Raw genomic sequence first — 57,150 nt, 5'->3', positions numbered from 1 at the left:
CATCATATTCACCATCAGGAATCTTGTCACCTGCCATTGTATTGAACGTGCGCTTTGCACCAAACTTATCTTTCGCCATGGCCAACTTTTCATCCACAATACCAGCCAAATCAACTTGGTGAATGCCGTAAGCCTGCAAAATTTGCACAAACAATTGTCCCATGAAGCCATCACCAATGACAAGTGCCTTTTGATATGGTGATACCTTCAACAATTGAATACCGTGAACGGCACAAGAAATTGGTTCAACCAAAGCTGCAGCCTTCAATGACACATTGTCTGGGATTGGGTAAACAACTGAGGCAGGTGCTGTGAAGTAGTCTTCAAAGCCACCGTCACGCGTCACCCCAATAGCTGAGAGATGTTCGCATAATTCTGGACGCCCTGTACGGCAGTACTTGCATTGACCGCAGTAGATGTTTGGATCAACTGCCACACGGTCACCGACCTTAACGTTTGTGACTTCTGAACCAACTTCAACAACCACACCTGAATTTTCGTGACCTAAGACGATTGGTGGGACCGCTGGTGCAGAACCAGGCAAACCAGCATATAACGCATGGTCTGTCCCGCAAATACCAGCAAAGGCTGTATGAATCTTGACTTCGTCAGGCTTGATTTCGGGTTGTGCAATTTCTTTCAATTCCAGTGACTTAATACCAGTCAACACTAATGCTTCCATGTTTTCCGCTCCGTTTTACTTGTGATGTTTTTAACTTATAAGACCATATTAACCCTTTTAAATAATTTGTCAAGCGTTAATCAATTTTTTTGCTGAAAGTTTTATTGCAAAAAAGTGTATAATAGAATGTGCTTAGTGATTAAAAATGCAACACAATTTTTAGCAGTAAACGGAGGTTTCAATGGTTGCAAAATTAAGTGACGTCGCCGAATTGGCCGGCGTTTCAATTACAACAGTATCACGTGTGATCAATAATTACGGTTCCTTGAGCCAAAAAACGATCGACAAAGTTCATGCTGCCATGCGCGAGTTGCACTACCAACCAAATGCCATGGCGCGCTCACTACAAGGTAAATCATCACAATTTATCGGTTTAATTTTCCCCAACATTCAAAATCCATTTTTTACCGCTTTAGCCACCGAAATCGAACAACTCTTATTTAAAAAAGGCTACAAAGTGATTATTGCGACGAGTGCCAATAACATTGAAAAAGAACAACAATATTTGCAAATGTTAGCAGCTAACCAAGTGGAAGGTATTATTACCTCATCACATAATCTCGGCATTGCTAGTTATCAAGATAACTTTCTGCCAATTGTGGCCTATGACCGTCATTTAGCAGATAATATTCCGATTGTTCATGAAGACAATTATCGCGGTGGCTACCTCATTGGCGAGTATCTGGTTTCTCAAGGGGCTAAAAATCTGCTAGTGTTATGTGACAATGACCCTTCTGCATCCCCAACCGCACAACGTTATGTCGGCTTTTCGGATGCGATTGCCAACAAAAGCCAGTTAATCGAACACAATATCAATTCTAATTCTAACGAATTTGCAAGTGCCGAAGAGATGGCAGAGATTGTTAACTTGATCGTGACCCAAAAAGTAGATGGTGTCTTTGCTTATAATGACATGATGGCTGTCCAACTACAAAATGCGTTACGCAGGGCAAATATTCGTGTCCCTGAGGACGTGATTGTTGCAGGGTACGACGGTGCACCAATTGTCCAACAGTTGCACCCCGATCTCCCAACAATCGTGCAGCCAATCCATGAGGCAGCACAACGTCTAATTGACGTCCTATTTGCTGAAATTAATCATGAAGCATTGCCAGATCTTGACATGCTCCCTGTTTCATTACACAAACCTGAATAAAAAACACGTCGCCCTAAAAAGGCGACGTGTTTTTTTAATTGACTTGATTTTTTGGCTCTTCGCCGTTTAAGACACGCACAACTTCTTGTGCTGCTGCTAAACCAACCGCATCAAACGCTTCAACTGATTTTGCCGCCACGTGTGGTGTGACAAAAACATTGGGTAACGTCAATAACTCATTATCTGGTGCAACTGGTTCAACCGTAACCACATCTAGTCCCGCACCAGCAATCTCACCTGTCTTCAATGCGGCAATTAAGGCCGCTTCGTCCACGACTGCCCCACGCGCAATATTAATCAAAACGGCATTGTTTTTCATTTTCTTGAAAACAGCCGCATCAATCATATGTTGCGTTGCTGGCGTTGCTGGCAAAGCCAAGATGATATAGTCTGCTGTCGTATAAATCTCATCTAGTGTGGCCATCCGGCCGTTTTTGACGGGTTTATCATGTCGGGCATAGGCTAACACGTTGACATCAAATCCAGTCAGCAATTCATCAATTTTTTGACCAATAGCACCAAAACCAATAATGCCGACTGTCTTATGCGAAACTTCTTGACCCGTCCCATTTGGCACGTTGGGGTCAGTAATGCTCTGTCGTTGCTGATAGAAGTAACGGCCAGCCATCAACATATGCATGACGGCCGTTTCCGCAACCGCCGTTGCATTCGCCCCTGGCGTATTGGTGACAACAATGTCATGTGCCGTTGCATCAGCTAAATCAACATTATCATAGCCCACGCCATAACGGGCAATCACTTTAAGATTTGGCATCTGTGATAATAGTTGCTCAGATAGCGGATGCATCATCAAAATCACCGCATCTACATCAGCTGCAGCAAGAAAATCGGCATCTGTTTGTTGCGGATTTGAAATGACTTCTAAATCATGGGCCTTTAAATAATCAATTGCGGCTTGTGCCGTGCCGTCAAAAACGAGTACTTTTTGCTTTTGCATATGCTCTCCTTCAAGTCAGTGCTTTCAGCGATGTATCAACACGATACTACGCCAGTGCGTTAAATGACCCTGGCATTAAATCCGCAATCGTCGTTTGCACACTTTTGCCAGTATCATTAATCAACCAAATTGGCATGTCGGATGGGAAAAGTTCGACCATGACTTGTCGACATGCACCACAAGGGGCAATTGGCTCATTTGTGCGCCCTGCAACTACTAAACCAGCAAACTGGCGATGACCAGCAGCCATGGCACTGAAAATAGCGGTGCGTTCTGCACAATTGGTGAGACCAAAAGAGACATTTTCGATGTTAATCCCTTTAAACACAGTGCCTGATGCTGTCAATAACGCAGCACCCACTGGAAAATGTGAATACGGTGTATAAGTTTCGTCAAGCGCTTCAAGCGCAACAGCCACTAATTCTTCGGGCGGTGTCGTTTGCATGTTGTTGTTCTCCATTTATTGTCCTATCATTTTACCATAAACATGGCAGTATCATAAGACAGATCAATGTGGTTACTTGTGAACTAACAAATCTGTCAACTGATCGAGACGCTTTTCAAACACGCCAAAGGCTTCCTTCAAATAATCCGCTTGCGTCATATCAACCCCTGCTTGGCCGATAACGGCTAATGGATAGTCTGAGGCACCGGCCTTTAAGTAGTCTTTATACGCTTCTGCCCCATTCTGATTCAAGATACGATCAGCCAAAGTCGTCGCTGCGGCTTCACCAGTGGCATATTGATAGACATAATAGTTGTAGTAGAAATGTGGAATACGCGCCCATTCATACGCGATTTCTTCATCTGGGAAGAGATCTGGGCCATAGTACTTTTGATTCAATGCCGCATAGTACGTACTCATCGCGTCAGCTGTTAACGCCACCCCAGCTGCACTTTGTTCATGAATCCAATCTTCAAATTCCGCAAATTGGGTCTGTCGGAACACCGTGCCCTTAAAGCCATCAAGATATTGATTCAACACATAGGCTTGGAATTTTGGATCATCATTTGTCTTTAACAAATAATCCGTGAGTAGGCTTTCATTGGTTGTTGATGCAATTTCAGCTAGGAAAATTGGGTAATCACCATAATGATAAGGTTGTGCTTGACGGGTCAAATAAGAATGCACCGAGTGCCCCATTTCATGGGCCAAAGTGTAAACGTTATTTAAGTTATTTTGCCAATTTAACAAAATAAATGGGTTCGTGTCATATGTGCCGCTCGAATAAGCACCAGTACGCTTACCCTTATTTTCCACCACATCAATCCAGCGTTCGTCAAAGGCCTTTTTAACCACGGCAATATAATCTGGTCCTAATGGTGCCAAAGCGGCTAACACAATGTCTTTGGCTTTGTCATACGTGACATCAAAATCAATCTCATCGACTAACGGTACGTAGAGGTCATATGAGTGAATATCGTCAACGCCCAAAACTTGCTTACGGAGTGATACAAAACGATGCAACAGTGGCAAATTGGCATCAACCGTTTCACGCAACGTTTCAAACACTGATGTTGGTAGGCTGTGTGGTAGAATGGCTGCTTCCCGTGCTGAGCGATAGTGACGCACTTTAGCTAAATAATTATGACCTTTGACATGTGACGATAACGTTGACGCGAAAGTGTTTTGCAAGGCAATGTAACTATCGTACAATGTTTCAAACGCTTCTTGGCGCAATTCACGTGACTTAGATTCCAACAACAGACTGTAAAGGCCATTTGTCAATGGCACCACTTCACCCGTTTCAGTATGGACATCCCCAAACGTCATGTCGGAATTATCTAACGCACCAAAAGTGTTTTCTGAAGCATTAAAAATATCCCCAGCTCCGGCCAGAAGTGCTTCCTGTTCTGCTGGCAATGTGTAAGGCTTTTGCGCCAGAATTTGGTCAAATAAATGTTGGTAAGGTTGTAACCCTGCCGTCTTCAAATAGTTTGTCAACGTTTCTTCTGGAATATTAAGCACTTCGGGTTGGAAGTAAGCTGTTGCTTCACTTACTTCAGACCAAAGTGCTTGCGCACGGCTATTAAAAGCGGCATATTTTTGATTCGTCGTATCTTGATCATAAATTTGGTGCGCATAGACGTAGACTTTTTCCAATTGACGTTCCAAATCAAGATCAGCTTCCAGTGCTGTTTGCAACGTTTGGGCTGAATCACCAACATGCCCCACAAATTGCTTCAGAGCATGTGCCCCTTGATGCACAGCATCGTAAGCTGTTTCCCACTCGTCATCGGTTGCAAAAATGGAGGTCAAATCCCAAGTTAACTCTTCAGGTACTTCATCGCGTTGTAGTTGTGCCATTATTATTACGCGTCAGTGTCGCTCAAATGATCGATGGACACTAACATTCCCTTCTTAAAATATCATACTTTATTTTATCACTATTTTCTCACTTGACCTAATTTTTGTCGCAACGACCCATACCACACCGGTAATTCAACAACTAAGAAATAAGCCCCACGCTGCACAATAAAATGCTGCGCCACCATTTCTTGCATGAGCGCCATCACTTGTTCTTGTTGAAAAGTGGCATTTCCCAGAACATAGGGCTTGAGTTTGGCCAACATCACCTGCTGATGCAAAACATGACCAACACCAATTTTTTCTAACACTAACAAACTCTGTAATCGCCACTGCCAATTGCTGATTGTCAGGCCAAAGGTTTGCCCCAAATGAATCCAAAGCGGTGCCTGCAATAATAAGCGTTGTTGCAAATAAAGATAGGCAATCAAGCGCTGATCCACCCGTTTTTGCGCGATGAGTTGTTGCAGTTTGTAAATTTGTTGCACCACATCTAATCTGCGTTGTTTGTGCTTTGGTACTGTTGTCAACAATTGCGTGCTGACAATTTCACTGTAATTAACCCGAATAAAGTCTGGTTTTTCAAAATGGGCGCGATGGTAAAATTTTTGCGTATCAGGTAAATAGAAGCACAACTGCTGATTGGCTAAAAATTTAACAATCGTGCGTTGCGCCATTTTAGCCTGATAATAAGTGGCGCCTAAAATCCAAATCACGGTAATGTGTTGTTGGCGGTAGCCCGCATTCCGCTCATCTAAACGTTGCTGGGAGATCGGACTACACTGGTACTCAATGGTAATACGCTGATCTGCACGGGTGATTAAAATGTCAGGTCGTTGGTTAATAGCCGGAATAACCGCTTCCAAAGTGACTTGCCCGAATTTTTGACAGTAGGTTGCCAATTGTAATTTCCCAGCCAAATGTTGCGGTGTTTCATTGTCTGAGAAAGTGTGGCACTGCGCACCCACGCGATGTGCAAAATGTGGTTGCTTAATCTCTCCCTGACGTAAGTAGACCGGTGCCAAACAACCAGGACAGTAAAACTCATCGTTTGTCCCAGCGACGTTAGCTTGCACATACGTGCCTTGCTTGTCTTGTGCGATAAACATAAAAAAACACCTCCTATTCATCATACGAATAGGAGGTGTTTTTGATGTTTATTTTACAGTCATGCGTTTTTCAACCCAGCGACTAAACCAAGTCAACAAGGTGATTAAAATGAGATACATGACCCCAATGATTGCCCAGACACGAAAACCTTGTGAATTACGCGCCACAATCAAAGAACCTGTCTGCGTTAATTCGAGCAACCCAATGGCTGATAGAATCGACGTATCTTTTAAGGTAATAATGAATTGGTTGATGAAACTTGGCACCATAATACGGAGACCTTGTGGCATCACGACCCGACGCATGGCCTGACTATAAGACAAACCCAACGAACGCGCAGCTTCCATTTGCCCACGGTTAACGGCTTCAAAGCCACCACGGACAAACGCTCCTGTATAAGCGCCTTCATTTAGAATCAGCGTGATGATCCCCGCTGTAAAGGCCGGTATTTTCACCCCAGTTAAACCAGGCAACCCAATATAAATAAAGAACGCTAAGACCATCAATGGTAGGCCACGGAAAATGTAAATAATTGTGGTGGCAATTCCCCGCACCCAGCCAAATTGACTCACGCCCATGATACCGAGTAAAATACCCCAGATTGAGGCAAAAATAATCGCAATCACGGTCAACACAATCGTCTGCCACAAACCGTTGAGCAATGCTGTCTTATTGGTCCGCAAAATCCCAAGCACAGTACTGTTATCACGCTTAGTGCCAGAGAACGTTGCTTGCCGGGCACCCAAATACTTCGCCACAATTTTATCGTACGTGCCATCTTTTTTGATGGCAGCAAAACCACGATTAAAAGCCGCTAAAAGTGCTTTGTTCTTGCCTTTTTCAACTGCGAAACCATAAGACCCTGCGTTACCAGGTTGATCTGGATTCATGACCTTTAAGGCCATACCATTTTTAATCGCGTATTGAATAACTGGCATATCTTCAAATGTGGCCGCCGAATTGCCAACTGCCACATCATTATACATGGTATCGGTATCGTTAAAATATTTGACCTGGAAACCATATTTTTTCTGTAGCGATAGCCCATATTCAGACGCTGCTGTCCCTGTCTTTAAGGCCACTGTTTGCCCTTTTAAATCCGCCAGTGATTTAATTTTACTGCCTTTTTTAACAATCCAAGCCACCCCCGTTTTGTAATAAGGGGTTGAAAAGTCATACACTTGACGCCGTTCTGGTGTAATAGACATACCGGCAATAATCCCGTCAGCTTGTCCGTTTGAAACCAGTTGCGCCGCAGAATTGAAGCTCATTGGCTTCATAGTATAAGTAAACCCTTCCCGCTCGGCAATGGCTTTCATCATGTCTTGTTCAATGCCGACATAACGATTATTTTTATCTTGAAAAGTAAACGGTGCATAAGTTGCATCCGTCGTAATGGTATAGTGTGGTTTATCAGCTGACGCGATCGGCGTTAGCAGAAAAAACATGACTAATGTTGCCAGCCCTAAAATGTATCTTTTTAACATGATCATTAAAATTCTCTTCCTACATTACAAAAAAGTCGACCAAACGGTCGGCTTTTTCAATCGTTTGCTGCACGTTCAATTGTGAGACTGTCTATCAAACCCATTAGGCTTGCATGACTTTGCTCAAAAATTCTTGCAAACGTGCATTTTTAGGTGCATTAAAGACTTCTTCTGGTGTGCCAGATTCTTGAATCTTACCTGATTCAAAGAAAACCACACGATCGGCGACTTGTTTTGCAAAGCCCATTTCGTGTGTCACGATAATCATCGTCATCCCAGAATCCGCTAGATCTTTCATGACGTTCAACACATCCCCGACCATTTCTGGATCCAAGGCTGATGTTGGTTCATCAAACAACATAATATCTGGTGACATGGCCAACGCACGGGCAATGGCAATACGTTGCTTTTGACCACCAGATAATGAATTAACTGACATATCAGCTTTATCACTCAAGCCAACTGTTTCTAGTAATTCACGGGCTTTCTTCTCGGCAGCTGCCTTGTCTAACTTGCCTAATTCAACCGGTGCCAACATGATATTTTCAAGTACTGTGTAATTATTAAAGAGGTTAAAGTTTTGGAAAACCATCCCAATATTTTCACGCACTTTGTTAATGTCCGTTGCCTTATCAGAAATATTAAAGCCGTCAACAATGATCGTGCCGTTATCTGGTGTTTCTAACTGATTCAACATCCGTAAGAAAGTTGACTTACCTGATCCTGAAGGTCCAATCATGACCACCACTTCATTTTCAGACACGTCCAATGAAATATCTCGCAAGACATGGTTATCACCGTATGACTTGTTAACATTTTCAACATGGACTTTTACTTTTGTTTGCGCATCACTCATGCGTGAATCCTCTTTTCTACCCAATTACTCAACCATGTGAGTAACGTAATCACAATTAAGTATATCACAGCGACAATGGCCCAAACGCGGAATCCTTGAGAATTACGTGACACAATCAAACTACCTGTTTGTGTCAATTCCAAGATACCAATGGCTGACAAAATTGATGTATCCTTCAAGGTAATAATAAATTGGTTAATGAAACTTGGAATCATAATCCGAATACCTTGTGGCATAATCACACGGCGCATCGCGCGGCTATACGGCAAGCCCAAAGAACGCGCTGCTTCCATCTGACCGCGATCAACGGCTTCAAATCCACCACGCACGAACGCACCCGTATAAGCCCCTTCATTTAAGACCAATGTCAAAATCCCTGCTGTCACGGCCGGAATTTTCATACCAATGACCCCTGGCAACCCAATGTAAATGAAGAAGGCCAAGACCATTAGTGGCAAACCACGGAAAATATAAATAATTGTACTTGAAATACCACGAACAAAGCCATTTTGGCTAACGCCCATGACACCTAAAATAATACCCCAAATTGAGGCCAACACAATCCCAAAGACGGTCAACACAATCGTTTCCCATAGTCCTTTGAGGAAGGCCATCTTGTTAGACTTTAAGATACCCCATACGGTGTCGTTGTCTTTCTTACTACCCGTAAAGGTTGCCGCACTGGCACCTAAATACTTGGCAACAATTTTATCGTAAGTCCCGTCTTCTTTAATCGCTGCAAAGCCCTTATTGAAATCGGCAAGTAACTGCGCATTCTTGCCTTTCTTAACGGCAAAGCCATACCAACCCGCTTGAATTGGTGACTTTGGATTCATGACCTTTAAGGCTGTCCCGTTTTTAACGGCATATTGAATAACTGGCAAATCACCGAAAGTAGCTTGCGAATTATCGTTAATCACATCATTATAAAGGGTGTCTGAATCATTGAAATAGACCACTTTAAAGCCATACTTTTTTTGGATTGACAAGGCATAGTCTGCACCAGACGTTCCTGTCTTAATCGCAACGGTCTTTCCCTTCAAATCTTTTAGTGACTTGATGTTTGACCCTTTTTTAACAGCCCAACCAATACCAGAACGGTAATAGGGTGTCCCAAAATCAAAGACCTTCTTACGTTCATCGGTGATGGACATCCCCGCAATCACACCGTCAGCTTGATCTGAGGCGACTGATTGAGTCGCTGAATTAAAGCTCATCGGCTTCAGCGTATAAGTAAAGCCTTCTCGTTCAGCAATCGTTTTCAAGATTTCTTGGTCAATACCAGTATATTGGCCATTTTTATCTTGGAAATCAAACGGCGGATAAGTCGCGTCCGTTGTAATCACATAATTTGGCTTCTCAGCAGCATGTGCGTCGAGTCCAAATCCGACAAACGATAGCAAAGCTATCGCCACAATTAACAAATATCTTTTCATCTTTTCCATAATAAGTTTATTCTATCAAAACCAACCTGTGTCCAGTGATGTTATGTGAGCTTATATGACATGATTATCACGTTCGTTATAAGCCATGCCGAGATATCGCCCTCAACTGGCAAATAAAAAGCTCAAGCAAATGCTTTGAGCTTTTGTTTGTCTATTCTAAATTAAGGATGAACGGGTACCTTAATGTCACCAGCAATAATCTTCTTTTGTGCGGCTTCAACTGCTGACCAAACTTCTGGTGAAGCAGAATCCTTGGCCAAGCCAACACCCTTTTCCTTCAAACCATAAGTGATTGTCTTACCACCAGGGAACTTACCTTCACGTCCTTGGTTAGTCAATGATTCAACCGCATTATCAACGCGCTTCACAGCAGATACCAACGTGAAGTTTGACTTCTTGTTGTCCTTGTCTGTATAATCCCCATCGCGCTTTTGATCCATATCAACACCGATGACCCAAACCTTCTTGTCTGAGTCAGCTGCCAACTTTTGGTCGGTTGCCTTTGCTTCCGCAAAGACACCTGACCCAGTACCACCAGCAGCTTGGAAGATAACGTCAGCGCCACCAGCAATCATTGAAGCGGCAATTGTTTTACCCTTGGCTGCATCTGTAAATGAGTCAGCATATTGCGTCATAATCTTAATATCTGGATTTGTGGCCTTGACCCCAGCAATGAAGCCGGCTTCAAATGTGTCGATGATATCACCGTGCACACCACCGATGAAACCAACCGTGTTAGACTTTGTCTGCTTTGCTGCAGCCACACCAGCCAAATATGATGATTGTTCAGACTTAAACATCAATGAGGCCACGTTTTTATCTGGCACAACAGCATCAATAATAGCAAAGCTTGTCTTAGGGTTGGCCTTAGCCACTGTATTCATGGCTGGTGCTGCAGCAAAACCAACACCATAAACTAACTTATACCCACCTTTAACGGCTGTTTGCAAATTTGTCTTAATATCAGAAGAATCCGAACTTTGGAAATAGTTATAACCGGTTGTGCCTTGCTTCAAGTTGTTGGCTTTACCGTAAGCCTTCAAACCGTTCCAAGCTGATTGGTTGAACGAACGGTCATCCACACCACCGCCATCTGTTACCAGCGCAGCTGTGTAGTTATCCTTACCTGAAGTCGTTGAACCACCACGTGTTGCTGCATAGATACCGCCACCAATAACGGCAACTGCAAGAATACCAATACCAATTTGTGCTGAACGTTGCATAATATTACCACGTGTGACTGAAGACAGCCACACATCTCCTCTAAATATTTGATAACTTTATTATCCAACTTTTATCTGATACAACCATGAAAAAACGATTAAAAACAAAAATTATACCCGAACAATATAATTTATTTTCATTTTATGTTCGTTTTTTACAACTTATTCAGAAAAAAAGTTCGGTTTTTGGTAAAATAGAGCAATGACAAATTTTATTACCCAAACAATCGAACCTTGGATGCCGCCTGGTGCCTTGAAAGCTAAAGCTGATTATGCCACCATTGCGCAAACAGTTGGCTGGACACGCTTACCCCTGTATCGCTATAACGATACCCGCTTTGATCAAGCAACCCTTATCGCTCATATTCAGGAATGGTTAGCCCCTGTCAAAGCCAACGACCTTGTGGTCCATCAGTTCCCCACCTACATGAGTGCGCAATTTGAACAGTTATTTGTGGCGACGCTCCAAGAGCGACAGGTGCGGCGGGCGCTGGTCATTCATGATATTGAGCCCTTACGCCTCAATAAGCTAGATCCGTGGGAATTTGACGTCCTCAAACAATATGACACACTAATTGTGCATTCCGAAGCGATGCGTCAACGATTACAGGCAGCTGGTTTGACCAATCATTTTATCATTCAACCCTTATTTGATTATTTGGGTGCTAATGTCACGCCGGCACGTTTTAGTACACAAATCAATTTTGCGGGGACTTTTCAAAAATCACCCTGGCTGCAAACTTACCGCGCAGCCCCAATCACGTTATTTGGTGCAAAACCTAAAAAGTGGCGCGCTGTTGATTTCCCCGAAAATATTGCCTACCAGGGTAATTTTGACCCCGATGAGATCATTAATCAATTAACACAAGGTTTTGGGCTGATTTGGGATGACGACTTTGAAGATAAAACCTATCAAACTTATACCAAGTACAACGCGCCCCACAAAGCTAGTCTCTATCTACGTGCTGGCTTACCTTTAATTGCTTGGTCGGAAAGTGCCATTGGGCAACTGATTACCACCCAAAATCTTGGCTTTACCATTAATCATTTATCGGAACTCACTGATAAATTAGCGTTGGTCAGCGCAGCAGATTTTTCAACTTGGCAAGCCAACGGTGCCGTCGTTGCTGAAAAACTCCAGCAAGGTCAGTACACCAAAGCCACTTTAACCGCATTAACGACATAAAAAAAGGTTGCCATATTGGCAACCTTTTTGATTAAGGTAATAACCGGAATCGAACCGGCGATGACGGTTTTGCAGACCGTTGCCTTACCACTTGGCCATATTACCATGATAGACGTTGTTAACACCGATGATGTTCACACATCAATCAGCTGCGTTTTTTTAAACACAACAACGTTTATTATTATAGGTCAAAATCACTAAAATTACAAATCTTTTGCTACTTTGTGTCGTCTTCGACGACTTGACCAGCGACAACTTGAATATTTGGTGATACTGAGCCATCAGCCAACCAGACTGGCGTTTTCGTTTTGGGATCCCACCAACCTTGAACGCCGGGTCGTGTATCCAAAACTAAGTCAGTGCCATACGGCAAATCTAAAATATGACGCAAACTCGGTTCAATGGCTAAAGCTGTCTCAATAACCAACGGCATAAAATTTGCTGGATCAGCGTTCCACGCCTCTGAATCATTGTCGGCAAATAAAAACCAGCCGGAATCTTGCGGTGTGGTTGGTGCCAACTCTCGATAAACCCAGCGCAATTTTCCTGAGCCATCTACAAGATGTTTAGATGCTAAAACGACTGCTTCGGGTTGATGAAATACTGATCGCATAACTATTCCTCTTTAAATTTACTGCAATTATTATACCTTAAAACGACTTAACCGCAAAATTTGGCGCTTTAGCCTAATTTATTTTCGAGCAAAATTTGTTGCATGGCTTTTTCCATTTCGGGTGTCCGTACCCACTCTTCCCAGCCGTCATATTCCAACGGTAACAGGTTGTAGTGCGTATTAATATACTGTTCCAACGCTTCCACACTCGCTGATCGCGCAATATTCATCTTAAGAATGCGGACACGCTGAATGTAGCCATGCTCCGCTGCATACTCAGCCCGCCCATTATGCATAATATTCCCCAATTCAAAATAAATTGAGCCATCTAGACGCGTAATTTCTTCAATTAAGTTAAATGTTTCATTCATCATGTGTTATGCCTACTTTTTGCTGTCGCATAGCCGTTCGCACGACGAGCCAACTTGCAATCCAAATACTTAATAAAATGCCTAACATCCCAAGCAACATCGTCACAACTTCCGCCATGAGTAGCTTGGCATTAAAAAACATTGCCAACGGATATCTTAAACGCACAAACCAAATAATAAGTGGCAAATTAGCCCCTAAAACGCCAAAAAATAGGGTATTAATCGCCGTTCCTAAAATTTGCCCACCAATGATGCGTGCTTGCCCGTACAAGCCTGTGGCTGACATATCTGGCGTTCGTTCCACCACTTCAGCTAAATCTGCCACAATCGCCATCGCCGCTTCTGCAACGGCACCCAGTACCGAAATAACCATCACGGCCAGGGCAATGTGACTAAATGATAGGCCAACCGTCATCGACAGCCCTTCTAATTCTTCCGAATTTTCAGTCGTAAAGCCTTGAAATTGGCCAAAGTACTGCATGATACTAGCCAGTAGCATTAAAATGGCCACGACGATGACACTTGTTTTAAAGGCGATATTAGTGACCGCAACGTCATCAGCACCTAAATAGATCGCAATCGCTAAAATAATGAGACTTGTGATACTGATGACAACATAGGGATTAAATTGCCAATTAATTAAGACGATGAGAATAAATATCGCAAAAAAATTACAAATAAGGCCAATAAACGCTTTGACCCCTTGCCCACGGCCCACAAAAATCATGAGGCCTAATAAAATGAGCAGTAATAGCCCAATTGCATTCATGCCTTCACCGCCTTTCGCGACATCGCCCAACCGACAATCACACTCGTCACCGGCACAGCTAAGACAATTCCAATCCCGGAAACGACTGTTTGCAAAATACCAAGATTCATAATTTGATCCATAATGTACGCCCAGTTATTGCCGTTACGCAACATCAAAAAGACCATTGGCAACGTCTCGGCGATAAAAATCATAAAGAGCACGTTGACCAAGGTACCCATAATATCACGACCAACTGACAGGCCCGCCTGCCAGTAATCACTGAATTGCCGCGTCACGTTTTCGCGTCGCATCCCAAACTGCATCGCCACAATATCAGCTGCTTCATCCATCACCGCGCCCAACACACCAATCACGGTTTGCGCCATAAAAATTGATTTCGGCAGTTGTGTCACATAAGACATAGTTTCAAAATGTACCCCTTTGCCATGCGTCACCGCTAATACGGCAAACAAAATGAGCATCGTTAAGCCAGTCGTCACAACCGTTGCCAGCAACGTTAACGTCATTTGTAGTGTTTTCCCAAGGACTAAAGCCAAACTGGCAATGGCTAAGCCCAATGCCAGCACACTAAAGACCAATAAGACGTTCGCATTTTTATCATGGATATCAACATGAATGGCAACACCAAACAACACAACATTTAACACTAAGCTTAACAACAACCAACTCGTGGCGCGCCAGCGACTATAAATCACCAGCAGCCCAATGAATAAGGTGGCCAAAGCCCCAATCCAGGCATCACGTTTCAAAGATAAGATATGAATATTACCGCCAACATTTTCTAACAGCAATTGATCCCCGACACGATAGCGATTCGTGATGACTTGCGAGTCAGCGTACGTATTCGTCAACTTAATCGTTTGATGACGATTCAAAACAGCAACCGTTAAGTGTTGCGTGATCATCGTATCGCTATTATTGTGTTCATCGGTGGTGGCCTGCGTCACTTTTTCCGTCATTTGTGTGACTTGACCAACTGGTCCCTGATATAAAAATGCATCGTGCCTCAGGAAAAACCATACACCAACAATGGCGAGCAACACGATACCATATTTTTTTGCTGACTGTCGTAACATTATCTTTCTAACCGTCTATTTTTCCCAGTGACTGGCACCAATCGTGTTAAGAATTGAATCCGCTGCATCAATCGTGCCGCCTTACCAGGATCACGATCATCACGCGTTTCCGCTAAATAAGCCGTCAGTTCAGCCATATCAAAATTCGAGGTGATAAACGTGGTGAGCTCATTTTGCATCCGATATTCTAAAATTACACCTAAAATATCATCACGAATCCACATACTGAGGTTTTCAGCACCGAGATCATCAATGATCAACACCGTTGCTGTTTTAGCTTGGTTAAGTAGCCGTTCCCGTGCCGCATTATCCTTGCCAATCGTATTCTTCAAATCTACCGCAAATGACGGGAAATGCATCAACATCACATCGATATTGTTAGCCGCTAATGCGTTAGCCAAAGCGCCCATCAGATAGGTTTTTCCCACACCAAAATCGCCGTATAAATACAAACCTTGGACATAGTGGTCTTGATGTGCCAGCAATTTAGGCAAGATATCCACAATTGCTGTAATCACTTCAGCACGGCCAGGATCCGTGGCAATCGTTTGCAAATCAGCGTGACGAATGGCTTTGGGCATTTTATAGGCCGTTAATCGTTCTGCTTGCATCCGCTGTTGCGCCGTTTTTTCATTGGCCACATAACGGACATGCGGATAGCCTTTTTCAATCTCCAATTGTGGATAATAGCCTGGATAAAGCGCTTTTTCCCCACGGGCGATACGTTGTTTCTGTTGCACAAATTCATACAAATCCATCATTTTCAGTTGAAAAGCATCGGCCCGCAACGCATCTTGATGCTCAGCCCAAAATTGCCGCACATCCGCATCATCTGCAATCTTTTGGACAATATCAGCCAACTTGGTGTCTTCAATTTTAGGATACTTTTGTTGAAACTGTTTGAGTACGTCAGATAAATTTTGCATATTAATTCTTCGTCTTTATATTCTTTAATTTAGCCAATGCGGCCGCTACATCATCGGTGCTGACTGATGGATTGGCTGTCGTATCGGCGGCTGAAGTGGCTATGCTTGGTACTGGCTTCACGAATTTTGGCGTTGTCTTTTGCGGCTTTTGTTGGCGACTAAAGCGCTTTTCTTGCCGTGCTTGAGTTGCTTGCTGGTGTTGTTGAATTTGAATCAACGCTTTTTCTGGTGAATCGACCTGATTTTGTGTCCAAGAATCAGCAATCGTCGTCACTAAGGCTGGCTTGAGGTTATCATTTTGCAAACCAATCAACACATAATGGACTAAAATATTGACCACGGCAACTGGCAGAACACTTCGGGCAATCAAATAATCAACAACATCTCGTTCATTTTTCAGGACAAGCCCATTTTTAAGCGTTGTTTTAACATAGGCCAGAAATTCTTGTGCTGGGGTCTCTCGCGCAATGGCAATCAAAGCGCGTGCCTCGGCATTTTTAATTTCAGGTACGTCTGATGCTGTTGCGACTAACTTGTCAACCGATTGCGGACGTGGCGCAGTTTGTTGCCGCAGTAAGCGCTGAACTTCTTGCGGATTAATTTCATGTGTATCGAGTGTGACACTTTGATTAACAATCCCAGCTAACGTCACTTCGTCCACACCATACGTCAAATGCATCGCCACCAAGAAATTCCGTTGCTGTTGCAAATGTGTCGCCGACACGCCACGCACCATGTCGGCAAATGTCTCAAACGCAAACGTCACTGGTTCGGCGCGCACAACAGGCTCCTGATAAGCGAGTGGCGTGGTTGGCACGCTCACATCGTTTTGATTTTGAAATACCTGCAAGAAACGCGCAGAAATGTCTTCACCAGCCAGTGCCACTTGTCCTTGAACATCGTAGCGCTTTTGTAAGGTGAGATACCGGTCTTCGCCAACAAACTTGTACAGTAAACCGGCCAACAGCTGTTCCTTAAAGAATTTGTCCGCCGTCAAAGGCGTCAATAGTCGATAACCATATACTTCACCAAGTGCGTCACGCTGATATAAGGTTTTGATTAATCCTGCCGCTTCAAGGCGTCGTCTAAATTTAACAAAATTGGGCAGGCTAATGTTCAAACTATCAATAATAAAATTATGGTCTTGCCGCGTTACTTGTTCTTGGGCAAAGGGTAATTCATTAACCAATAAATGATACAAAGCGTAACTTGTTGCACCGATGAATGGTAAATACAAGTTAAAAACCCGCGACAAATCATCAGCTGTAATCAAATGATCGCTCTGAACGAAAACCCCTGCTGATGCATGAAATTCAATTGTCTCATTAATTTGCGTCATATTTTGGTGCAAGTTCCTTTAATTCAGTGATGAGTGCTTGGACTTGGGCAGTCAGTTGCGCTTGATCCCCATTATTATCAATCACGTAGTCGGCCTGGGCGACTTTCTCAGCCAACGGCATCTGTGACTGCATGCGGGCCTGCGCTTGTTGGACGTCTAGCTGATCACGCGCTTGTAACCGTGCTAACTGCACAGCTTCCTCTGCGGTGACAACGACAATTTTATCGACACGATTTTGTTGATGATAACCACGTTCAAATAACAGTGGCACATCTAAAATTAAAATCGGTGTCTGTTGTTGCCGCCAAAAGTTGATTTTATCTGACATGGCAGAACTAATAGCGGGTTGGATAATGCGATTTAAACGAGACAGTTCCGCTGGATTGTTGAAAACACGTTCACCGAGTAGCTGACGATTAAGTACCCCATTGTCAATGATCCCAGCACCAAATGCGAGTTTCAGTGCTTCTAACGTATGTGTTCCGGGCTCAACAACCTCCCGCGCCACAATATCAGCATCAACAACGGGGAAACCTGCCGCGCGCAGCTGCGCACTTACTGTTGATTTACCAGTAGCAATGCCACCTGTCAGTCCCACAATTAACATTATTGTTCACCACGCTTAGCCAATGTCATGGTAAACAAATGACGTGAATAAGCGACCCGCGTTGCATTCAAATAGGGTACAACGTAAATGTAAGCCAAGCCAGCCGTCAAAATACCGAGTAAGTGCCAGCCAATAAAACTTAATTCAAGCAGAAAAAGTTCCCACTTACGGCCGTTCATGACACGGCGGCTAATCGTGATATAATCTGTCAACTGGCGCTGACGCGTCCCATTTTCAAGATCAATCTTATAAGCAAAATAAGTTTGCGAATAAGCGAACAACTTAATGATGCCTGGAATCACAAAGAGTAACGTCCACAAAAAGAGCAAGACACTTTGCACAATTGTTAACAAAAACGTGTGAAAAACATTACCACGACGAAAAATTTGGAACGTCTCTTTGAGCGTTGGCCGTGCTAACGGCTTTTCAAACCAGTCAATTAATGTCCAACTGGTGGTCCAAATAAACATCATCTCAATCGCACTACTCAAAATATTTTCAATCGTATCATTAATCTGTGATACCGCCGAAGCGCTGTCTGCCACCTGTGGTGAGGGCGCCGTTGCAAAGCCCCAGAAAGTATAGGCGGCTAAACTAATCGTGTAAACAGATAAGATACTTAAAATAATTGGGATAATATTGATTTTAATGGCCGTACGATAGCGGCCACGGTAGAGCGCCTGTGCTTCACGCTTAACTTCACGAATACTAATTGGTTCTGTTGAATTCATTATTTCTCCTATGTCGTTGGTTCTTGTTTAATTTGACAAACTGGGCAAAAAGTCGTGCCACGTTGGCCGACTTTAATTTTAACTAACGGGGTACCACAGCGTAGGCACGGCTGATCAACGCGACCATAGGCCTGCAATTCATTTTGAAATTGACCAACCTCGCCAAAAACATTGCTAAAACTGTGGACCGTTGTGCCATGATGTGCAATAGCGCGTGCCATCTCTGAAATGATATTTTGTCGCAAAGTCGCTAATTGCATTTCCGACAACAGGTTGGCTGGTGTTTCTGGATGAATCTTACTTTGCCATAAGACCTCATCGGCATAAATATTGCCAATACCAGCAATTTGCGTTTGATCCAACAAAAACGATTTCACTGGTTTTTTGGAACGGGCAAATTTTGCTACCATATCTGCTAAGGTCAGGTCTTGCGCTGTTGGTTCAGGGCCAAGCTTGCCCAAAGCTGGCACAGCCAGCGTTTCCTGATTGGTTGTCGCTAGCACCATGCGCCCAAACCGGCGCGTATCATTGTAGAATAACACCCGATCATCAGCGAGTTCAAAAATAATTTCCGTATGCTTATGTGGCGTTGCATCAATCGGTTCAACCGAATATTGCCCTTCCATACGCAGGTGCGAGACAATGGTATGCCCATTTGATAACCGCAAGAGTAAATATTTTCCGCGACGATCAATCGCCGTAAAATGCGCATTGCGCACCCCTGTGATAAAGGCTTGTGAATCACCGGTAATGACCTTTGGATAAGGTAACTTCACTTGGGTAATTTGACTACCAATAATTAATTTTTCTAAGCCACGACGGACCGTTTCAACTTCTGGTAATTCTGGCATACACACCTCTTAACACTTATCTATCAGCTTTTATCATTAAAATGACTGGTTTTAAACCACTTTTTGTGATTCAAAACAATCGTCATGCGTAATACTAATTTTAACACATCCCATGAGGGATAAATGATATCCAATCAAAAAAGCTGCGGTATCAACAGATACCCCAACTTATTTTGACTGATAAATTTATGCCAATTCGGCAATTGTAGCACCATCACCACCAGCATTCGCATTAGCAAAACGGAAGGATTTGACGCGGCGATCTGACCGTAAGAACTCTGTCACGCCCTTACGCAACGCACCTGTCCCTTTGCCGTGGATGATTTCTACCGCACCTAAATTCGCCAATACGGCTTGATCAAGGTAACGATCCAACTCCGTCAAAGCCGCTTCATAGCGTACGCCACGTAAGTCCAAGCTTGATCGCGCTGACACACGAGCTGAACCACCCGCTGTCGTTGTTTTGACAATTTTTTGTTGTTTTTTCTTTTGCTTCGTTTTTTGAGCCTTGGTCGTGGCTTCGGTCTTCACAATATCGTCTTCATCAACCAGCATCTTCAAGATGCCCATCTCAACTTCCCATTGACCATTACTGTGTCGCTTAACCAGCGTTCCCTGTTGCCCATAAGATTGCACGACAATCTCATCGCCAGCAGCCAATTGCTTGGCGCGCTTAGCCTTTTGCAACACCTTATTTTTTTCCAAACTATCATTTTGGCGAAGCTTATCCAACGCCGCTTTTTTAGCTTGCAAGTCTTGTTCACTTAACTTGCCAGTCTGCTGGCCGGCATTCAAACGTTCCTTACGAATCTCTGAAATGAGTTGTTCAGCTTGTTTTTTCGTCGCGGCCACAATATGGTTGGCTTCGTTTTTAGCATCAAGCACAATCCGTGCACGGTCACGCTCTAACTGTGCCTCTTTGGCAGCCAGAGCTTCCGCTTGCTCAGCTGTTGACTTCAGTTGCATCGTCAGCTCGGCATCATGTTGTTTAACCGCCTCACGCTGCGCGACCAAATCAGCAATCATCTGATTCAGATCCTGATCAGATTCATCCGTTAAGGCCGTCGCTGCACCAATCACATCATCCCCAAAGCCCAACCGCTTAGCAATCGCTAAGGCATTTGATTGTCCCGGTACGCCCATCAAGAATTGATAGGTTGGCTTCAACGTTTCCACATCAAAGACCATTGAAGCGTTTAGTGTTTCTGGCCGGTTATAACCATAGAGTTTTAGTTCTGGATAGTGCGTCGTGGCAATTACATAGGCACCCAAACTTGCCACTTTATCCAAAATGGCGATAGCCAATGCGGCACCTTCGGCCGGATCAGTTCCTGCTCCTAATTCATCAAAAATTACCAATGTCTTATCATCAATTTGGTCTAACATCGACACAATATTAGCCATATGCGAACTAAATGTGGATAAACTCTGTTCAATTGACTGTTCATCCCCAATATCGGCAAAGACTTCGTGGAAAACGCCCACTGTCGATGGTCGCTTCGTCGTAATAAACAAGCCAGATTGCGCCATCAATTGTAATAAACCTAAGGTTTTGATGGTAATCGTCTTACCACCGGTGTTTGGTCCTGTAATGATAATGGCCTTATAATCTTCGCCTAAAACAATATCGTTAGCGACCGCCACGTGTTTGTCCAATAAGGGATGCCATGCTTGTTGCAAAGCCACATGATTGTCTGGATCCACAACCGGTTGCATCGCATCTAAACGTGCCGCCAAACGTGCCTTAGCATTCACAAAATCAAAATGACCCAAAATAGCCACATTACGGGCAATTTCCTCGGTGTATGGGGCTAACGCAGCTGACAATTCTTGCAGTACACGTTGCTCTTCGGCTTGTTCTTTAACGCGCAGTTCACTCAATTTATTATTGAGTTCAACCACTGCCTGTGGCTCAATATAAAGCGTTTGACCCGTTTGACTTTGGTCATGCACCACGCCACCAAATTGACTACGATATTCGGCCTTGACCGGTAACACATAGCGGTCTGCCCGAATGGTCACAATCGGATCACTGAGATACTGCGCGGTTTTCCCCCGCGTGTAACCTTGCATCTTCGTTTTAACGGCCTGTTCGTTACCAGTAATCTTGCCACGAATTGCTTTCAAGTCAAATGAAGCCTCATCATTAATGCGGCCGGTAGCATCAATTGCGATTTCGATTTGCTGGGTTAACGTTGGCAATGTCGCTAAGTTAGCCGCTTGTTCCGGCAAAACTTGTAGGGAATCCCCAATCGCTTCATCCGCCATTTGTTCAAAAAAGTGCGCAATCGCATTCGTATTCCGTAAAACGGTACTAAACTCTGACAATTCAGTGGCACTCAGGCTCGCATTGATCTTCAAACGCTTCAAATGTGGGGTAATATCCGCCAACTTGGCCAAAGGAATCCCACCTTTTAAGCGGTCAATTAAAACACCATCTGCCGTTTCTTGTAGCCAAGCGTTAATGACTGTTACATCCGTTTCCGGTTGTAATTGGTCAGCCTCTTGACGCCCAACTGGTGTCGCTAAAAAGTCCTGTAACTGCGCTTTGATTTTGTCATATTCAAGTGTTGTTAAAACTTTTTTATTCATAAATTTTGATACGCCCCCGTTCTGATTCAATAGTTTACCGTGTCATCAGGTAGGTCATTTATAGCCACCAGTGATAAATCTGCTCTGCAAAAAACGGCACGCCATCCAGCAATTGGTTCAACAATGGTGTGCTTAAAAATTGATCTTGGATCCACACATCAGGGACAACCGAGAGCACTTGGAGGGCAAAAAAGGCAATCACAACCCCAATCACACCATACAACAATGCCCCTAAAACGCCATCAACCCAGCCTAATATTGGGATATGCCGGATAACGTGCAAAGATCGCAGTACAAAATGGCTGACTGTCCCACCTAGGATGAGCAATAAACTAAACGCAATGCCTGAACCTAAAAATTGTGAGCCGTGACTCACAACATCTTGCGGCACCGTAGTACGCACAAACTGCCCCGCCAGAAAACGTGACAAAAACTGGCCAAACGGTTGCGCAAACTTAATGGCAATGTACCACACAACAACCCACAATGCTAAACGCAACAGGCCGTTAACGAACCCATGACGGTAGCCCGAAATCAACCAGAGTAGCACAAAAATGATGGCAATCCCAAGTAAAATCATGTGTTTGTCCCTTGTTTAAATAATTTATCTGTCGTCCGCGCGTGACTTTCCTGCTTGGCATCATCAATAATTGAGCTAATCGCATTACGTGGTGTGCGTTTAGCCGTAGTCTTTGGTGCTTGCTGCAGTTGCGCAATTTCTGCCTCTAATTTCGCCACTTGTTGTTGCAACGCATCGACTTCTGCCTGTTTGTAAAGCTGGTCTGACAGCGCGTTAAATGTCAACAGTGTCAGTTGGTCAACGGGCGCAAGCTTTGGGGCAACTGTTTTAATTTGCGTCATTTGCTTGTTAAACAGTGTTTCCGTTGCCTTAAAATGTGGCAAGCTCGCGTGCCCAGAAATTGTATAATTTTTACCGGCTAAATTTGCCCGATATTGTCGTTTCTCGTTTTGATAAGCCATTATTTTTATCCTTATAATATCTCATCCATTATACACCATATTTCAGGCGGTCAAAACTGCTATAATGACTAGTATGCAAACTGTTATTCAAGTGACCCCAACACAATTAAAAAAAATCACCGATTACTACGCCAACATGGCGACGGGCAAACAACCCACTGGCGCTATTTTTGTCGCTAAAAAAGGCCCCACGACCATCACCGCATATCGCTCGGGTAAAGTCATGTTCCAAGGGGCAAATTATGCCCAAGAAGCAGCCCGCTGGCAAACACCGGCACAACAAAACACCACCCGCCAAGCAACCGGTAAACAAGCGACAACGCCTGGTGTCAATATTCCCCAAGGGTTTGCCAATTGGTCCGTTTTAGGCTCTGATGAAGTTGGCGCGGGCGCTTATTTTGGACCACTCACCACTGCAGCAGTCTACGTCCCAAAAGACCAGCTTGCTTGGGTGCGACAACTGGGAATCGCTGATTCTAAAACATTAACCGATGCTAAAATGCGACAAATCGCGCCCGAAATCATCGCCAATTTACCGCATCATGTTGTGAATTTAATGCCGGAAAAGTATAATCAAATGCAACCGACCAACAATGTGAATCAAATGAAGGCGATTTCACATAATTTTGTTCTCGGTAAAGTTCTAGCAAAAATTGCCCCAACAACCCCTGATGCCATTCTCATTGACCAATTTGCGCAAGCCAGTACTTATTTCAAGTATTTAACCCAAGCCCAGCAATCCCCAATCATCAAAGACAACGTCCATTTCACCACGAAGGGCGAACAGTATCATTTAAGTGTGGCTGCAGCCTCAATTTTAGCCCGCGTTGTTGAACTTGACAGCATGGCTAAATTAAGTGAAGAAGCCGGCATACCATTACCCATTGGGGCAGGCCATCAGGCCGATGAAGCTGCTGCGCAATTACTTGATCGTGGTCTGGATTTAAACCATTTTGCCAAGGTGCATTTTGCTAACACCCAAAAGGCGCAAAAATTACGGCGCTAATTGAAACTGAATTTTTGGAGGAATAACAATGTTAAGCTTTCTGTTAATCCCATTCATCATTATCTTTCTCGGGATTTATTTTATCGCATTCTTATTTACAAACACATTCGGGATCATCCCCCGTTTACTTTTAGCCATTGTTTTGATTTTGGTAGTCAGTTTTGTAATCAAAAACTTCTTTGCGATTGTTGGCTTGTTGTTGCTGTTTGCGTTAGCCTTTTGGATCCGCATTCGCTTCATCAAACCACCCCGCGCGCCCGAAGACCCCAACACATTTGAAGGCGACTTTGAAGAAATCAATAAAAAGCCTTAAAAAAGCACAGCATACGCTGTGCTTTTTTAACGGCCAACACTTTTTTTGACTAATGTTTCAATCTGTGTTGCCACAGCTGGCGTTAATTCTGTGATGGCATAAGCTGTTGGCCACATCGCCGTCTCATCTAATTGCGCCGCATCGTTAAAGCCCAACGTTGAATAACGGGCTTTAAACTTCGTTGCCGGTTGGAAAAATAATACCGTTTTGCCTTGCGAATTGGCATAGGCTGGCATACCATACCATGTTTTGGGTTTCAGTTCCGGCGCAGTCGTTGTCACAATCTCATGTATTTTTAGTGCCAAACGTGCTTCCTCGTCGGTCATTTCCGCAATTTTTTCCAATAAATCAGCTTCAGTATTCTTCGTCCGACGCAATTCTGCTGCGCGTTCGCGCATGGCTTCACGTTCAAAGTCCGAAAAAGTTGTTTTTTCATTCATGCTGTAAGCCTCCCTTACTTTGGTTTTTATGTGTTACCCCTAGCATATCGAAAAAAGCGCGAAACAACAATAGTGATGCACAAACAGCTTTATCTTGGTTGGTCTTTTTGATATGATAGATAGGTCTGAATTATCAGTGAAATAACCAATGTTGCACGTGCATAATCAATTAGGGTCGCACCAAATGCTTATCAACGTATCCTGGCCAAACACCGTATCAAGACCACAATATCTCAAATAAAGGAAACGTTTTATGCCAGTCCCCCTACTTCAAAAATTCTTGTTTAGAATTTTGCATCACCCTAATACAGTGGCCATCGTACTGCTGAGTACGATGGTGATGATCATGTTGAGCTACAATACGATTATTCGCTTCGGTTTGTCATGGCCCATCGTGATGACGATTTTAAAAGTTTACCCACTCGCTGTGTTATTCATCTACTGCTTACGCACTTATGTGACATTGCCACTCGTGTTAAAGCTACATAATTATTTTCCGAAGCACTTCACGACAGTTGTGCCAAGACACGTTTCAATTCCAGTTCTCGTAATTGCCGGTAATGTTTCGGTCATGATGGTCATTTTAACTGAAACCCATCGTCAACTTTACCCTTACTTTATTCCTGGCTACTTTGGTAACTGGGCCAAAACATTTTTCGTTGCTGTCCCCGTCTTCTTTTTTATCGTTCGGCCAGCCATTGACTACTTATTCAATAATTTAAAAGTGAAGTACCCGTCAATTGATTAACCGTGATCATCTGCTATGTCTTATGTAGCAGATGATCACTTTTTTATTGCCAACAAAAAAAAAGCATCTCAATCGATGCGTTCCAAAAAATAGGTTTGATTTATCGCCCATCAACGACTGCTTACGTGAGTTTTTCAACGGTGATGACTTGATTGAAGACGATTTTTGCTGGGTGATTGGATGCAACCTGCGGCCAATCGAGCTGGTCTTCTTGATTTGGGTTTCCTGTTTTCACAAACTGCGTGAAATAAGCTTGCATGTGCGCCGCGAGCGGATAAGCCTTGCTTGTGTCCAAATCGGCCAGCATCGGTGCATTATCCCATTCGGCAAAATTGTTAAAAATAAACGGTAAATCAATACAATGACAAGCCAACATCAGGGGGTCTTTGGCGGCAAACGCCATCTCATAAAGATAGCTTGGCGCTTGTTGAGACGCAAATCCAGTAACTAACGCTTGCGTTGGGATTTGGAAAATATCAGTCGTTGTTTTTTGCACCATATCGAAGTAATTGGCTTGTTTTTTCACCTCTGGCTGTTGGAAAAAAGCAGTCGTTTCATTGGTTGTGGTACCAACAAAGAGTTGTGTCTTAGCATTGGCGCGGTCCAACGCACCTTGCATGATAGAACCAGTGATAATGTGCCCATCGACATACGGATAAAAGCCCGTTGGTACCGGATCGCCGGTCCGTCTTTGCATTTCTAATGCCACGGCACCCTGCGCTGTCACAATCTTTTCAACTGGCACTTGTGTCAATTCAGCCGGATCATCTAAGCCCAGTTGCGCAAGTAAAATAGCCGTTAACATCGCCGCTTTTTCTTTGGTTAACGGCTCAGCTGCCCCTGGAAAACTCAATAAACCAATCCGATTGATCAATTGACTGGCCATTGGGGATGCAAATAGGGCTAACGTATACCAAGCACCCACCGATTGCCCCGCCACCGTAATCTGTTCTGGATCGCCACCAAAAACCGCGATGTTGTCCTTGACCCAGGTTAAGGCCGTGATTAAATCATGGAGTGCCAAATTGTCATCCGCAACCCCTGGTTGATAGAGATGGCCCAAGGCGCCTAATCGATAATTAACGGTGACCACCACAATATCGCCATTTTCAGCCAAATTTTGCCCGTTATACCAAGGAAGTGCGCCACCACCGGTCAAAAAGCCCCCACCATGAATCCAAAAAAGCACTGGTTTTTTCGTGTGTGAACCAGTCGTCCACACATTTAAACGAAAAGCATCTTCGGACTGATTTTTTTCTTCAGGTTTGCTCCCCATCACCGGCCCCAAGCGGTTAATATCTTGGTTGAATATTGGGCCGGGCTTGGTCGCCAGTCGTGTCCCTTCCCAAGTATTTGGTGCTGCAACATACTTAAAGCGTCCTGCGAATTGTCCATAAGGGATATCGTAAAATGCGTGCGTTTGGCCTTCTTTTGTCCCAAGTAACTGCCCTTGGGTAACCTGTACAACCAATTCATCTGTCATGTGACACGACCTTTCTCGTCTTAATCCTGTCGAATGCCTTGCATAAATGCGGCAATCACTGCATCAATATAGTCCGTATCTACAACCTCTGTATACAAAAATACTCTCAGATAAACTGCGCCAAATAACATATCCAATGCCTTATCCAGATCAATATCAGGCTTAATCACGTGCTGCGCTTGACCAGCTGTTAAGAGTTGCTTTGCTGCGCAGCGTTTGACTTCAAAAAATGTCGTTTGAAAAGCAGTCACGCGGTCAGGTTGATCAATTAAAACGGTAATTAAGGCGCGACCAAGTGGCTGATTTAAGATGACCACAAGGTCCCCAATCACTTGGCGGAAGTTATCCGCAATTGATAATGCTGGATCAAAATTAACGTCAACTGTGGTGACGTGTAAAAAGGCCGCAAAGAGTAAGGCTTCCTTATTTGGCCACCAACGATAAATTGTTGCTTTACTCACACCTGATTGTTTCGCAATGGCTTCAATCGTCAAGTTCGAAAACGGCACCGTCTCTAATAATGATATGGTCGCTTGGATAATGGCTGTTTTGGCCGCTTCGCTACGTGGGCGGCCGACTGATTTATCTTGTGTACTGGGATTATGCATTGTACCCTCCTGTTAGGGTTAATTATAAAACGATACGTTTCGTTTTATAATAGAAAAAATACTTAAAATACCATAATGGAAATTTTCAGGGTGTTTGCCTACCACTTTTCTGAGTGTTTTGTTATGCTAGAAGCAATGATTGACGTGGGTTATCCCACAGAACAAGCTATATATAGGGGGAATTTGATCATGAATGAAAATGGTAAAACAGTGCCTGAAGAAATACGCGGTTGGAACTGGGGGGCATTTATTTACAATATCTTTTGGGGCATTGGCAATAAAACCTACCTACCACTACTTTGTCTCATCCCTGTCTTCAATCTCGTTTGGGTATTTGTCTGTGGGTTCAAAGGCAACGAATGGGCTTGGCAAAAGGGTGATTACCAAGATGTTGACACTTTTAAAGCCGTTCAAGCGACTTGGAATCGGGCCGGACTTGTCCAATTCATTATCGCAGTGATTCTTGGCATACTTTATGTCTTCTTTTTTGTGACAATGCTCTCAACACTCATTAATAACAGCTATTAAAGTCGCATCAAAGATTAACGTGCTGTCGTACTGACCAACGTCAACGCACGTTGGTCGGGTTGCAATGTGAAACCATTGTGATAATAAAATTGTTCAGCTGGTGTCCCCTCTTCAGTTTCTAATATGATATGCGGGATATCGGCCGCTGATAAATCGGCTTTAATCATTTCAAGCAAAAGGGTGCCGACACCCTTTTTTTGTTGATCAGCAGCTACAAATAAGTCTAATAACTGGTATTCTACCCCACGATGCCACGGCTTAGAAAAGCCTAAGGCCACCCCGATAAGTTGTTTTGCTTCCCAAATTGCATAGCAACGATTAGTGTTCATTGCCAGTAAGCGTGAGATATATTGGCTCACGTCAGATAAAGCATGCGTTTCAAACCATGGTGCTTGGGAAAATACCGTTTGATATAATTGCGCAGCAGCTGTGATATCTACCGCAGTTAAGCGTCCAACTCGTTTTGTCATCTGTCATACCCTCTTCTCATTTTATAACTATGATATAACATTTCTAACACTTTTAACATTTTTAAATCACCTACTGCTCCCCCTCTTATACGTTTTCAAGCATGAGATATTCTATAATGGTCAATGGGTCGACACCGACCGTTACGCCATTTTTCAAGCTGACTGGTATGCCAGACAAAAATAAACAACAAGCACTCCTTTGAGTGCGTACATAATCTTTTTGCGACATCAGTTAGTTTCGCTTCACGCAGGGCGCACGAGGCGTTAGCACGCACAATTCTCTGACAGGTTCTCTAAATATTTGTTATGATGGGTATATGTTATTTGACGTCATGTTACGTCTCATACTGCAACTACTTTAGAAATGTAAAATTGATTTTATGACCCTCCGTAAGCAAAAAAGACCCAAGTTAAAAAAAGGTGTCCGATTCACCATTCTCATGCTAGTCATCCTAAGTGGTATCCTGGTTTATCAGGCTGTTGGTAAAGGATTCCTTGAATCATTGATCAAACCCGTTGTCTCGTTGTCTGAACAATTAACGCACCAACCAGACTCTGAATTAAAGCAGCAATGGCAAGATATCCTCACAGATCAAGACGCTAACGTTAACATTGCAGTCTATAACCACAAAACTGACCAGACCACCGCTTTCAGCAATAACACGTCCGCAACCTATTACACCGCTAGTATCATTAAAGTGGCTGTTTTGGCTAACTTATTAAATAACCACGAAGACAACAACACCTCATTGTCCGCTAATGAGCAAACCCTTGCGCAAGACATGATCACCTTATCTGACAATGAGGCCACGACCACTTTATTAAATACTTATCAAGGTGGTTACACAGCGCCCAATCGCCTTTTTAATCAACTCGGCATGACCCATACCAAAATGAGCACGGCTGCTTGGGGACTATCAACGACAACTGCAGCCGATCAAATCAAATTATTAAATGCATTGGCTTATGGCACCAAATCCCCACTCGATCAAGCAGATCGCAATTATGTCTTGCAACTCATGGCAAATGTCGCCCCCGACCAAGCTTGGGGCATGAGTAGCGAACTCGCTGACAATGCACAAGTTGAACTTAAAAATGGCTGGTTGGCACTCGATAACGGTTGGGTGGTGAATACAATTGGACACGTCAAAACCAAGAATAGTAACTATACCATTGCTGTCTTAACAAACGGCAACGCTACCAAAGATCAAGGCATTGATTTAATTGAATCCCTAGCGGCGGTTACGGCAAAGCAATTAAATGCCGATTAACTCGCCTTGTCCCACAGCGCAATAACTCAGAAAGGATTAAGCTGTTGTGAAAAAAAAGACTATAGTCAGTATTTTAGTTGGTGCCATCACAATCATTTTGTTATTGTTATTAACTAAAAATCTATATCCTGACGTTCTCTCATTAATTAACCCCCATACGCCTGCGGCAGACATTCGTGCGCAAATTCGTTCACATGGTATTACTACGGCCTTTCTATTAACTGCTACCTTGGCACTTTTCTGTCTGATTCCTGGTGTGCCAACATCAATGGTCGGCGTTTTAATCGGTGTCTATTTTGGTCCCGCCATTGGTATTTTATTAAATATCATCGGTACCTTTACTGGTAATAGTTTATCTTTTATTCTCATCAGCCATTTTAAGATTCTATCTAAGCCACATACGAAAAACCGATGGGTACGATTCATCTCTTCCGCTAAACATCCCGCAATCATTTTAACGATTTCATATATGATCCCCATCATCCCGATGTTTATCGTGAATTACACCGCTAATAAGCTTAAATTGCCTGATAAAGTAACCTATTTATCAATGTTTATCGGCAGCATCCCCTCTGCGGTGTTACTCAGTGTTGGTGGCGATGCCATCTTCCGTGGTCACAGTACACCAGAACTAAAAGTCGTCTTAGCTGTGCTCGCTGTCGGCATTATTGCCGTTATCCTGTTACGTCTCAAGAAGCGTCAGCAGCAAACACTGTCGTAACCGTAAAACCTAAAATTTTTTCACAGCTTATGCATCATATTAATACGATAAAAAAACGTACTGGTTTCCGCTCAGGTACGTTTTTTGTTTGCTCTTAACATCGTGTCAATTTTCGAGATAACATCTGACTGTCTATATGATGAGTGGGTTGTTTCTAACCATATAAAGGCGTCCTCAACAATGGGTAAAAAATTATTTTGACGTATTGGAATTGGTATACTAATTGGCCTAGTAGTTGGTTACTTAATACATGCTATTGTGCTATAACATAAACCAACATAACGCAATACTTCTACCGTTTATCAATAAATAATAAACATTAATGAAGTGCTTACAAATATGCCAGATATCACGCTAAAAGACTTTGAAGATAATAAAACAGCTCGACCAGAAATTAATCTAGTCGAGCTGTTTATATATTGATTAAATTAAAAAGCCCACATTAGTGAGCTTTATATTTATTAAGCTTTAACGATATTAGTGGCTTGCAAACCGCGATCGCCACTTTCAACATCGAAAGTCACTGATTGACCTTCATCAAGTGTTTTGAAGCCATTGCTTTGAATAGCTGAGAAGTGAGCAAAGACATCATCACCATTTTCACGTGTGATAAATCCAAAACCCTTGTCGCCATTAAACCACTTTACTGTGCCTGTTTCCATTATATGTTTCTCCTTTGGTGCATTCACCAATCTTTATTTGTAATTTAAATAATTGGTACTGAATGTCCTTCAAGAAAAGAGAAATCAAAATCAAAAACTTTATTACTCATTAACTGTAACACGTATCACAACTAATAGCAAATAAAAAAGCACCAGATAACCAATACTCAGTCTTCTAACGCTTTTAATAGGTCGGTAATGTCTAAATTTGTCCCGTAGTTTTACCATTTTTCAGCTGTTGTTATTTGTGTTATTTTGCTTGAAATACCATGCAATTTAATGAAATCGAAATTATAAGAAAAGGCGCTCATCCAAGAACGCCAAAGCATTATCAGAATTAAGTACCTTGTAGCAAATTTGTAGCAAATGGTGCTTATTTTTTTATTTTCTCTTATACTTTTTGATACGCTTGTATACACTGAAAATACTGTCATATCAATGTTTTACATGAAAAAAGCGATGATACCAGTATTCCTAGTATCACCGCTAATATGGAGCCGAGGGGAGTCGAACCCCTGTCCAAACTGCCCGGTACATGAACCTCTACGCTTATAGTGTTGTCACTTAAGTTTCATGATTAATTCCGCCACAACACGAGGCTAACATCAATCACTAACTCGATTCATTTAACGCCGCTGTTCCGAATCTAAGCAACGACGCGATCTGACTTTTTATGACCTAATCTCAGACGCCAGCTACCAAGATTAAGTTACGCATCACTGGTTTTTAGGCAGCGATTGCGAAAGAGTTTTCGTTTTTTGCAGTTAAAATGTCTGCCCGTTTTAACGCCCGGATGGCGAAGCGCAGTCCATGCCCTAAACAGCCTGTCGAATTCCAAAAACGACCCCAATTTAAGCTGCTCGCGCAACAAATAAAAATACTGACAGCCGTCAGTATTTTTATTATACCATATTAAAACGCTCTAAAACGTGCACGTCTTTGCTTAAGTAATTCTTCTGGCGTTAACCCATTTAACCGAGCAAATTCATCATCTAACCGCTGACGAATCAAATTAAAGACACGCGGATGATTGCGTGATTCGGGAATAATATATTCAATCACACCCTTTTCCAAAAGATCCTTAGCCGTGATGCCCATGACAGCAGCGGCCTCATCGGCACGCTTACTATCTTTCCATAAAATAGATGCAAAACCTTCCGGTGACAAAATGGAATACGTCGCGTTTTGGAACATCCAGACTTGATCACTCGTCGCCAATGCCAAAGCGCCACCAGAACCACCTTCACCATAAATAATGGCGATCATTGGCACCGTCAATTTCATAGATTCTAAAATGGACTTGGCAATCGCTTCGCCTTGGCCTTGCGCTTCCGCCGTTTTACCTGGAAATGCCCCTGGCGTGTTAATAAACGTCACAATTGGGCGATGAAACTTGTTGGCCTGTTGCATCAAGCGTTGTGCTTTGCGATAGCCCCATGGTTCAGGCGAGCCATTGCGTTTGCTCAACTTATCTTGAATATCAACACCCTTATCAATGGCAATAACAGTCACTGGCTTGCCATTTAAGGCCGCAATGCCGCCAATCACCGACATGTCATCCCCACTCAAACGATCGCCATGCAGTTCAACAAAATCCGTAAAAATACCATCAATAATTTCACGCGCCAAAAAGCGATCTTCGCGTGACTTTTTCACCACTTCGGCTGGCGTTAATTCATGCTTAAATAATTTTAATCCAATATTGACTGCCATGTTATACCTCCGACACCCGATGTAACCTCACCAACTTAGCAATGATTGGCCCAAGTTCAGGTCGGGGCACGATTTGATCAACAAAGCCATTTTCTAATAACGTTTCGACACGCTGAAAGTCCTTTGGTAGTTTCTCATGAATTGTTGATTCAATCACGCGCGCACCAGCAAAGCCAACTAAAGCATGCGGTTCAGCTAACGTAATATCTCCTTGCATGGCGAAACTAGCCGTTACCCCACCCGTTGTTGGATCTGTCAGTACGACCAAATAAAGTAGGCCTGCTTCTTGATGTGCCGCCACTGCCGCTGACACTTTGGCCATTTGCATCAAAGAATTAATGCCTTCTTGCATGCGCGCGCCACCAGAGGCCGTGAATAATACCACTGGTAACTTTTTATCCGTCGCGTATTCAAACAAACGGGTGATTTTTTCACCAGTCATTGATCCCAATGACCCCATCATGAAATAAGAATCCATGACCCCTAGTGCCACTTTTTCATTTTCAATCGTGGCCACCCCGGTCAATACAGATTCGCCTAAACCTGTTTGTGATTTCGCACGCGCTAGTTTATCCGCATAACCAGGAAATTCCGGTGTTGTCATTTCAATGTCGGCATCCATTTCTTCAAATGATTGCGTGAGCAAGTCGACGCGTTCTTGCGCTTGTAAACGGAAACCATAGCCACAGTGCGCACACACACGAAACGGCCCCAATTGTTTATTATACATTTGAACACCGCAATAAGGGCAAGCTAAGAAAAGCCCATCTGGGATGCGTTCATTGACTGATGCATCCCGCTTAATTTTAGCGGTTGATTTTTGATTATCGTATAAATCCATCTTTATCCCGTGCCCCAACACCTCAAACTCACAAGATGGGACACATGCCTCCTAATCACTTTACTTAGCAGTCCAGAACTGCATATGGCACTAATATGATAATACCGCATATGTCGGCCATACGCGGTATTATTGTTTATTCAGTCGCTGGCAAACTGTCAAGCCAGCGTGGTAAAAAGTCACTTTCTAGGTAACGTGTATCAAATTCGCCACGTTGTACTTGTGGATCAGCTAACAATGCCTGTTGGAAGGCACGGCTCGTGGCGACCCCACGTATTACCGTTTCATCCACAATTCGACGCATCTTGGCCATCGCTTGCGCACGATCAGCACCATGAACAATCAACTTGCCAATCATTGAATCATAGAATGGTTGGATTTTATCACCATTAAACAATGCCGAATCAATACGAATACCAGGCCCACCAGTTGGTAAAAAGACAAAGTCAACTGTCCCAGCACTAGGTGCAAAATGATTTTCTGGCTGTTCAGCCGTCAAACGTACTTCAATCGAATGTCCTTGTACTTGTACATCATCTTGCGTCACTGGCAAATCTTCCCCAGCGGCCACAGCAATCTGTAATTTAATCAAATCTAGACCGGTGACCATTTCAGAAACGGGATGCTCCACTTGAATTCGCGTGTTCATTTCCATGAAATAAAAGGCGCCTTCATGATCTTGTAAAAATTCAATCGTACCAGTATTGACATAACCCAAAGCTTGGGCAGCGCGGGTCACAATGTCACCCAATTCAGCACGCATCGCTGGCGTCACACCAGTTGCTGGTGATTCTTCTAACACTTTTTGGTTATTACGTTGCAAAGAACAATTACGTTCAGGCAAATAAATCACATGGCCATTCTCATCGCGCAACAATTGCATTTCAATATGTCGCACGCGTTCCATGACCTTTTCGATATACATATGGTCATCGCCAAAAGCAGCACGGGCTTCATTTTGCGCATCATCAAATTTATCTGAGAGCTCATCTTCGCCGTAAACAAAGCGCATCCCTTTACCACCACCACCAGCAGCAGCCTTGAGCAACAAAGGATAGCCAATGCGATCAGCCACAGTCTTAGCTTCGTCAAAATCTCGAATAAACCCTTCAGACCCTGGAATGACAGGCACCCCAGCGCGGCGCATTTCTTCACGGGCATTCGCTTTATTACCCATTAATTCGATGGTTTCTGGTCGTGGACCGATCCATTTAATCCCGACCTCACCGACCATTTCGGCAAACAGCGCATTTTCAGCTAAGAAGCCGTAACCTGGATGGATGGCTTCTGCCCCAGAAAGAAGTGCGGCGCTCAAAATATTTTTCATGTTCAAATAAGAATCTTTTGGCTTTGGCCCACCGACAGCGATAGCTTCATCAGCGATTTGAACATGTAGGCTATCCTTATCAGCAGTCGAATAAATCGCCACTGATCCAATACCCATTTCTTTTAATGTTCGGATGATACGAACCGCAATTTCACCACGGTTGGCAACCAATACTTTTTTAAACACAATTAATCTCCAATGATGAATGTCAATTCAGCAGTTGTTGCTTTCTTGTCACCAATCCACACAATGCCTTTACCTGTCCCAATTGGCCCACGCAAACGATCAATTGTGACTTCCAGACGCAAACGATCACCAGGGCGTACCATTTGACGATAACGCGCCTTCTTGATACCACCAAAGTAAGCTGTTTTCCCTTTATACTCCGGCATCGACAAGAGCGCAACGGCACCCGTTTGGGCCAAGGCTTCAACGGTTAACGCACCTGGAAATGTTGGATTCCCTGGAAAATGACCTTGGAAAATTTCTTCATTGATTGAAATATTCTTGTAAGCCACGGCACGTTCACCCGGCACCAATTCTTCAACCGTATCCAACATCAACATCGGATAACGATGCGGGATGATGTCCATAATTTGTTGGGTATTTAGTACGCTCATGTGTCTATTAAACATACAGCACCAATTACTGTATGCCTTTCCTCCTATTCAGGTATGTACGCGGAAAAATCCGCTTAAATTATGCTGGTGTCACGATATAAAGTGGCTTGTTATAGTCCACCACTTCTTCGTTCTCCACCAAAACTTCGGCAATTGTGCCAGCAACTTCACTATGAATTTCTGTCATCAGTTTCATCGCTTCAATCACTGCCACTGTTTCGCCAACCGCTACCTTGTCACCAACTTGTTTAAACATTGGCGCTTCTGGCTTTGGTTGCAAATACACTGTCCCAACCATTGGGGCAACAATTTCGACCCCCGCTGCCACTGGTTTGGCCAATGGATGTTCGTTAGGGGTATCGTTAACTGTCACTGATTCTGCTGCAGCAGCGAGTGCTGGTGCGACAATCGCTGCATTGTCATTTTTTGACAAATGCAAACTAAAATCACCGTCAGTAATTTGAAATTCACGTAATGAACTATTTTCTAGATCCGCCATCAAACTGCGGATTTCATCGATATTTAAACTCATGAATTAAGCCTCTTCGTGCCAGTTTTTGAAAATGACTGCAGCGTTGTGCCCACCAAAACCATAATTTGCACTCAATACATATTCAGGTGCAGTGTGTTTTGTCGCAGTTGAGACCAAGTTGACCAACTTTGTGTCATCATCTTGTTCGTCCACACCAACGTTGACTGGCATTTCGCCGCGAACAAGGGCGCCAACTGAAACCAACGCTTCAATCGCACCAGCCGCACCAAGCAAATGACCCGTCATCCCCTTAGTTGATGAGACAGGAACATTGTTAGCACCAAACACTGTGGCAATCGCATGCGCTTCGCCAGAATCGTTAGCGCCGGTAGCTGTGCCATGCGCGTTGATATATGAAATCTTTTCAGGTTGCAAATCGGCATCGCGAAGTGCATCGCGCATGGCACGTGCTGCACCTTCACCATCAGGTGATGGTGATGTCATGTGATAAGCATCAGATGATGCCCCATAACCGACAACTTCTGCCAAGATGTTGGCCCCGCGTGCTTGCGCGTGTTCAAGGCTTTCAATCACCAAAATACCTGACCCTTCACCAAGGACGAAACCATGGCGATTCTTATCAAATGGCTTTGACGCTTCAGTCGGATCTGTTTCCGTTGACAACGCTGTCAAAGCTGCGAAACCAGCAATCCCAATTTCATTAACTGTCGCTTCTGAACCACCCGTCAACATCACATCCGCTTTACCTGATTGGATACGCCAAAAGGCTTCCCCAATGGCATTGGTTGCAGAGGCACAAGCAGTCACCACCGTATAGTTTACCCCTTTGGCGCCAAAACGCAATGACACGTTACCAGACACCATGTTTGGAATTGATTCAGGCACGAACAATGGGCTCACGCGTTGTGGTCCCTTGTCATGCATTTTAATCACTTGTTCCTGAATCGTGGTCAAACCACCGATACCATTACCAAGAATAACCCCAAAACGATTTGGGTCTTGGACAGTCGTTGGATTTTCTGACCCTTCAGGTGCTTTCAAACCAGCATTTTCCAATGCTTGGTCAGCAGCATCAATGGCGTATTGCGAGAACAAATCCAACTTACGTGCATCACGCTTGCCCACACGTTTTGCTGGGTCAAATCCATCAACTTGGCCAGCGACCGTAATCCCTGTTTCTGTGGCATCGAACTTTGTAATTGGCTTAATCCCGATTTCTTCATTGAAGATACCATTCAAAAATGTTTCTGTATCATTTCCAAGTGGGGTTACGGCACCAAGACCAGTAATGACTACTCGTGTCATGTTGTTCTCCTTTAATTAAATATACAATCCGCCATCAACAGTCAATGTTTGCCCTGTAATGTAGGAACTATGTGCTAAGAAAAGCGCTGCTTCAGCGACTTCACTGGCTTCACCGAACCGTGACAAGGGAATATTCTTCAAAATTTCCGCTTGCGTTTCTTCTGGCAAAACCGCCGTCATATCAGACATAATCATGCCTGGCGCAATCGCATTTACACGAATCCCACGACGGGCACCTTCTTTGGCAAGTGACTTGGTGAAACCAATGATACCTGCTTTTGAAGCAGCATAATTCGTTTGCCCCATGTTACCCATTAATCCAATAACGGAACTCATGTTCACAATGGCCCCGTGTCTTTGACGAATCATCTTCTTAAAGATTGGTTGCGTCACATTAAATGTCCCATTCAAGTTCACATTAATGACCTGAGCAAAATCAGCTGGCGTCATAGCCATAGCCAATTGGTCTTTGGTAATACCCGCATTGTTAATCAAAACATCAATGCCAGGGAAATCTGCTTGCTTGTATAAGGCCTTGATACTAGCCTCAGCTGCTTCAGCATCCGCAATATCGAATTGCAAAGTTTGCGGTGTCTGCTTAAATTCAGCCAAAATTTCTGGCGCGATAGCTGAACGCGCATGTAAAATCACTTGGGCGCCCGCAGCATCAAAGGCTTTGGCAATTGCCAAACCAATACCGCGCGATGAGCCAGTAACGAGCACTGTTTGATCTGTGAAATCCATCATACTAGGCTTCCTTTCCTGCTGCAACTAATAAATCACGCACCGCATTGAAACTGTCAATATCGGTAATCGCGTAACGCTTGACGTCCTTTGGTGCAATTTTCTTGGCGAATTTAATTAACGTGTCTGATGGCCCAACTTCAATAAATGTATCGACGCCATCAGCCAACATTTTCTCCATTGCTTGCGCAAAGTAAGTGGGTGAAATAATTTGTTTTGTCAGTGTTTCAAATAACGTGTCAGCCGTAAATAATGCCCCCGTCGTATTTGAATAAACTGGATATTGGGTCTCGTTGAAAGTTTCGCCCGCCAGACGTGTTGTCAACTGCACAGCTGCATCTTTTAACAATGGTGTATGGAAGGCCCCTGACACGGGTAATTCAACGAGTCGTTGAATACCTGCTTCAGTTAAGGCTGCCATGGCCTCATCAACATCTTCAGCCACACCACCAATGACCAGTTGCGCAAACGTATTATAGTTGGCTGGGTAAACTTGCTTGCCTGCTGCCTGCAATGATGTCAACACATCTTCTACCAACGCTTGATCATCACCCATCACGGCAACCATCTTACCTGGATTCGCCGCACCGACTGTCTGCATGTAGATGCCACGGTCTTTGATAATCGCCACGGCTTGTTCAAATCCCATAGCCCCACTGGCAGTCAACGCCGAATATTCACCCAAGCTCAAGCCCAACCCGGCTACTGGCATTGGTAAATTCTCACCTAATGCGTTAATAATCGCGTTGCTCATCGCCAAAATAGCAGGTTGTGCGTAAGCTGTTTGCGTGATTTTTGTTTCGTCATTGGCCACAGCTTGTAAATCATAGCCTAAGATGGCTGACGCTTGGTCAATTGTGTCACGGTAAGCGGGCAATGCTGCGTATAAGTCGGCACCCATGCCAGCTTTTTGCGCGCCTTGACCGCTAAATAAGATACCTAATTTCATATTAGTCCCCATGTAAAATTTGCTGACGTGTCAGCGCTGTGGTTACAATGTTGTATTTTCAATACCCATCAAGTCAGTTGCTTCTGCCCAAATGTCAGACAGAATTTGGGCGGCTGGCTTTTCATCTTTGATCAAACCAGAGATTTGACCAGCCATGAAAGCGCCGCCCTCTTTGTCACCTTCTTGAACAGCGCGACGTAAAGTACCGGATTCCAACTTTTCAATTGCGGCCGCATCTGGCTTTTCTTTTTGGATTTCAAAGACTTCGTTTTTAACGAAATTCTTGGCCATCTTATTCTTCAAAACACGTGCACGATTACCCATGAGTTGGCCGGTAACAATCGTGTCAATATCCTTGGCTTTAATGATTTTTTCTTTAAAGTTCGGGTGAATTTCAGATTCTGTTGCCGTCAAGAAACGCGTCCCCATTTGGGCACCAGCAGCACCTAACATGAAGGCTGCGGCAACACCACGACCATCGCCAATACCACCAGCAGCAATCACTGGAATATCAACGGCATCGACTACTTGTGGTACCAACGTCATCGTTGTCAACATACCGATATGCCCACCAGATTCCATCCCTTCAGCAATCACGGCATCGACACCCTTCTTTTCCATCATCTTAGCCAATGACACAGAAGGCACAACCGGCATCACAATAATACCTGCCGCGTGTAGTTCATCCAAGAATGGTGACGGATCACCCGCTCCTGTAGCAACCACTTTCACGCCTTCTTCAATGATAACGTCAAAGACTTCCCGAATATGGCGACTCAAAAGCATCACGTTGACACCAAATGGCTTATCCGTCAATGCCTTGACGCGTTTGATTTCTTTACGGACATCTTCACCGTGCCAATAACCGGTACCGATAAAGCCTAAACCACCCGCTTCAGAAATTGCTGCAGCCAATGCACCGGTACCAGCCCAAGTCATCCCACCTTCAACGATGGGATACTTCATGCCAAGTTTTTTAAAAAGCGGGTTCTCTACGTTTACTACCATTTTATTTTCCTTTTTAACTCGTATACTATGTACGTGACCATTCAATCATGATCACCTGTCACATTAAGCTGCCAATTGTTCTTTAACCTTGTCAACCAAGTCTTGGGTTGTCTTGATGTCTTCAGCAACGGCCAACTTGATGTCAAAGTCGTCTTCGACACGGTTCAAAACTTCAAACAAGTCCAAAGAATCGGCATCGATGTCATTTGTCAAGTCAGTTGTTAATGACACTTCGTCTTCTTCCAAATCAAATTGGTCAACCAAAATTTCCTTAACCTTGTCAAAAATTTCTGCATCTGTCATAGTGTTCGTCTCCTAGTATTTTTTCAGTATTTTCGTTAGATTTTTGCGGTGCAGCCGACTACACCGATGTTGTTTAAATTTTCCAAATTTGCGCACCCACCGTCAAGCCACCACCAAAACCTACTAAAGCAATGGTTTGACCGGCATGCACTTGGCCTGATTCAACCAATTCATCCAAGAGAATCCCAATGCTAGCCGCGCTCGTGTTACCGTTGCTGGCCATATTGGTTGGGAACTTGGTTTCTGGTTGCCCAAAACGTTTGGCAATTGTTGACACAATACGCGCATTGGCCTGATGTAACAAATAATAATCCACATCATCTGCTGAGAGTTGCGCTTTGGCCAACGCTGCTGCTAGCGCATCCGGCACTTCGCGCGTTGCAAAGTTATACACCTCACGGCCGTTTTGGTGGAAGTAAGGATCTGCTGGTGTAATGTCACCCGAAAACGGGTTGGCATTACCAAAGCGGCCAGCCACTAAGTTATCGCCCTTATCACCAAATGTCCGCAACTCTTCACTCAGTAGCCCAATCGCTTCATCTGTTGTCTCAACAAGTACACCAGCGGCGCCATCGCCAAACAACACGGCCGTCGTGCGGTCTTGCCAATCCACGAGCTTTGATAAGACTTCGGCGCCAATCACCAAACCACGACGGTATCGGGTTGACAATAGACTTGAGGCCACGCTCATGCCATAAACCAGCCCCGAGCAAGCGGCACTCAAATCAAACGCAAAGGCTTGATTGGCCCCAATCGCGCCTTGGACAATGGCAGCCGTACTTGGTGACAAACTGTCTGGTGACATCGTACTGACAACAATAAAGTCCAAACTTTCAGCAGATACTTGGGCCTTTGCCAGTAACTGCTCAGCCACTTGAATGGCTAAATCGCTCGTATTTTCCGTGGTCACCACTTGACGTTGACGAATCCCTGTCCTCGTATAGATCCAATCATCGTTGGTCTCCATCATGGTACTCAATTCGTCATTCGTCACCAGGCGGCTAGGCACTTGACGCGCCGAGGCCACGATTTTTAAGTGTTCCATAACTCCCCTTTTTACTGCTTAATAACGTTTGCAAGATAACTCACCAAATTATGAATGGCACGCTTTACCGTATCCATTTCACTGGGTTGCATATCTTTTAGCAAATTGTGTGCCAAATCACGATGGAATCCTTGGTGGGCACGATACACAACCCGCCCTTTATGGGTCAGCCCAAGGCGAACCACCCGACGATCCTTATTAGACCGACGCCGCTCAACATATCCTTTTTCAACGAGCTTATCAATGGCAGTTGTCATTGCGCTGGGCGTTAAGTGGATCATCTTCGCGACTTGTGAGGCACTTTTTTCAGAATACATAGATATGGCATCGATTGTATGCATATCTTTTAACGTAATATCTGAAAAATCACTTTGCTTTAACGCGGCTTCTTCAATCCACATCACATTATTAAACACATCGACGAGTTCACTATTTAATTCTTCAAATTCTAATGTAACGGCTTCATTCATCTTTTTCATCTGGCGAAACAACAAACATCAATTCGGCAGAGGTTGCTGTCTTCCCATCAACTTTAGCTTCAACCAATACGCTACCCATGTTGGCGCGTAACTTACCAAATGTCACATGTAACTTCAACACATCGCCCGGCACAACCATCTTTTTAAACTTGGCATCATCGATACCCGTCATGTAGGCTGTCTTCCCTTTAAATTGTGGGGATGACAAAATTAAGATCGAGGCTGCTTGAGCGAGTGATTCAATAATCAAGACGCCTGGCATCACTGGATTACCAGGGAAATGTCCTTGGAAAAACTGTTCATTAATTGTCACATTTTTAACAGCGACAATCGATTCATCTGGCACCATTTCTTCAACGTAATCCATATACAAGATTGGATAACGATTCGGAATCAGTGCCATAATTTCGGTTGTTGTGAGAACTGGCATAAGTCTTCAGTGCGCTTCCGATCCGTTGCCAATATTACCTGATTGCAATAACGGCCTCACTTGAGCGCTTTTCCTTTCGTCTAATACTTCGACTATCGAAATATCTAATATTGAAATTATCGCACGATTTATTTCGATAGTCAAACTAATTCTTGAAAATAAAAAAAACACGCCACTGCGTGCCTTAAAATTCAAGGATAACCAAGCGATTTTGCCACTCTGTAATGAAATCATCACTTGCCCACTCATGAACACGTGCCGTGTTGTACCCAACAGCAGCATTATAATACGTATTATTCCCAACCTTCAACGGTGCTGGATGCACGTGAAGATGCCCAGTAATCGTATTAATCGTATATGATTGGTCCAGTTTATCCCCGAGCGCTTGACTCCCTAATAACGCATTTGCCATATCCAGCCGTGTATTGCCATATGGAAAGCGTTTAATATAATCTGTTCGTGGCACAAAGTGTGACACCACCACGGTTTGCTTCCGATCTGCGGCATCAAATTGTGCTTGTAATTGCGCCATATTACGGTCAAAACGTTCCTGATCTGAGACTGGTTGTTGAATCCGACGGTCGAACCAGAAATTGTTTTTAAACTGCAAAATTTGTTCTGTTGTATAATCTTGACCCACAAAATCGTAATTATACCAACCGTTATTACCAATTAAGCGCACATCCGGTGTCAAATCAATAAATTTATTATGGAAGTATAGCGGATCTAAATCACTTTCCAATTCGTCATAAGTGACGCCGCGCCCCATGTCATGGTTACCTGCTAAAAATCGAATTTGGATTTTATCAGCCAAAGCGGTCTGCATGTCACGTGCAAAAGCCAATGATTGTTCAAAATCATTAAACAAGTCTCCGGCAATCACATACAATGTGACATTTTGGTTCAATAAATAAAGTGCCTGCACATGCATGGCCCGTTGAACATCTATTTTATTTAAATCAAAATGATTGTCAGACGAAAATGCAACCTTCACACGCGAATCCTCTTTCAAATTACTGAATAAAGTATAGCATAAATCCGTTGAAAAGACTGTTAGAACGCAAAAAACCTGCCGAAGCAGGTTTGAAAATTGCGATTTATCTTACAAAGTTGCGAAGTACAACAATGTACGGATCATGTTTGAAGTGAAACCGTATTCGTTATCGTACCATGCAGCAACCTTAACAAGTTGTGCACCGTCACCTGAAACGATTTCAGTTTGTGTTGGATCAAAGACTGTACCGTGTGTGTCACCAATGATATCAGTTGAAACCAAACCATCACCGTTGTAACCAAATGAGTCTGATTCGTACTTCTTCATTGCTGCGTTCACTTCGTCAACAGTTACTTCCTTGTCCAAGATTACTGACAATTCAGTAATTGAACCAGCAGGTACTGGGACACGGATAGCTGAACCAGTCAACTTACCATCCAATTCAGGCACAACAAGACCGATAGCCTTGGCAGCACCTGATGAGTGTGGCAATGAGTTTGATGCAGCATCGCGGTTAGCTTGACGCTTTGCGAAGTTTGAAGTCTTAGGACCATCTTGCAAGCTTTGTGAAGCTGTGTAAGCGTGGACTGTCAACATCAAACCAGTCTTAACACCGAATTCCTTTGACAAAGCATTTGCCATAGGTGCCAATGATTGCGTTGTGCATGAACCAGCAGAAACGATTGTGTCTTCTGGCTTCAAGATGTCTTGGTTAACACCGTAAACAACTGTAGGAACCTTACCAGCTGGTGCTGAAATCAAAACCTTCTTGGCACCGGCATCCAAGTGAGCTTGTGACTTTTCGGCTGAAGTATAGAAACCAGTAGCTTCCAATACATATTCAACACCATCGTTTTCAACCCACTTCAAGTCAGCTGCGTTGCGTTCTGCGTAAACTGTGTAGTGCTTACCGTTAACGATAATACCAGTTTCATCAGATGAAACATCAGCCTTCAATACACCGTGAATTGAGTCATACTTCAACAAGTATGCCAACATTTCTGGTGAAGTCAAATCGTTAATTGCAACAACTTCGATGTCTGAAGCTGTGTCTGACAATTCAAGAATACGACGGAAAGCCAAACGGCCAATACGTCCAAATCCGTTAATACCAATCTTAACAGTCATGTGTTTAGATCCTCCAAAAATTTTTGACTTATGTCAACACCAATATTATAGCACAAAGTTGGTTTATGAGCGAATAGAAGCACTTGTATTCGTTCATAAAATCACAAAATTTATGCCTAAAATACGGTTACCGATAGCTAACATCCTTTATCAAAAAACAACCACTCACCTGCTAATCACGTGAGTGGTTGTGAATAAATGTACATTAATGTGAGCGCTTCACTTCAAAATGGCTGCCATGACACAAAATTGCACGCGGCCAGCGATCGTACAGACCAATTATTCGATTCCTGAACCAGGTTCAATCGTGTCTGGCAAGATTGTTACCGTGACAATGTCGTTTTTCTCCGCTGACAAAATCATACCTTCCGAAACTTCACCCGCCATCTTACGTGGTTTCATGTTCGCCACAATCGCAACTGTTTTCCCAACCAATACAGCTGGATCAGCATACCACTTGCGAATACCTGACAAAATTTGACGTGGCTTACCTGAGCCATCATCGAGCGTGAACTTCAACAACTTGTCAGATTTTTCAACAAGTTCACCAGCCGTAATTTTAGCTGCCAAAATTTCGACTTTCGCAAAATCATCATAAGTAATCAATTCACGGGCTGGTTCTGCGGCTGCTTCGGCTTCAGCGGCTGCCTTCTTAGCTGCTTCCTTGGCAGCACGGCCCTTACCCTTGGTGTCTTTTGACACCAGACCTGAAATAAAGGCCACTTCAGCGTCGACATCTTGACGTGGGAAAATTGGTTCACCCTTCTTCACCACTTGACCACCCGTTGGCAACTTACCAAAAGTCAAACCAGCAATTTTCACACCGTTTTCAGGGTAGTCAAAGCCTAACTGTTCGTAAATTTTCTTTGGTGCTTGCGTCAAAACCGGTTGTAACAAGACAGCTGCCACACGCAAAGCCCCAGCCAAATGGGCCATGACATTTGATAACACAGCCTTTTGCGTCTCATCCTTAGCCAAAACCCATGGTTGTGTTTCATCGATGTACTTATTAGCACGGCGAATAATTGTCCAAACACTTTCTAAGGCATCAGCTGTTCGCATCGCTTGGAAATGCTTGTTGTAATCAACAATCGCCGCTTCAATTGTTTGAACCAACCCTTCGTCAAAGTCGGTCTTACCAGTATGCAATTCTGGCACAATCCCGTTTTCATACTTGTTAATCATGGCCACTGTGCGATTGAGCAAGTTACCCAAATCATTGGCCAAATCAAAGTTCACACGGGCAACGAAGTCTTCTGGTGTAAAGACCCCATCATTACCAAATGGCATCGCGCGTAGCAAATAGTAACGTACGGCATCCAAGCCATAACGTTCTTCAAGCACTTCAGGGTAAATCACATTTCCCTTTGACTTTGACATCTTGCCGTCTTTCATGACTAACCAACCATGACCGATGATCGTCTTTGGCAAATCAATGCCCAAGGCGTGTAACATAATTGGCCAGTAAATCGTGTGGAAGCGAACAATTTCCTTCCCCACCAATTGCACATTGGCTGGCCATAACTTATCAAACAGCGCCGTATCGTCAGTATCGTAGCCCAAAGCCGTAATATAGTTTGACAAGGCATCAATCCACACATAGATGACGTGCTTTTCATCCCCTGGTACAGGAATACCCCAATCAACAGCCGTTCGCGTCACAGCCAAATCTTCCAAACCAGGCGCAATGAAATTGTTAATCATTTCATTCATGCGTGCTTCTGGTTGAATAAATTCTGGGTGCGTCTTGTAATAATCAAGTAGCCAATCAGCGTACTTGCTCATCTTAAAGAAGTACGCTTCTTCTTTGACTAATTCAACTTCGTGACCAGAAGGGGCTTTCCCGCCTGTTACCTGACCATTTTCATCACGATAAACTTCTGCTAATTGTGATTCAGTAAAGTATTCTTCATCGGAAACAGAATACCATCCTTCATATTCACCCTTGTAAATATCACCCTTTTCAAGCAATGTCGTAAAGATTTTTTGCACGGCTTTTTCATGGCGTGGTTCTGTTGTCCGAATAAAGTCATCATAGGAAATATCCATCAATTGCCAGAGTGCTTTAATCTGTTCGGCCATCCCATCCAAATAGGCAATTTCGGATACACCGGCTGCTTTCGCTTTTTGTTGGATCTTAAGACCATGTTCGTCGGTCCCAGTCAAAAAGAACACATCTTCACCAAGCAAACGGTGGTAACGTGCTGCGGCATCAGCTAACACAGTCGTATAAGTATTACCCAATTGTAACTTCCCAGATGGGTAGTAAATCGGCGTTGTGATATAAAAAGTTTGATCTTTCTTCACAGAAAATTGTTGTTCCGCTTTGGAAAACTTGTCGTAAATGACAGCTGAATCGGTGAGATTAGCTGTATTAAACAAGACGTTATTTGGTTCTGACATATGAGTCTCTCTTTCTAATTCGCGTGTTTTGTCACGTGACTTTGGCCGTATGAGGCAGTCTTTACTATGCTAATTATAACGAATTTCAACCGCATTTCATAGTTTTTTAAGGTTGTTTTCCAACGGGTTGTGCCGCTGGTCTAGCTATGCAAATCTTAGCCAAAATGCTAAAGTAAAAAGAATTACCGTTCGGTTAAACAGGAGGCCATTTTATGTCGATGTCGCAACTCACCCAAATTACCCATTATATGCAGCAAGCCTTAGCTGCTGATCAATCCGGCCATAGTGTTGACCACATTGACCGCGTAGTTGGCTTAGCCAACAAAATTTTAGCTCAAGAACCAACTGCAGATCCGTTTATCGTACAAGCCGCTGCTTTATTGCATGATGTCTACGATGATAAATTATTTGACACGCCAGCCGAAGTGGTCGCAGCCAAAAACGCACTGGCTGATTTTTTGACCACCATTGCAGTATCACCTCGCGTTCAGACACAAATTTTTCATATTATTGACAATATGTCATGGTCAAAGACACTAGCTGGTCAAGCAGCGCCACTAGACATCAACGGCCAAATCGTTCAAGATGCCGACCGCCTTGAGGCCATCGGCGCCATTGCGATTGCCCGCACCATCACCTATGGTGCTGTGAAAAACCGTGTGCTCTACGATCCGACAATTCCCCCACGCACGATTCATAACAAGACGCAGTATCGACAAACTGACGGTACAACAATTAATCATTTTTACGAAAAATTGTTACACATTAAAGCGCACCTCAACACCGATACATCCCGTCAAATAGCCGAAACCCGGCATCAATTCATGTTAGACTTCCTAGACCAGTTTAAGGCCGAATGGGAACTAACAAAGTAAAAAAACATTGACAAGTGTTTGAATCATCGCTAGAATGAGGTTGTTTTGGAGGATGTTATGTTAAAGTTAATCGTAGCAACTGAATATTGCTCACACTGGCGCTTTGTTTAGCACCGGTATTTTGACATACATTTGATCAAACTATCATACGGACTAACGCAGCGCCAACTAGGTATTTCACTAGTTGGCGCTTTTTATTTGCCCACAGGAGAAGCAAAATGAAAAAAATCATCATCATCGTCGCCAGCCTCGTTGTTGTAGCCGGCTTAGCTATCGGCCTCACCCAACATCAAGCCCGGCCAAAGGAAGCCTCACAAACGATCACCCCTGGCACGCTAACTATCGGATTAGAAGGGACTTTTGCGCCATTTTCTTACCGTCAAAACGGCCAATTAACCGGCTTTGAAGTGGACTTATCAACTGCCATTGCTAAAAAGCTCGGTTTGAAACCCAAATACGTCCAAACAAAGTGGGATTCGCTCATTGCAGGCCTTGGTGCTAAACGTTATGATGTCGTTTTCAACGATGTCGGTATCACCCCAGAGCGTCAAAAAGCTTACTTATTTGCCACACCATATCTATATGCTAAAACGGTCCTCATCAAGCGTACCGATGAACCCCATCTCAACACGTTAGCTGATCTTAAAGGTAAAAAGATGGCACAATCAACGACTTCGAACTTTGGTGCCCTTGCTAAAAAAAGCGGTGCTGACATTGTTGCTGTCCCTGGTATGACCGAAGCCATGAATTTAGTGACAACCAAGCGCGCTGACGGCGCACTCAATGACTTAGGCGCTTATGCCACATGGAAAAAAGCCAATCCTGACGCTGCCACAACAGCCGTTGATTTAAGCCAAGAAAGTCCTGCAACACCAGCCGCACCACTGCTTAACAAACAAAATACAGCCCTTCAAAAGGCCATTAATAATGCCCTGAAAGACTTACAAGCTGATGGCACGCTCAAAAAATTGTCACGCAAATACTTCAATACTGATCTCACCCAGCCATAAACCAACCGGTTCACGGCTCAAACGTTAATTGAACCAAATCGTCGCTAAAAGGAACCCTACCCATGTCTGATTTTATCCCCCTCGCCGGCCAATATCTGCCCCAACTTTTTCGGGCCGCATTAATTTATACGTTACCACTAACCGTCATATCATTTGCTTTAGCACTTGTATTTGCCGTCATCACGGCGCTCATTCGTTTAGCCAAGTTGCCAGCAGCGCCGATTCCGCGCTTGCTACTGCGGGGACTTAAAGTCATTGCCGGCTTTTACGTGTGGCTTTTTCGATCAACACCCATGATTGTGCAATTATTTATTGTGTTTTACGGCCTCCCCAGCGCACATGTGACACTCTTTGCCAACGCTTGGCTATCAGCGATTACCGTTTTCTCCCTTAATACGGGGGCCTATGCCTCGGAAAGTGTCCGTGCTGCGATTTCGTCGGTCCCTCGTGTCCAAATTGAAGCTGCTGAATCATTGGGGATGAATCGCTGGCAAGTCTTTGCGGATGTCATTTTGCCACAAGCAGCGCGGATTTCAATCCCACCGTTAAGCAATGCTTTAATCGGTTTGTTGAAGGATACCTCACTCGCCAGCGTGATTACCATTGTGGAAATGTTTTACCTCAGTCAACAAATTGCTGCTGAAAATTATCAGATTCTGACCATGTACATCTTGGCTGCATTTGTTTATGCCGTCTTCACCACCATTTTATCGATTGCCCAACATCAGTTAGAACGCTATACATCGAGGTTTGCCCAATGATTACTGTCAAAAATTTAGTCCAACAATATGGCGACCGCCGCGCCTTAGATCAAGTATCCACAACTTTTCCCGCTGAACAAACAACCGTCATTCTTGGACCATCTGGCTCGGGTAAATCAACGCTGCTGCGCACTTTAAATCTATTAGCGCAACCAACGTCTGGTACTTTAACCATTGGCGAACAGACGCTTGATTTGAGTCAGCCACTAACCGCACCAAAATTATTAGCCGTTCGGCAGCATTTTGGCATGGTTTTCCAAGAAAAAGCTTTATTTACCCACTTAACGGTACTTAAAAACCTCACCCAAGGGCCGATTAAAGTCAAGGGCATCCCAGCCGATCAAGCGACTGCACAAGCCAACAGCCTGTTGACCCAATTTGATATGGCCGCCCTCGCTCCCCGCTATCCGTATCAACTATCCGGTGGGCAACAACAACGCGTCGCCATTCTCCGCGCCTTGGCTATGCAGCCCGATTACCTGCTACTTGACGAACCTACCAGTGCGTTGGATCCTGAGTTAGAAGCCCAAGTCTTACGTGTCTTACGCGATCTCGCTGATCAAAAGAAATCCATGGTGATTGTCACCCATAATTTAGCATTTGCGCAAGCCGTTGCCGATAAAATCATTTTCATGGAAGATGGTAAAATAGGTTATGATGGCCCGTCAGCCGGTTTTTTCCAAGCACATGATCCGCGGATTCAACGCTTCTTAAACGCCATGACTTTTTAGTTCAGCTGATGTTTGCCGCACTGTTTTTCATTTTTGTAGAAAAATGATATGCTGTTATGAGCTTCAAAATGGAGAATAATCATGGCTAGAAAACGCACAACGCGACGACAAAACCCATCCCCTAAACAACAGTTGATTGGATCAGTTATCTTATTACTACTGATCGGCTTTTATCTTTGGCAAAATAATCAAACCCAACACCCAGTTCCAACAACCCAACAATCCAAATATGCGACGGTTTCAGCACCCGACAACCAAGCCTTGCTGAACTTGCAATGGGATGGCACGCTAGACGGTGACCTTGTGCATATTAATCAAAATAAGGCCACTTTTACACCCGCCGAGATGCAGGAAACCTTTCCTTCACATGGCTCTAAGCTACGCCCAGTGGATGGTTTGAGTCTATCACCATTAGACGCACTTGGCCGTACCCAACAAGCCAACTTTGTGGCCAGTCGTGACGCTATTAATAAGGTAACGCCACGACCGGACACAATTGACTATCAAGTCAGACCCTCTGGCTGGTTCATCAATGATCGGTTTGATGGCACGAAATGGGTCGGTGGCTACCACCGCAATCCCAACGTCAAACTTGGCAAAGGCAAACAAGCGTTATGGAACAAGTCTCATCTTGTCGGCTACCAGTTTTTTGGAATGCCAACCATGGTGACGGAAAATATGATTGCCGGGACACGTGTTCAAAACGCTTATCCTGGTCAACTCGTACCTGAGGATGATATCCGTCAAGCCATCAATCAACACCCTAACATCAAAATTCGTGGGCAAGTTACCCCCTTGTATGTTGGCACTGAACGCATTGCGCGTGGTGTCCATTATATGGCCAAATCTGTGCAAGACAACGGAAAAACGTTAAACTTAAATTACTGGATTTTCAACGTCCAGCCTGGGATCACGATTGATTATCAAACTGGTAAAGTCACGATCCAAAATCATGTGAAATAAAAAGTAGCCAAGTTTGGCTGCTTTTTATTTTGGCTCAGGGCCTAAATCATCCGTTTTTAACGTCAATGAACTGGAATGTACAGGGCCGCCACGATGGGGATCAAAGTAACGAATAGCCGCATTGACAGCGGTTGGTGCCTCACCAAACCCGACCGCAATTAAATCAGCTTTCCCAGCATAGTGGTTGGCATCCCCAATTGCAAAAACACCAGGAATATTAGTCCGCATTTCCTGATCAACCGCAAAACCGTTCCCAGACAATGCGGGTTGAATCGCCCAACTTTCGATCGTTTGACGTTCCGAAATAAAACCATAGTTAATCATCAAATCATCAACCAGGATAACATGGTTTTTTTGGTCGTCTTTCACATGCGCTAATGTCAACTGTAATTGCCCATCTGCCAACTTCTCAATTGCCACGATTTTTTGGGGTGTTTCTTGGATAACGTCCGAGGCGTTCAACGCGTTAACACTTTGTTCCATCGCACGAAAAGTTTCTCGACGATGAATCAAACGCGTTGAGGCAGCGATATCATTGAACATAACCGCCATATCAACTGCTGAATCCCCACCGCCAGCAATCGCAATGTGGCGATTTTTAAAAACTTGTGGTTGCGTCACAAAATAATGCACGCCTTGACCCACCAGATCCTCTACCCCATCAACTTGCATTTTCCGTGGTTCAAAGGCACCCTTTCCAGTCGTGATAATCACCGTTTTAGCTTGAATGGTTTCCCCTTGACTCGTCGCCAAATGAAATAAGTCGGTTGCTTGTTCAACATTGGTCACCGTCGTATTTAACTTCACATCGACGGGAAACATGCCTAACTGCTGGTCTAAGGCTGCAATAAAGTCTGCCCCTTTCACACCTGGAAAGCCCGCCACATCAAGAATACGTTTTTCAGGATATAAGGACATCACTTGACCGCCTAGTATGGCCAAGCTCTCAATCAAAACGACCTTAATGTCACGTAAGCTCGCATAAAAAGCTGCAAACATGCCCACTGGGCCACCGCCAATAATGGCAATATCGTATGGTTCTTGTGTCATTTGTTTAAACTGTGCGCTTGACCCGCACATCCTTTCAACGCTAATGTATTTAAAGTTTATTATACGCAAAATACGTCATAGCACGCAAAATTTCTTCAGAGTGCGTATAATAAAGGTATCAATTTTATTGGAGGAAATGTGCTCACAGGTCACCAGCTGCCTGCGCACAACACGATTATGGCTCAAAAGAAAATGATCCTCGATTTGGATACAGGTATCGATGATGCTTTAGCGCTCGCTTATGCCGTGGGCGATCCTAACGTTGACTTGATTGGTATTATTTCAAGTTACGGTAATACGTTGGTGACAACGGCCGCCCAAAATTCATTAAACTTACTGCATCTCCTCGGTGCAGATGATGTCCCCGTTTTCCTCGGCGAAAGCCACTCATCAACGACTGATCATTTTGACGTCATGGAAATTTCACAACTGATTCATGGTAAAAATGGTGTCGGTGAAGTGGATTTAGCTACGGCGCCACGCGCCGTTGAGGCTCAATCTGGCGTCGAATTTTTGATTGAAGCAGCACACCAATACGGTGATGACTTGATCTTTATCCCGACCGGCCCATTGACCAACTTAGCCACAGCCATCAAAAAAGACCCTGAAGTGGCCCAACTCATTGGCAATACGACCTTAATGGGTGGTGCCTTGACCGTACCGGGCAATGTGACACCATTTACCGAAGCCAACATTCATCAAGACCCAGAAGACGCTGATTATGCCTTCACGCACCAAAAGAATTTGACGATGGTCGGCCTTGATGTGACATTGCGGACGTTACTCACCAAAAAAGAAACAGCCGCTTGGCGCGCTTTGGGCACGGTCGCTGCCACAAAATATGCTGATTTAATGGATTTCTATATTGATGCCTATTACAATCTTGACATCGACAAGAAAGGCGCCGCCTTACACGACCCATTGGCAGTCGCTGTTGGGATTGACCCATCTTATGTGACGACGATGCCTTTAGCCATGCACGTGACGTATGATCGTGAAAGCGGTGATTATGGTCGTACAATTGGTGATAAAGCAAAACTCTTAGAACCAACCACAACCAAAGCTGCCATTCTGGTGGATACCGATCGTTTTGTCACGGATTTCCAACAACTTATGCTCAAAGTATTAGCTTAAACAAAAAAGTGTTGCAGGATGACTGCAACACTTTTTTTATGCCCGAATTTGGCCATCGCCAAAGACTTCGTATTTGATTGTCGTCAAGGCCGGCAAACCCATTGGTCCCCGTGCGTGTAACTTCTGCGTTGAAATCCCAATCTCTGCCCCAAAACCAAATTCAAACCCATCAGTGAAGCGACTAGAAGCGTTTTGATAAACCACTGCCGCATCGACTTGGTTCATAAATGCCGCAATGTTATCAGAGTCTTGGCTAATGATGGTCTCTGAATGATGTGTCGTATGCGCGTTCACCCAATTAATCGCCGCCGTGACGTCCGGCACAATCTTAATGCCCATCACCAAATCATTATATTCCGTATCCCAGTCAGCGTCACTGGCTGGGGTAAGGCGGCCATCAATCCCCAAACTGGCTTGATCACCGCGCAACGCCACCCGTGCGGCAATTAAATCATCCGCAATTTTTGGTAAAAATTCTTGAGCAATCGCTTCATGGATTAATAGTTTTTCAGCCGCGTTACAAACAGCTGGTTTTTGCGTTTTCGCATTATGAATAATCCGTAAAGCAGCGGCTTGATCAGCAGAGGCATCCACAAAAATATGCGTGTTACCCGCACCGGTTTCAATCACAGGGACGGTCGCATTGGCCACCACATAATCAATGAAAGCAGCTGAGCCCCGTGGAATCAAAACGTCAATGGCCTCACGCATATGTAGTAGCGTGTTAACTGATTCGTGGGTGGTATCTGTGATAAGTTGGATAATATCTGGGTTTAAGTTTTGATCAATCAGCACATCCCGTAAAATCGTGGCTAGCACTGTATTACTGTGAATCGCCTCTTTACCGCCACGCAAAATGACAGCATTGCCCGACTTCAAAGCTAAGGCAGCCGCATCCACGGTGACATTGGGCCGTGCTTCATAAATCATCGCCACCACGCCCAACGGCACAATTTTTTTCACAATCTTCAAACCCGCATGATTTTCCCACGTGTCATAAGGACCAGCGAGCGGATCTGGCAAGGTAGCAACGGCAACCAACGACTCAGCAATCGCCGTTAAGGCGTCTGAATCCAGTGTCAATCGCTTTTGCATCGGCCGACTCAAACTCGCCCCGTACTCGGCCAAATCTTGTTGATTGGCTGCGATAATTTCGTCTTGGCGCATCAACAAGGCGGCACCCATATTTTTAAGTAAGGCGTTTCGGGTCGCCAAAGACAACCCCGCAACTTGTGCTGTGGCCTTTTTGGCACGTTGCCCCATTTCTTGTACACTTAATGCCATCTGATTTATTCCCCCTTAAACAATGTGCCAACTGGCTCGCCCGCTAAGACTTCTAAAATCGTAGCCGGATTTTCGCCATTAATCAATACCATTTGTCGCCCATGCTGCAACAAATAATCGGCTGCCACTAACTTGGTGGCCATCCCACCTGTCCCAAGCGTTGACGATCCCCGTGCACCGGCGCGTAGACTATCCGTCACCGCGGTTACCAACGGAATGGGTTGTGCTGTTGGGTCAACGTGCGGATTGGCCGTATACAGTGCATCGATATCGCTTAAGACAATCAACGCATCAGCATTCGTCTCATGCGTTACCATGGCGGCAAGGCGGTCATTATCGCCAAATGAATGTTGGTGATCCAACTCATCGACAGCAATCACATCATTTTCGTTGATGATTGGAATCACACGCTGCTGCAACATGGCCGCAATGGCATCGATGGTATGGCGTAACATTTGCTTGTTATGAAACACATCATAAGTCAACAGGACTTGACCCACGTGTTGCTGATAAAACGCAAAACTTTGATTATAAATCGCCATCAAATAACTTTGACCAATCGCGGCTAAGGCCTGCTGGGCTGGAATTTCTGTTGGGCGTTTTGTTTGATGCATTTGTTTGAGGGCCACACCAATGGCACCAGATGTCACTAAAATCACCTCATACCCAGTTTGTTCGAGCTGGGTTAAGGTTTGGGCTAACCGGTTGATGACAGGATATTTAATTTCACCGGCCGCATCGACAATACTACTCGTGCCCACTTTAACAACGACACGCCGCCACTGCTTGGCTATTGGCGCTTGATCAACCACTTCTGACATGCTGATTTTATCCTTTGTGAACTTATTTGTTGCATTTGATGATGATATCATATCATCATCATTTCCTCATTTTATCTCCATTATTATATCATGTCCATAAAGCCATTTGATAAAAAACACCAGTCTATCGGCGATAGACTGGTGTTTTTTAAATTATTGATCATACTGCGCTAAGAAAGCTTGAATCTTATCACGATAGGCCTGTGGGTGATCGTGGAAACTTTGCACATGCTTTGAACCAGAAGTGACCCAAAGTGCTTTTGGTACCTTGAGGGCCTCGTACAATGGATAGACCATTTTGGTTGGGACAAACGTATCCGCGTCGCCATGAATCAAGAACGTCGGCGTCTTGCTTTTAGCCACTTGCTTAAGCGGACTAGCCTCCGCATAAAAGTAACCGGCGCGTAACTTAGAAATACCGGAAACAACATTTACCAGTGGGAACCACGGTAAATGATACATTTCACCGGCTTCGTGTTTGATTTCCTCCAGTAAACTTGTATACGACGAATCAGCAATCACGGCCTTGACTTGCTTAGGCAAGTCAGCCTCACCAGAAGTGGATAAGACCGTGGCCGCACCCATGCTCATCCCATACATGACAATATCTGAATCTTGGCCATTGCGGGCAATGATTTGGTTCAACCATTGGATATAGTCACGCCGATCACGCCAACCATAGCCAATGATTTTACCTTGTGATTGCCCGTGCGCGCGGTTATCTGGAATTAACACGTTGTAGCCTAACTCATGGAATAATTCACCATAAATCGCCATGGTCGTTTTATTATTATGCCAACCATGTGCCAAAATGGCCGTTTTATTGGTTTTTTGTGCCGCTGGGACATACCAAGCATCAAGCTTAAGCCCGTCAGCAGTGGTTTCATACCAGACTTGCTTGTCACGTGCTAAAAAAGCATGTTCATAGCGATACAGTGGATCATCTTTTTGACGTAATGCATCCGGCTGATGCGATTTTGGATCCCGCACTTGGGCGACGTGGAAAAAATATTGTCCGGCGACTACCAAAATCACAATCATCACCAATACAAAGCCGAGTAGCCATTTGACTAAGTTTTGCATAGTTGTTTACCCCTTAAAACAACAATTTTACACTACCGCCGACATCCCCGCAAACAATTTTTCTATTATTTTCACGTCACTTCATGATAATTTTTTCATCATGTTGCAATGTTTAAATGATAAAATGGTATACTTG

The 57,150-nt window shown here is 44.0% G+C and carries 60 protein-coding genes, 1 tRNA gene and 1 other RNA gene (1 of these 62 only partly in view); 14 read left to right on the top strand and 48 right to left on the bottom strand.

All coding sequences use genetic code 11. The annotated features are described in order from the left end of the window. Positions 1–682, bottom strand: partial view of a zinc-dependent alcohol dehydrogenase family protein gene (locus tag FGL80_RS04430; protein ID WP_055308311.1) — the 5' portion only. The gene continues 335 nt to the left of window position 1, outside the view; 682 of the gene's 1,017 nt are visible here — the first part of the coding sequence; it begins with the start codon at positions 680–682; its stop codon lies off the left edge, out of view. Positions 683–863: 181 nt separating this feature from the next. Here FGL80_RS04430 and FGL80_RS04425 point away from each other — a divergent pair, with 181 nt between their 5' ends. Then, the gene (locus FGL80_RS04425; protein WP_055308312.1) at positions 864–1,838 is read left to right on the top strand and encodes a LacI family DNA-binding transcriptional regulator; all 975 of its coding nucleotides are present in this window, start codon (positions 864–866) and stop codon (positions 1,836–1,838) included. A gap of 34 nt (positions 1,839–1,872) precedes the next feature. Here the strand turns inward: FGL80_RS04425 and FGL80_RS04420 are convergent, their stop codons facing one another. From FGL80_RS04420 to FGL80_RS04385, 8 genes are all read right to left on the bottom strand, one after another. Then, a complete protein-coding gene (locus FGL80_RS04420) occupies positions 1,873–2,796 on the bottom strand; it encodes a phosphoglycerate dehydrogenase (RefSeq protein WP_055308313.1) in 924 nt (307 codons plus the stop codon). Positions 2,797–2,842: 46 nt separating this feature from the next. After that, positions 2,843–3,241: a cytidine deaminase gene (locus FGL80_RS04415; protein WP_010001365.1), complete on the bottom strand. Its 399-nt coding sequence runs from the start codon at positions 3,239–3,241 to the stop codon at positions 2,843–2,845. Between the two features lie 72 nt (positions 3,242–3,313). Then, positions 3,314–5,104 carry an oligoendopeptidase F gene (gene pepF / locus FGL80_RS04410; RefSeq protein WP_055308314.1) on the bottom strand — a complete coding sequence of 597 codons (1,791 nt, stop codon included), beginning with the start codon at positions 5,102–5,104 and terminating at the stop codon, positions 3,314–3,316. Positions 5,105–5,184: 80 nt separating this feature from the next. Continuing rightward, on the bottom strand, positions 5,185–6,213 hold the full coding sequence (locus FGL80_RS04405; RefSeq protein ID WP_055308315.1) for a competence protein CoiA: 1,029 nt from the start codon (positions 6,211–6,213) through the stop codon (positions 5,185–5,187). A gap of 48 nt (positions 6,214–6,261) precedes the next feature. Further along, on the bottom strand, positions 6,262–7,701 hold the full coding sequence (locus tag FGL80_RS04400; protein ID WP_055308403.1) for an ABC transporter substrate-binding protein/permease: 1,440 nt from the start codon (positions 7,699–7,701) through the stop codon (positions 6,262–6,264). 103 nt (positions 7,702–7,804) lie between these two features. Next, positions 7,805–8,557 carry an amino acid ABC transporter ATP-binding protein gene (locus tag FGL80_RS04395; RefSeq protein WP_010001360.1) on the bottom strand — a complete coding sequence of 251 codons (753 nt, stop codon included), beginning with the start codon at positions 8,555–8,557 and terminating at the stop codon, positions 7,805–7,807. Beyond that, positions 8,554–10,002 carry an ABC transporter substrate-binding protein/permease gene (locus tag FGL80_RS04390; RefSeq protein ID WP_055308316.1) on the bottom strand — a complete coding sequence of 483 codons (1,449 nt, stop codon included), beginning with the start codon at positions 10,000–10,002 and terminating at the stop codon, positions 8,554–8,556. The genes FGL80_RS04395 and FGL80_RS04390 overlap by 4 nt, the downstream gene beginning before the upstream one ends. Positions 10,003–10,163: 161 nt before the next feature. After that, a complete protein-coding gene (locus FGL80_RS04385; RefSeq protein ID WP_147001818.1) occupies positions 10,164–11,225 on the bottom strand; it encodes a BMP family lipoprotein in 1,062 nt (353 codons plus the stop codon). A gap of 202 nt (positions 11,226–11,427) precedes the next feature. Here FGL80_RS04385 and FGL80_RS04380 point away from each other — a divergent pair, with 202 nt between their 5' ends. Then, positions 11,428–12,411 carry a sugar transferase gene (locus tag FGL80_RS04380; protein ID WP_055308318.1) on the top strand — a complete coding sequence of 328 codons (984 nt, stop codon included), beginning with the start codon at positions 11,428–11,430 and terminating at the stop codon, positions 12,409–12,411. A gap of 34 nt (positions 12,412–12,445) precedes the next feature. Here the strand turns inward: FGL80_RS04380 and FGL80_RS04375 are convergent. From FGL80_RS04375 to zapA, 13 genes are all read right to left on the bottom strand, one after another. Continuing rightward, positions 12,446–12,516: transfer RNA gene (locus tag FGL80_RS04375), tRNA-Cys, on the bottom strand. 112 nt (positions 12,517–12,628) lie between these two features. Continuing rightward, the gene (locus tag FGL80_RS04370; RefSeq protein WP_010001355.1) at positions 12,629–13,024 is read right to left on the bottom strand and encodes an immunity protein Imm33 domain-containing protein; all 396 of its coding nucleotides are present in this window, start codon (positions 13,022–13,024) and stop codon (positions 12,629–12,631) included. A gap of 68 nt (positions 13,025–13,092) precedes the next feature. Next, entirely contained in the window at positions 13,093–13,395 is a 303-nt protein-coding gene (locus tag FGL80_RS04365) for a hypothetical protein (RefSeq protein ID WP_029508974.1), read from the bottom strand. Further along, the gene (locus FGL80_RS04360; RefSeq protein ID WP_010001352.1) at positions 13,388–14,164 is read right to left on the bottom strand and encodes a YibE/F family protein; all 777 of its coding nucleotides are present in this window, start codon (positions 14,162–14,164) and stop codon (positions 13,388–13,390) included. The genes FGL80_RS04365 and FGL80_RS04360 overlap by 8 nt, the downstream gene beginning before the upstream one ends. Further along, complete coding sequence (locus tag FGL80_RS04355) at positions 14,161–15,243, bottom strand: YibE/F family protein (protein ID WP_055308319.1); 1,083 nt, start codon at positions 15,241–15,243, stop codon at positions 14,161–14,163. Before FGL80_RS04355 ends, FGL80_RS04360 begins: the two co-directional genes overlap by 4 nt. Continuing rightward, on the bottom strand, positions 15,243–16,169 hold the full coding sequence (gene dnaI, locus FGL80_RS04350) for a primosomal protein DnaI (RefSeq protein WP_055308320.1): 927 nt from the start codon (positions 16,167–16,169) through the stop codon (positions 15,243–15,245). Before dnaI ends, FGL80_RS04355 begins: the two co-directional genes overlap by 1 nt. A 1-nt stretch (position 16,170) precedes the next feature. Beyond that, on the bottom strand, positions 16,171–17,508 hold the full coding sequence (locus FGL80_RS04345; RefSeq protein WP_055308321.1) for a DnaD domain protein: 1,338 nt from the start codon (positions 17,506–17,508) through the stop codon (positions 16,171–16,173). Beyond that, positions 17,495–18,115 (bottom strand): dephospho-CoA kinase, encoded by a 621-nt coding sequence (gene coaE / locus FGL80_RS04340; protein ID WP_055308322.1) that lies wholly within the window; start codon positions 18,113–18,115, stop codon positions 17,495–17,497. The genes FGL80_RS04345 and coaE overlap by 14 nt, the downstream gene beginning before the upstream one ends. Further along, a complete protein-coding gene (locus FGL80_RS04335; RefSeq protein ID WP_055308323.1) occupies positions 18,115–18,846 on the bottom strand; it encodes a DUF975 family protein in 732 nt (243 codons plus the stop codon). The genes coaE and FGL80_RS04335 overlap by 1 nt, the downstream gene beginning before the upstream one ends. Positions 18,847–18,854: 8 nt before the next feature. Continuing rightward, positions 18,855–19,697, bottom strand: a complete 843-nt coding sequence (mutM, locus tag FGL80_RS04330) for a bifunctional DNA-formamidopyrimidine glycosylase/DNA-(apurinic or apyrimidinic site) lyase (protein ID WP_055308324.1) — start codon at positions 19,695–19,697, stop codon at positions 18,855–18,857. Positions 19,698–19,883: 186 nt separating this feature from the next. Beyond that, entirely contained in the window at positions 19,884–22,289 is a 2,406-nt protein-coding gene (locus FGL80_RS04325) for an endonuclease MutS2 (protein WP_055308325.1), read from the bottom strand. A 58-nt stretch (positions 22,290–22,347) separates the two neighbouring features. Continuing rightward, positions 22,348–22,869: a CvpA family protein gene (locus FGL80_RS04320; protein ID WP_048700499.1), complete on the bottom strand. Its 522-nt coding sequence runs from the start codon at positions 22,867–22,869 to the stop codon at positions 22,348–22,350. Continuing rightward, entirely contained in the window at positions 22,866–23,270 is a 405-nt protein-coding gene (zapA, locus tag FGL80_RS04315) for a cell division protein ZapA (RefSeq protein WP_029509925.1), read from the bottom strand. Before zapA ends, FGL80_RS04320 begins: the two co-directional genes overlap by 4 nt. Positions 23,271–23,343: 73 nt before the next feature. Between zapA and rnhC the strand changes: the two genes are divergently transcribed. Together rnhC and FGL80_RS04305 are read left to right on the top strand one after the other, a co-directional pair. Next, positions 23,344–24,276 (top strand): ribonuclease HIII, encoded by a 933-nt coding sequence (gene rnhC, locus FGL80_RS04310; RefSeq protein WP_055308404.1) that lies wholly within the window; start codon positions 23,344–23,346, stop codon positions 24,274–24,276. Between the two features lie 28 nt (positions 24,277–24,304). Next, a complete protein-coding gene (locus tag FGL80_RS04305; RefSeq protein WP_010001292.1) occupies positions 24,305–24,589 on the top strand; it encodes an AFWIR motif membrane protein in 285 nt (94 codons plus the stop codon). 26 nt (positions 24,590–24,615) lie between these two features. Here the strand turns inward: FGL80_RS04305 and FGL80_RS04300 are convergent, their stop codons facing one another. Next, entirely contained in the window at positions 24,616–25,029 is a 414-nt protein-coding gene (locus tag FGL80_RS04300; protein WP_055308326.1) for an iron chaperone, read from the bottom strand. A 253-nt stretch (positions 25,030–25,282) separates the two neighbouring features. On the opposite strand from FGL80_RS04300, the gene FGL80_RS04295 reads away from it, so the two are divergent. Continuing rightward, positions 25,283–25,777, top strand: coding sequence for a hypothetical protein (locus FGL80_RS04295; protein ID WP_010001289.1), 495 nt, complete (start codon positions 25,283–25,285; stop codon positions 25,775–25,777). Positions 25,778–25,898: 121 nt separating this feature from the next. Here FGL80_RS04295 and FGL80_RS04290 read toward each other — a convergent pair whose 3' ends face one another. Together FGL80_RS04290 and FGL80_RS04285 are read right to left on the bottom strand one after the other, a co-directional pair. Further along, positions 25,899–27,260, bottom strand: coding sequence for a carboxylesterase family protein (locus FGL80_RS04290; protein WP_055308327.1), 1,362 nt, complete (start codon positions 27,258–27,260; stop codon positions 25,899–25,901). Positions 27,261–27,280: 20 nt separating this feature from the next. Next, complete coding sequence (locus FGL80_RS04285) at positions 27,281–27,868, bottom strand: TetR/AcrR family transcriptional regulator (protein WP_055308328.1); 588 nt, start codon at positions 27,866–27,868, stop codon at positions 27,281–27,283. Positions 27,869–28,057: 189 nt separating this feature from the next. Here FGL80_RS04285 and FGL80_RS04280 point away from each other — a divergent pair, with 189 nt between their 5' ends. After that, positions 28,058–28,396 (top strand): hypothetical protein, encoded by a 339-nt coding sequence (locus tag FGL80_RS04280; protein WP_055308405.1) that lies wholly within the window; start codon positions 28,058–28,060, stop codon positions 28,394–28,396. A gap of 14 nt (positions 28,397–28,410) precedes the next feature. Here the strand turns inward: FGL80_RS04280 and FGL80_RS04275 are convergent, their stop codons facing one another. Beyond that, the gene (locus FGL80_RS04275) at positions 28,411–28,866 is read right to left on the bottom strand and encodes a GNAT family N-acetyltransferase (protein WP_055308329.1); all 456 of its coding nucleotides are present in this window, start codon (positions 28,864–28,866) and stop codon (positions 28,411–28,413) included. A gap of 380 nt (positions 28,867–29,246) precedes the next feature. Between FGL80_RS04275 and FGL80_RS04265 the strand changes: the two genes are divergently transcribed. Next, on the top strand, positions 29,247–30,137 hold the full coding sequence (locus FGL80_RS04265) for a serine hydrolase (protein WP_055308330.1): 891 nt from the start codon (positions 29,247–29,249) through the stop codon (positions 30,135–30,137). Between the two features lie 46 nt (positions 30,138–30,183). Beyond that, positions 30,184–30,858, top strand: coding sequence for a TVP38/TMEM64 family protein (locus FGL80_RS04260; RefSeq protein WP_055308331.1), 675 nt, complete (start codon positions 30,184–30,186; stop codon positions 30,856–30,858). Positions 30,859–31,319: 461 nt separating this feature from the next. Here FGL80_RS04260 and FGL80_RS04255 read toward each other — a convergent pair whose 3' ends face one another. The 18 genes from FGL80_RS04255 to metG all read right to left on the bottom strand — a co-directional run bounded on the left by FGL80_RS04255 (position 31,320) and on the right by metG (position 47,302). Next, a complete protein-coding gene (locus FGL80_RS04255; protein ID WP_010000354.1) occupies positions 31,320–31,520 on the bottom strand; it encodes a cold-shock protein in 201 nt (66 codons plus the stop codon). A 489-nt stretch (positions 31,521–32,009) separates the two neighbouring features. After that, positions 32,010–32,368: a transfer-messenger RNA gene (gene ssrA, locus FGL80_RS04250) on the bottom strand. Positions 32,369–32,432: 64 nt separating this feature from the next. Continuing rightward, entirely contained in the window at positions 32,433–33,233 is an 801-nt protein-coding gene (accA, locus tag FGL80_RS04245) for a carboxyltransferase subunit alpha (RefSeq protein WP_055308340.1), read from the bottom strand. 1 nt (position 33,234) lies between these two features. Continuing rightward, on the bottom strand, positions 33,235–34,074 hold the full coding sequence (locus tag FGL80_RS04240; RefSeq protein WP_055308341.1) for an acetyl-CoA carboxylase carboxyltransferase subunit beta: 840 nt from the start codon (positions 34,072–34,074) through the stop codon (positions 33,235–33,237). Positions 34,075–34,210: 136 nt separating this feature from the next. Next, positions 34,211–35,587 carry an acetyl-CoA carboxylase biotin carboxylase subunit gene (accC, locus tag FGL80_RS04235; protein WP_055308342.1) on the bottom strand — a complete coding sequence of 459 codons (1,377 nt, stop codon included), beginning with the start codon at positions 35,585–35,587 and terminating at the stop codon, positions 34,211–34,213. Positions 35,588–35,589: 2 nt separating this feature from the next. Further along, complete coding sequence (fabZ, locus tag FGL80_RS04230; RefSeq protein ID WP_029508991.1) at positions 35,590–36,021, bottom strand: 3-hydroxyacyl-ACP dehydratase FabZ; 432 nt, start codon at positions 36,019–36,021, stop codon at positions 35,590–35,592. A 79-nt stretch (positions 36,022–36,100) separates the two neighbouring features. Beyond that, a complete protein-coding gene (locus FGL80_RS04225; RefSeq protein ID WP_055308343.1) occupies positions 36,101–36,553 on the bottom strand; it encodes an acetyl-CoA carboxylase biotin carboxyl carrier protein in 453 nt (150 codons plus the stop codon). Between the two features lie 3 nt (positions 36,554–36,556). Beyond that, a complete protein-coding gene (fabF, locus tag FGL80_RS04220) occupies positions 36,557–37,819 on the bottom strand; it encodes a beta-ketoacyl-ACP synthase II (protein WP_055308344.1) in 1,263 nt (420 codons plus the stop codon). A 15-nt stretch (positions 37,820–37,834) separates the two neighbouring features. Beyond that, positions 37,835–38,566 carry a 3-oxoacyl-[acyl-carrier-protein] reductase gene (gene fabG, locus FGL80_RS04215; protein WP_029510429.1) on the bottom strand — a complete coding sequence of 244 codons (732 nt, stop codon included), beginning with the start codon at positions 38,564–38,566 and terminating at the stop codon, positions 37,835–37,837. 1 nt (position 38,567) lies between these two features. Beyond that, positions 38,568–39,512, bottom strand: coding sequence for an ACP S-malonyltransferase (locus tag FGL80_RS04210; protein ID WP_055308346.1), 945 nt, complete (start codon positions 39,510–39,512; stop codon positions 38,568–38,570). Positions 39,513–39,554: 42 nt separating this feature from the next. Next, entirely contained in the window at positions 39,555–40,520 is a 966-nt protein-coding gene (locus tag FGL80_RS04205; RefSeq protein WP_010006403.1) for a nitronate monooxygenase, read from the bottom strand. Between the two features lie 63 nt (positions 40,521–40,583). Beyond that, positions 40,584–40,823, bottom strand: a complete 240-nt coding sequence (locus FGL80_RS04200; protein ID WP_010001645.1) for an acyl carrier protein — start codon at positions 40,821–40,823, stop codon at positions 40,584–40,586. A 73-nt stretch (positions 40,824–40,896) separates the two neighbouring features. Then, the gene (locus FGL80_RS04195) at positions 40,897–41,868 is read right to left on the bottom strand and encodes a beta-ketoacyl-ACP synthase III (RefSeq protein WP_055308347.1); all 972 of its coding nucleotides are present in this window, start codon (positions 41,866–41,868) and stop codon (positions 40,897–40,899) included. Positions 41,869–41,879: 11 nt separating this feature from the next. Continuing rightward, positions 41,880–42,338 (bottom strand): MarR family winged helix-turn-helix transcriptional regulator, encoded by a 459-nt coding sequence (locus FGL80_RS04190; protein ID WP_010001649.1) that lies wholly within the window; start codon positions 42,336–42,338, stop codon positions 41,880–41,882. Then, positions 42,331–42,777: a 3-hydroxyacyl-ACP dehydratase FabZ gene (fabZ, locus tag FGL80_RS04185; RefSeq protein WP_010001650.1), complete on the bottom strand. Its 447-nt coding sequence runs from the start codon at positions 42,775–42,777 to the stop codon at positions 42,331–42,333. Before fabZ (FGL80_RS04185) ends, FGL80_RS04190 begins: the two co-directional genes overlap by 8 nt. 184 nt (positions 42,778–42,961) lie before the next feature. Next, positions 42,962–43,771 (bottom strand): metallophosphoesterase, encoded by an 810-nt coding sequence (locus FGL80_RS04180; protein WP_055308348.1) that lies wholly within the window; start codon positions 43,769–43,771, stop codon positions 42,962–42,964. Between the two features lie 108 nt (positions 43,772–43,879). Next, on the bottom strand, positions 43,880–44,899 hold the full coding sequence (gene gap, locus FGL80_RS04175) for a type I glyceraldehyde-3-phosphate dehydrogenase (RefSeq protein ID WP_010001690.1): 1,020 nt from the start codon (positions 44,897–44,899) through the stop codon (positions 43,880–43,882). Positions 44,900–45,178: 279 nt separating this feature from the next. Further along, complete coding sequence (gene metG, locus FGL80_RS04170; RefSeq protein WP_055308349.1) at positions 45,179–47,302, bottom strand: methionine--tRNA ligase; 2,124 nt, start codon at positions 47,300–47,302, stop codon at positions 45,179–45,181. 218 nt (positions 47,303–47,520) lie between these two features. On the opposite strand from metG, the gene FGL80_RS04165 reads away from it, so the two are divergent. From FGL80_RS04165 to FGL80_RS04145, 5 genes are all read left to right on the top strand, one after another. After that, positions 47,521–48,177, top strand: a complete 657-nt coding sequence (locus tag FGL80_RS04165; RefSeq protein WP_055308407.1) for an HD domain-containing protein — start codon at positions 47,521–47,523, stop codon at positions 48,175–48,177. Between the two features lie 218 nt (positions 48,178–48,395). Continuing rightward, a complete protein-coding gene (locus FGL80_RS04160) occupies positions 48,396–49,187 on the top strand; it encodes a transporter substrate-binding domain-containing protein (RefSeq protein ID WP_055308350.1) in 792 nt (263 codons plus the stop codon). Between the two features lie 62 nt (positions 49,188–49,249). Then, a complete protein-coding gene (locus FGL80_RS04155; RefSeq protein ID WP_055308351.1) occupies positions 49,250–49,948 on the top strand; it encodes an amino acid ABC transporter permease in 699 nt (232 codons plus the stop codon). Beyond that, complete coding sequence (locus tag FGL80_RS04150; protein ID WP_055308352.1) at positions 49,945–50,679, top strand: amino acid ABC transporter ATP-binding protein; 735 nt, start codon at positions 49,945–49,947, stop codon at positions 50,677–50,679. Before FGL80_RS04155 ends, FGL80_RS04150 begins: the two co-directional genes overlap by 4 nt. A gap of 81 nt (positions 50,680–50,760) precedes the next feature. Beyond that, complete coding sequence (locus FGL80_RS04145) at positions 50,761–51,642, top strand: DNA/RNA non-specific endonuclease (RefSeq protein WP_055308353.1); 882 nt, start codon at positions 50,761–50,763, stop codon at positions 51,640–51,642. A 24-nt stretch (positions 51,643–51,666) separates the two neighbouring features. On the opposite strand, the gene FGL80_RS04140 is transcribed toward FGL80_RS04145, so the two are convergent. Next, complete coding sequence (locus tag FGL80_RS04140) at positions 51,667–52,692, bottom strand: NAD(P)/FAD-dependent oxidoreductase (RefSeq protein WP_055308354.1); 1,026 nt, start codon at positions 52,690–52,692, stop codon at positions 51,667–51,669. A gap of 177 nt (positions 52,693–52,869) precedes the next feature. Between FGL80_RS04140 and FGL80_RS04135 the strand changes: the two genes are divergently transcribed. After that, the gene (locus tag FGL80_RS04135) at positions 52,870–53,826 is read left to right on the top strand and encodes a nucleoside hydrolase (protein ID WP_055308408.1); all 957 of its coding nucleotides are present in this window, start codon (positions 52,870–52,872) and stop codon (positions 53,824–53,826) included. A 36-nt stretch (positions 53,827–53,862) separates the two neighbouring features. Here the strand turns inward: FGL80_RS04135 and FGL80_RS04130 are convergent, their stop codons facing one another. The 3 genes from FGL80_RS04130 to FGL80_RS04120 all read right to left on the bottom strand — a co-directional run bounded on the left by FGL80_RS04130 (position 53,863) and on the right by FGL80_RS04120 (position 57,014). After that, positions 53,863–55,110 (bottom strand): glutamate-5-semialdehyde dehydrogenase, encoded by a 1,248-nt coding sequence (locus FGL80_RS04130; RefSeq protein ID WP_055308355.1) that lies wholly within the window; start codon positions 55,108–55,110, stop codon positions 53,863–53,865. Positions 55,111–55,115: 5 nt separating this feature from the next. Further along, a complete protein-coding gene (proB, locus tag FGL80_RS04125; protein ID WP_010004836.1) occupies positions 55,116–55,931 on the bottom strand; it encodes a glutamate 5-kinase in 816 nt (271 codons plus the stop codon). A 153-nt stretch (positions 55,932–56,084) separates the two neighbouring features. Beyond that, positions 56,085–57,014: an alpha/beta hydrolase gene (locus FGL80_RS04120; RefSeq protein WP_055308356.1), complete on the bottom strand. Its 930-nt coding sequence runs from the start codon at positions 57,012–57,014 to the stop codon at positions 56,085–56,087. Positions 57,015–57,150: the final 136 nt, after the last annotated feature.

It is taken from the genome of Leuconostoc lactis (genome assembly GCF_007954625.1).
GTDB classification, from domain to species: Bacteria; Bacillota; Bacilli; order Lactobacillales; family Lactobacillaceae; genus Leuconostoc; species Leuconostoc lactis_A.
Note: the sequence above shows the minus strand (reverse complement) of the source record. Positions and strands in the feature narration are given on the sequence as shown.

Excerpts from the sequence above, each read along its gene's own strand:
- FGL80_RS04425 (WP_055308312.1), top strand. The coding sequence starts at position 864 with ATGGTTGCAAAATTAAGTGACGTCGCCGAATTGGCCGGCGTTTCAATT.
- FGL80_RS04420 (WP_055308313.1), bottom strand. The coding sequence starts at position 2,796 with ATGCAAAAGCAAAAAGTACTCGTTTTTGACGGCACGGCACAAGCCGCA.
- FGL80_RS04415 (WP_010001365.1), bottom strand. The coding sequence starts at position 3,241 with ATGCAAACGACACCGCCCGAAGAATTAGTGGCTGTTGCGCTTGAAGCG.
- pepF (WP_055308314.1), bottom strand. The coding sequence starts at position 5,104 with ATGGCACAACTACAACGCGATGAAGTACCTGAAGAGTTAACTTGGGAT.
- FGL80_RS04405 (WP_055308315.1), bottom strand. The coding sequence starts at position 6,213 with ATGTTTATCGCACAAGACAAGCAAGGCACGTATGTGCAAGCTAACGTC.
- FGL80_RS04400 (WP_055308403.1), bottom strand. The coding sequence starts at position 7,701 with ATGTTAAAAAGATACATTTTAGGGCTGGCAACATTAGTCATGTTTTTT.
- FGL80_RS04395 (WP_010001360.1), bottom strand. The coding sequence starts at position 8,557 with ATGAGTGATGCGCAAACAAAAGTAAAAGTCCATGTTGAAAATGTTAAC.
- FGL80_RS04390 (WP_055308316.1), bottom strand. The coding sequence starts at position 10,002 with ATGGAAAAGATGAAAAGATATTTGTTAATTGTGGCGATAGCTTTGCTA.
- FGL80_RS04385 (WP_147001818.1), bottom strand. The coding sequence starts at position 11,225 with ATGCAACGTTCAGCACAAATTGGTATTGGTATTCTTGCAGTTGCCGTT.
- FGL80_RS04380 (WP_055308318.1), top strand. The coding sequence starts at position 11,428 with ATGACAAATTTTATTACCCAAACAATCGAACCTTGGATGCCGCCTGGT.
- FGL80_RS04370 (WP_010001355.1), bottom strand. The coding sequence starts at position 13,024 with ATGCGATCAGTATTTCATCAACCCGAAGCAGTCGTTTTAGCATCTAAA.
- FGL80_RS04365 (WP_029508974.1), bottom strand. The coding sequence starts at position 13,395 with ATGAATGAAACATTTAACTTAATTGAAGAAATTACGCGTCTAGATGGC.
- FGL80_RS04360 (WP_010001352.1), bottom strand. The coding sequence starts at position 14,164 with ATGAATGCAATTGGGCTATTACTGCTCATTTTATTAGGCCTCATGATT.
- FGL80_RS04355 (WP_055308319.1), bottom strand. The coding sequence starts at position 15,243 with ATGTTACGACAGTCAGCAAAAAAATATGGTATCGTGTTGCTCGCCATT.
- dnaI (WP_055308320.1), bottom strand. The coding sequence starts at position 16,169 with ATGCAAAATTTATCTGACGTACTCAAACAGTTTCAACAAAAGTATCCT.
- FGL80_RS04345 (WP_055308321.1), bottom strand. The coding sequence starts at position 17,508 with ATGACGCAAATTAATGAGACAATTGAATTTCATGCATCAGCAGGGGTT.
- coaE (WP_055308322.1), bottom strand. The coding sequence starts at position 18,115 with ATGTTAATTGTGGGACTGACAGGTGGCATTGCTACTGGTAAATCAACA.
- FGL80_RS04335 (WP_055308323.1), bottom strand. The coding sequence starts at position 18,846 with ATGAATTCAACAGAACCAATTAGTATTCGTGAAGTTAAGCGTGAAGCA.
- mutM (WP_055308324.1), bottom strand. The coding sequence starts at position 19,697 with ATGCCAGAATTACCAGAAGTTGAAACGGTCCGTCGTGGCTTAGAAAAA.
- FGL80_RS04325 (WP_055308325.1), bottom strand. The coding sequence starts at position 22,289 with ATGAATAAAAAAGTTTTAACAACACTTGAATATGACAAAATCAAAGCG.
- FGL80_RS04320 (WP_048700499.1), bottom strand. The coding sequence starts at position 22,869 with ATGATTTTACTTGGGATTGCCATCATTTTTGTGCTACTCTGGTTGATT.
- zapA (WP_029509925.1), bottom strand. The coding sequence starts at position 23,270 with ATGGCTTATCAAAACGAGAAACGACAATATCGGGCAAATTTAGCCGGT.
- rnhC (WP_055308404.1), top strand. The coding sequence starts at position 23,344 with ATGCAAACTGTTATTCAAGTGACCCCAACACAATTAAAAAAAATCACC.
- FGL80_RS04305 (WP_010001292.1), top strand. The coding sequence starts at position 24,305 with ATGTTAAGCTTTCTGTTAATCCCATTCATCATTATCTTTCTCGGGATT.
- FGL80_RS04300 (WP_055308326.1), bottom strand. The coding sequence starts at position 25,029 with ATGAATGAAAAAACAACTTTTTCGGACTTTGAACGTGAAGCCATGCGC.
- FGL80_RS04295 (WP_010001289.1), top strand. The coding sequence starts at position 25,283 with ATGCCAGTCCCCCTACTTCAAAAATTCTTGTTTAGAATTTTGCATCAC.
- FGL80_RS04290 (WP_055308327.1), bottom strand. The coding sequence starts at position 27,260 with ATGACAGATGAATTGGTTGTACAGGTTACCCAAGGGCAGTTACTTGGG.
- FGL80_RS04285 (WP_055308328.1), bottom strand. The coding sequence starts at position 27,868 with ATGCATAATCCCAGTACACAAGATAAATCAGTCGGCCGCCCACGTAGC.
- FGL80_RS04280 (WP_055308405.1), top strand. The coding sequence starts at position 28,058 with ATGAATGAAAATGGTAAAACAGTGCCTGAAGAAATACGCGGTTGGAAC.
- FGL80_RS04275 (WP_055308329.1), bottom strand. The coding sequence starts at position 28,866 with ATGACAAAACGAGTTGGACGCTTAACTGCGGTAGATATCACAGCTGCT.
- FGL80_RS04265 (WP_055308330.1), top strand. The coding sequence starts at position 29,247 with ATGACCCTCCGTAAGCAAAAAAGACCCAAGTTAAAAAAAGGTGTCCGA.
- FGL80_RS04255 (WP_010000354.1), bottom strand. The coding sequence starts at position 31,520 with ATGGAAACAGGCACAGTAAAGTGGTTTAATGGCGACAAGGGTTTTGGA.
- accA (WP_055308340.1), bottom strand. The coding sequence starts at position 33,233 with ATGGCAGTCAATATTGGATTAAAATTATTTAAGCATGAATTAACGCCA.
- FGL80_RS04240 (WP_055308341.1), bottom strand. The coding sequence starts at position 34,074 with ATGGATTTATACGATAATCAAAAATCAACCGCTAAAATTAAGCGGGAT.
- fabZ (WP_029508991.1), bottom strand. The coding sequence starts at position 36,021 with ATGAGCGTACTAAATACCCAACAAATTATGGACATCATCCCGCATCGT.
- FGL80_RS04225 (WP_055308343.1), bottom strand. The coding sequence starts at position 36,553 with ATGAGTTTAAATATCGATGAAATCCGCAGTTTGATGGCGGATCTAGAA.
- fabF (WP_055308344.1), bottom strand. The coding sequence starts at position 37,819 with ATGACACGAGTAGTCATTACTGGTCTTGGTGCCGTAACCCCACTTGGA.
- fabG (WP_029510429.1), bottom strand. The coding sequence starts at position 38,566 with ATGATGGATTTCACAGATCAAACAGTGCTCGTTACTGGCTCATCGCGC.
- FGL80_RS04210 (WP_055308346.1), bottom strand. The coding sequence starts at position 39,512 with ATGAAATTAGGTATCTTATTTAGCGGTCAAGGCGCGCAAAAAGCTGGC.
- FGL80_RS04205 (WP_010006403.1), bottom strand. The coding sequence starts at position 40,520 with ATGGTAGTAAACGTAGAGAACCCGCTTTTTAAAAAACTTGGCATGAAG.
- FGL80_RS04200 (WP_010001645.1), bottom strand. The coding sequence starts at position 40,823 with ATGACAGATGCAGAAATTTTTGACAAGGTTAAGGAAATTTTGGTTGAC.
- FGL80_RS04195 (WP_055308347.1), bottom strand. The coding sequence starts at position 41,868 with ATGGAACACTTAAAAATCGTGGCCTCGGCGCGTCAAGTGCCTAGCCGC.
- FGL80_RS04190 (WP_010001649.1), bottom strand. The coding sequence starts at position 42,338 with ATGAATGAAGCCGTTACATTAGAATTTGAAGAATTAAATAGTGAACTC.
- fabZ (WP_010001650.1), bottom strand. The coding sequence starts at position 42,777 with ATGCCAGTTCTCACAACAACCGAAATTATGGCACTGATTCCGAATCGT.
- gap (WP_010001690.1), bottom strand. The coding sequence starts at position 44,899 with ATGACTGTTAAGATTGGTATTAACGGATTTGGACGTATTGGCCGTTTG.
- metG (WP_055308349.1), bottom strand. The coding sequence starts at position 47,302 with ATGTCAGAACCAAATAACGTCTTGTTTAATACAGCTAATCTCACCGAT.
- FGL80_RS04165 (WP_055308407.1), top strand. The coding sequence starts at position 47,521 with ATGTCGCAACTCACCCAAATTACCCATTATATGCAGCAAGCCTTAGCT.
- FGL80_RS04160 (WP_055308350.1), top strand. The coding sequence starts at position 48,396 with ATGAAAAAAATCATCATCATCGTCGCCAGCCTCGTTGTTGTAGCCGGC.
- FGL80_RS04155 (WP_055308351.1), top strand. The coding sequence starts at position 49,250 with ATGTCTGATTTTATCCCCCTCGCCGGCCAATATCTGCCCCAACTTTTT.
- FGL80_RS04150 (WP_055308352.1), top strand. The coding sequence starts at position 49,945 with ATGATTACTGTCAAAAATTTAGTCCAACAATATGGCGACCGCCGCGCC.
- FGL80_RS04145 (WP_055308353.1), top strand. The coding sequence starts at position 50,761 with ATGGCTAGAAAACGCACAACGCGACGACAAAACCCATCCCCTAAACAA.
- FGL80_RS04140 (WP_055308354.1), bottom strand. The coding sequence starts at position 52,692 with ATGACACAAGAACCATACGATATTGCCATTATTGGCGGTGGCCCAGTG.
- FGL80_RS04135 (WP_055308408.1), top strand. The coding sequence starts at position 52,870 with ATGGCTCAAAAGAAAATGATCCTCGATTTGGATACAGGTATCGATGAT.
- FGL80_RS04130 (WP_055308355.1), bottom strand. The coding sequence starts at position 55,110 with ATGGCATTAAGTGTACAAGAAATGGGGCAACGTGCCAAAAAGGCCACA.
- proB (WP_010004836.1), bottom strand. The coding sequence starts at position 55,931 with ATGTCAGAAGTGGTTGATCAAGCGCCAATAGCCAAGCAGTGGCGGCGT.
- FGL80_RS04120 (WP_055308356.1), bottom strand. The coding sequence starts at position 57,014 with ATGCAAAACTTAGTCAAATGGCTACTCGGCTTTGTATTGGTGATGATT.